The organism is Clostridium sp. AF27-5AA, from assembly GCF_003478415.1.
Lineage (GTDB): Bacteria > Bacillota > Clostridia > Lachnospirales > Lachnospiraceae > Otoolea > Otoolea fessa.
Window position 1 is genome coordinate 1 of record NZ_QUFH01000014.1, and the last position, 57,671, is coordinate 57,671.

The 57,671-nt window shown below is 50.1% G+C and carries 46 protein-coding genes and 1 tRNA gene (1 of these 47 running past the window's edge); 35 read left to right on the forward strand and 12 right to left on the reverse strand.

All coding sequences use genetic code 11. The annotated features are described in order from the left end of the window. The first annotated feature begins 168 nt into the window (after positions 1-168). Complete coding sequence (locus DWY89_RS12480; RefSeq protein ID WP_117796039.1) at positions 169-1,824, forward strand: O-antigen ligase family protein; 1,656 nt, start codon at positions 169-171, stop codon at positions 1,822-1,824. Between the two features lie 251 nt (positions 1,825-2,075). Continuing rightward, on the forward strand, positions 2,076-2,231 hold the full coding sequence (locus tag DWY89_RS14425; protein WP_181357241.1) for a hypothetical protein: 156 nt from the start codon (positions 2,076-2,078) through the stop codon (positions 2,229-2,231). A 163-nt stretch (positions 2,232-2,394) separates the two neighbouring features. Here the strand turns inward: DWY89_RS14425 and DWY89_RS12485 are convergent, their stop codons facing one another. The 5 genes from DWY89_RS12485 to DWY89_RS12510 form a co-directional block, all read right to left on the reverse strand. After that, the gene (locus DWY89_RS12485) at positions 2,395-2,925 is read right to left on the reverse strand and encodes a hypothetical protein (protein ID WP_107001448.1); all 531 of its coding nucleotides are present in this window, start codon (positions 2,923-2,925) and stop codon (positions 2,395-2,397) included. Positions 2,926-3,149: 224 nt separating this feature from the next. Beyond that, positions 3,150-4,529, reverse strand: a complete 1,380-nt coding sequence (locus DWY89_RS12495) for a cell wall-binding protein (protein ID WP_118523796.1) — start codon at positions 4,527-4,529, stop codon at positions 3,150-3,152. A gap of 171 nt (positions 4,530-4,700) precedes the next feature. After that, a complete protein-coding gene (locus DWY89_RS12500; protein ID WP_118524720.1) occupies positions 4,701-6,311 on the reverse strand; it encodes an aldolase catalytic domain-containing protein in 1,611 nt (536 codons plus the stop codon). A gap of 30 nt (positions 6,312-6,341) precedes the next feature. Beyond that, on the reverse strand, positions 6,342-7,007 hold the full coding sequence (locus DWY89_RS12505; RefSeq protein ID WP_118524721.1) for an HAD hydrolase-like protein: 666 nt from the start codon (positions 7,005-7,007) through the stop codon (positions 6,342-6,344). Then, on the reverse strand, positions 7,004-7,810 hold the full coding sequence (locus DWY89_RS12510) for a 3-deoxy-manno-octulosonate cytidylyltransferase (protein WP_118523797.1): 807 nt from the start codon (positions 7,808-7,810) through the stop codon (positions 7,004-7,006). Before DWY89_RS12510 ends, DWY89_RS12505 begins: the two co-directional genes overlap by 4 nt. Before the next feature lie 236 nt (positions 7,811-8,046). On the opposite strand from DWY89_RS12510, the gene DWY89_RS12515 reads away from it, so the two are divergent. From DWY89_RS12515 to DWY89_RS12555, 9 genes are all read left to right on the forward strand, one after another. Then, entirely contained in the window at positions 8,047-9,978 is a 1,932-nt protein-coding gene (locus DWY89_RS12515; protein ID WP_118523798.1) for a thiamine pyrophosphate-binding protein, read from the forward strand. Between the two features lie 16 nt (positions 9,979-9,994). Continuing rightward, positions 9,995-10,930 (forward strand): NAD(P)-dependent oxidoreductase, encoded by a 936-nt coding sequence (locus DWY89_RS12520; protein WP_117796036.1) that lies wholly within the window; start codon positions 9,995-9,997, stop codon positions 10,928-10,930. A 251-nt stretch (positions 10,931-11,181) separates the two neighbouring features. Continuing rightward, positions 11,182-12,156, forward strand: coding sequence for a glycosyltransferase family 2 protein (locus DWY89_RS12525; protein WP_107001455.1), 975 nt, complete (start codon positions 11,182-11,184; stop codon positions 12,154-12,156). Next, the gene (locus DWY89_RS12530) at positions 12,146-14,332 is read left to right on the forward strand and encodes a glycosyltransferase family 2 protein (RefSeq protein WP_118524722.1); all 2,187 of its coding nucleotides are present in this window, start codon (positions 12,146-12,148) and stop codon (positions 14,330-14,332) included. The genes DWY89_RS12525 and DWY89_RS12530 overlap by 11 nt, the downstream gene beginning before the upstream one ends. A gap of 6 nt (positions 14,333-14,338) precedes the next feature. After that, complete coding sequence (locus DWY89_RS12535) at positions 14,339-15,337, forward strand: glycosyltransferase family 2 protein (RefSeq protein ID WP_022359149.1); 999 nt, start codon at positions 14,339-14,341, stop codon at positions 15,335-15,337. A gap of 159 nt (positions 15,338-15,496) precedes the next feature. After that, complete coding sequence (locus tag DWY89_RS12540; RefSeq protein ID WP_118524723.1) at positions 15,497-17,362, forward strand: LCP family protein; 1,866 nt, start codon at positions 15,497-15,499, stop codon at positions 17,360-17,362. A 21-nt stretch (positions 17,363-17,383) separates the two neighbouring features. Further along, a complete protein-coding gene (locus DWY89_RS12545; RefSeq protein WP_107001458.1) occupies positions 17,384-18,805 on the forward strand; it encodes an undecaprenyl-phosphate glucose phosphotransferase in 1,422 nt (473 codons plus the stop codon). A 13-nt stretch (positions 18,806-18,818) separates the two neighbouring features. Further along, entirely contained in the window at positions 18,819-20,507 is a 1,689-nt protein-coding gene (locus DWY89_RS12550; protein WP_118524724.1) for an LCP family protein, read from the forward strand. Between the two features lie 28 nt (positions 20,508-20,535). Next, on the forward strand, positions 20,536-21,450 hold the full coding sequence (locus DWY89_RS12555) for an AEC family transporter (RefSeq protein WP_182429762.1): 915 nt from the start codon (positions 20,536-20,538) through the stop codon (positions 21,448-21,450). Positions 21,451-21,988: 538 nt separating this feature from the next. Here the strand turns inward: DWY89_RS12555 and DWY89_RS12560 are convergent. Continuing rightward, positions 21,989-23,197: a class I SAM-dependent rRNA methyltransferase gene (locus tag DWY89_RS12560; protein ID WP_118523818.1), complete on the reverse strand. Its 1,209-nt coding sequence runs from the start codon at positions 23,195-23,197 to the stop codon at positions 21,989-21,991. Between the two features lie 290 nt (positions 23,198-23,487). Here DWY89_RS12560 and DWY89_RS12565 point away from each other — a divergent pair, with 290 nt between their 5' ends. Together DWY89_RS12565 and clpX are read left to right on the forward strand one after the other, a co-directional pair. Next, a complete protein-coding gene (locus DWY89_RS12565) occupies positions 23,488-25,017 on the forward strand; it encodes a trypsin-like peptidase domain-containing protein (RefSeq protein WP_118524725.1) in 1,530 nt (509 codons plus the stop codon). A 290-nt stretch (positions 25,018-25,307) separates the two neighbouring features. Beyond that, positions 25,308-26,795: an ATP-dependent Clp protease ATP-binding subunit ClpX gene (gene clpX, locus DWY89_RS12570; protein WP_118523800.1), complete on the forward strand. Its 1,488-nt coding sequence runs from the start codon at positions 25,308-25,310 to the stop codon at positions 26,793-26,795. 110 nt (positions 26,796-26,905) lie between these two features. Here the strand turns inward: clpX and DWY89_RS12575 are convergent, their stop codons facing one another. Beyond that, the gene (locus DWY89_RS12575) at positions 26,906-28,597 is read right to left on the reverse strand and encodes a S8 family peptidase (protein ID WP_118523801.1); all 1,692 of its coding nucleotides are present in this window, start codon (positions 28,595-28,597) and stop codon (positions 26,906-26,908) included. Positions 28,598-28,734: 137 nt separating this feature from the next. Here DWY89_RS12575 and DWY89_RS12580 point away from each other — a divergent pair, with 137 nt between their 5' ends. Further along, positions 28,735-29,274 (forward strand): signal peptidase II, encoded by a 540-nt coding sequence (locus DWY89_RS12580; RefSeq protein ID WP_118523802.1) that lies wholly within the window; start codon positions 28,735-28,737, stop codon positions 29,272-29,274. Here DWY89_RS12580 and DWY89_RS12585 read toward each other — a convergent pair. Next, on the reverse strand, positions 29,204-30,046 hold the full coding sequence (locus DWY89_RS12585) for a BadF/BadG/BcrA/BcrD ATPase family protein (protein ID WP_118523803.1): 843 nt from the start codon (positions 30,044-30,046) through the stop codon (positions 29,204-29,206). The two genes, DWY89_RS12580 and DWY89_RS12585, sit on opposite strands and share 71 nt — an antisense overlap. A gap of 605 nt (positions 30,047-30,651) precedes the next feature. On the opposite strand from DWY89_RS12585, the gene DWY89_RS12595 reads away from it, so the two are divergent. Beyond that, positions 30,652-31,980 carry a hemolysin family protein gene (locus tag DWY89_RS12595; protein ID WP_107001466.1) on the forward strand — a complete coding sequence of 443 codons (1,329 nt, stop codon included), beginning with the start codon at positions 30,652-30,654 and terminating at the stop codon, positions 31,978-31,980. On the opposite strand, the gene DWY89_RS12600 is transcribed toward DWY89_RS12595, so the two are convergent. Then, positions 31,915-32,274, reverse strand: coding sequence for a TIGR04086 family membrane protein (locus DWY89_RS12600; protein WP_107001467.1), 360 nt, complete (start codon positions 32,272-32,274; stop codon positions 31,915-31,917). The genes DWY89_RS12595 and DWY89_RS12600 overlap by 66 nt on opposite strands. A gap of 336 nt (positions 32,275-32,610) precedes the next feature. Here DWY89_RS12600 and scfA point away from each other — a divergent pair, with 336 nt between their 5' ends. From scfA to DWY89_RS12650, 10 genes are all read left to right on the forward strand, one after another. Then, positions 32,611-32,757, forward strand: coding sequence for a six-cysteine ranthipeptide SCIFF (gene scfA / locus DWY89_RS12605; RefSeq protein ID WP_022359867.1), 147 nt, complete (start codon positions 32,611-32,613; stop codon positions 32,755-32,757). Between the two features lie 185 nt (positions 32,758-32,942). Further along, positions 32,943-34,346, forward strand: a complete 1,404-nt coding sequence (gene scfB / locus DWY89_RS12610; protein WP_118523804.1) for a thioether cross-link-forming SCIFF peptide maturase — start codon at positions 32,943-32,945, stop codon at positions 34,344-34,346. Positions 34,347-34,365: 19 nt separating this feature from the next. Further along, positions 34,366-36,528 (forward strand): protein translocase subunit SecD, encoded by a 2,163-nt coding sequence (secD, locus tag DWY89_RS12615; RefSeq protein WP_117796027.1) that lies wholly within the window; start codon positions 34,366-34,368, stop codon positions 36,526-36,528. A 17-nt stretch (positions 36,529-36,545) separates the two neighbouring features. Next, positions 36,546-37,682 carry a tRNA guanosine(34) transglycosylase Tgt gene (tgt, locus tag DWY89_RS12620; protein ID WP_118524726.1) on the forward strand — a complete coding sequence of 379 codons (1,137 nt, stop codon included), beginning with the start codon at positions 36,546-36,548 and terminating at the stop codon, positions 37,680-37,682. Between the two features lie 17 nt (positions 37,683-37,699). Continuing rightward, on the forward strand, positions 37,700-37,975 hold the full coding sequence (gene yajC / locus DWY89_RS12625; RefSeq protein WP_022359870.1) for a preprotein translocase subunit YajC: 276 nt from the start codon (positions 37,700-37,702) through the stop codon (positions 37,973-37,975). A 342-nt stretch (positions 37,976-38,317) separates the two neighbouring features. Beyond that, positions 38,318-39,403: a 3-isopropylmalate dehydrogenase gene (leuB, locus tag DWY89_RS12630; protein WP_117796026.1), complete on the forward strand. Its 1,086-nt coding sequence runs from the start codon at positions 38,318-38,320 to the stop codon at positions 39,401-39,403. 107 nt (positions 39,404-39,510) lie between these two features. Further along, positions 39,511-41,187 (forward strand): dihydroxy-acid dehydratase, encoded by a 1,677-nt coding sequence (gene ilvD / locus DWY89_RS12635; RefSeq protein ID WP_107001470.1) that lies wholly within the window; start codon positions 39,511-39,513, stop codon positions 41,185-41,187. A gap of 241 nt (positions 41,188-41,428) precedes the next feature. After that, positions 41,429-43,111 (forward strand): biosynthetic-type acetolactate synthase large subunit, encoded by a 1,683-nt coding sequence (gene ilvB, locus DWY89_RS12640; RefSeq protein WP_118524737.1) that lies wholly within the window; start codon positions 41,429-41,431, stop codon positions 43,109-43,111. Positions 43,112-43,165: 54 nt separating this feature from the next. Further along, positions 43,166-44,251, forward strand: coding sequence for a 3-phosphoserine/phosphohydroxythreonine transaminase (gene serC / locus DWY89_RS12645; protein WP_022359874.1), 1,086 nt, complete (start codon positions 43,166-43,168; stop codon positions 44,249-44,251). A gap of 140 nt (positions 44,252-44,391) precedes the next feature. Continuing rightward, entirely contained in the window at positions 44,392-45,555 is a 1,164-nt protein-coding gene (locus DWY89_RS12650; RefSeq protein ID WP_022359875.1) for a phosphoglycerate dehydrogenase, read from the forward strand. A 199-nt stretch (positions 45,556-45,754) separates the two neighbouring features. Here DWY89_RS12650 and DWY89_RS14685 read toward each other — a convergent pair whose 3' ends face one another. Further along, positions 45,755-47,032 (reverse strand): M23 family metallopeptidase, encoded by a 1,278-nt coding sequence (locus DWY89_RS14685; protein WP_333491453.1) that lies wholly within the window; start codon positions 47,030-47,032, stop codon positions 45,755-45,757. 331 nt (positions 47,033-47,363) lie between these two features. On the opposite strand from DWY89_RS14685, the gene DWY89_RS12665 reads away from it, so the two are divergent. Further along, the gene (locus DWY89_RS12665) at positions 47,364-47,813 is read left to right on the forward strand and encodes a PaaI family thioesterase (protein ID WP_181357243.1); all 450 of its coding nucleotides are present in this window, start codon (positions 47,364-47,366) and stop codon (positions 47,811-47,813) included. 15 nt (positions 47,814-47,828) lie between these two features. On the opposite strand, the gene DWY89_RS12670 is transcribed toward DWY89_RS12665, so the two are convergent. Further along, positions 47,829-48,641, reverse strand: coding sequence for an MBL fold metallo-hydrolase (locus DWY89_RS12670; RefSeq protein WP_118524727.1), 813 nt, complete (start codon positions 48,639-48,641; stop codon positions 47,829-47,831). A gap of 232 nt (positions 48,642-48,873) precedes the next feature. Here DWY89_RS12670 and DWY89_RS12675 point away from each other — a divergent pair, with 232 nt between their 5' ends. Both DWY89_RS12675 and DWY89_RS12680 read left to right on the forward strand, forming a co-directional pair. Then, positions 48,874-50,811, forward strand: a complete 1,938-nt coding sequence (locus tag DWY89_RS12675; protein ID WP_118472935.1) for a fructose-1,6-bisphosphatase — start codon at positions 48,874-48,876, stop codon at positions 50,809-50,811. Between the two features lie 90 nt (positions 50,812-50,901). Further along, positions 50,902-51,402: a DUF1700 domain-containing protein gene (locus tag DWY89_RS12680; protein ID WP_118524728.1), complete on the forward strand. Its 501-nt coding sequence runs from the start codon at positions 50,902-50,904 to the stop codon at positions 51,400-51,402. A 183-nt stretch (positions 51,403-51,585) separates the two neighbouring features. On the opposite strand, the gene DWY89_RS12685 is transcribed toward DWY89_RS12680, so the two are convergent. Continuing rightward, positions 51,586-51,658: transfer RNA gene (locus DWY89_RS12685), tRNA-Gln, on the reverse strand. A 283-nt stretch (positions 51,659-51,941) separates the two neighbouring features. On the opposite strand from DWY89_RS12685, the gene DWY89_RS12690 reads away from it, so the two are divergent. From DWY89_RS12690 to DWY89_RS12720, 7 genes are all read left to right on the forward strand, one after another. After that, positions 51,942-52,658 carry an acyl-ACP thioesterase domain-containing protein gene (locus DWY89_RS12690; RefSeq protein WP_118524738.1) on the forward strand — a complete coding sequence of 239 codons (717 nt, stop codon included), beginning with the start codon at positions 51,942-51,944 and terminating at the stop codon, positions 52,656-52,658. A gap of 134 nt (positions 52,659-52,792) precedes the next feature. After that, positions 52,793-53,626, forward strand: coding sequence for a S1-like domain-containing RNA-binding protein (locus DWY89_RS12695; RefSeq protein ID WP_118524739.1), 834 nt, complete (start codon positions 52,793-52,795; stop codon positions 53,624-53,626). 21 nt (positions 53,627-53,647) lie between these two features. Then, positions 53,648-54,022 carry a RidA family protein gene (locus tag DWY89_RS12700; RefSeq protein ID WP_117796020.1) on the forward strand — a complete coding sequence of 125 codons (375 nt, stop codon included), beginning with the start codon at positions 53,648-53,650 and terminating at the stop codon, positions 54,020-54,022. 293 nt (positions 54,023-54,315) lie between these two features. Next, positions 54,316-55,404, forward strand: a complete 1,089-nt coding sequence (locus DWY89_RS12705; RefSeq protein ID WP_107001479.1) for a helix-turn-helix domain-containing protein — start codon at positions 54,316-54,318, stop codon at positions 55,402-55,404. A 79-nt stretch (positions 55,405-55,483) separates the two neighbouring features. After that, positions 55,484-56,167 (forward strand): cell division ATP-binding protein FtsE, encoded by a 684-nt coding sequence (gene ftsE, locus DWY89_RS12710; RefSeq protein ID WP_118524729.1) that lies wholly within the window; start codon positions 55,484-55,486, stop codon positions 56,165-56,167. Beyond that, the gene (gene ftsX / locus DWY89_RS12715; RefSeq protein WP_118524730.1) at positions 56,157-57,065 is read left to right on the forward strand and encodes a permease-like cell division protein FtsX; all 909 of its coding nucleotides are present in this window, start codon (positions 56,157-56,159) and stop codon (positions 57,063-57,065) included. Before ftsE ends, ftsX begins: the two co-directional genes overlap by 11 nt. Before the next feature lie 67 nt (positions 57,066-57,132). Continuing rightward, positions 57,133-57,671 carry the beginning of a peptidoglycan DD-metalloendopeptidase family protein gene (locus DWY89_RS12720; RefSeq protein ID WP_333491454.1) on the forward strand. It continues 739 nt past the right edge of the window, so 539 of the gene's 1,278 nt are visible here — the first part of the coding sequence; it begins with the start codon at positions 57,133-57,135; its stop codon lies beyond the right edge, outside the window.

Here is a 57,671-nt window from a genome sequence, read left to right on the forward strand (position 1 = left end):
TTTAAATGCGAAGCCACGGCAAATTCCGTTACTGGGCACGTATGCGTGAACAGTAACGAGATAATAGGGGAAATTTAAGATTTCCTTCCTTGCTATCCACAAAACGAAATGCTATACTGATACAAGCCGTTTCTCTGGTTTTACGAATAAGAAAAGGAGAAGAATGTGATGGAACAGACAGAGATTGCAAGAGAGCAGGGAGCTCCGACTGCATCCATTTTGGCAGAGCAGGCATGGGAGGGAAAAGTCCGAAAGGTTTTTTCATGGATTGTGTCGGTGTATCTGTGTGTGGTGTTTGGGGCATTTCCGCTATATTTCCATAATTATTATTATGATATTCTGGTATCGAAATATCAGTTTTACTGGCTCAGCACGGTTGCGATGCTGGCGTCATGCCTGATCGCAGCGATAGTATTTGCGTGCATGGACTTAAAGCGGTTTGGCGGGGCGCATGTGCGGCGCTTTTTGGGCGCGTTTCGACTGACTGAATTAAAAAAGCAGCCATTTGCCTATAAGGCGCTGGCAGTTTTCTGGGCGCTGGCACTGATATCGACGGTGCTGTCGGACTATGTGTATGAGTCGTTCTGGGGAAATGAGGGACGATTCAGCGGATTATTCTTGATTACGCTGTATGTGCTGGGAACTATTGTGATCAGCAAGTATGGTCGGATGAGAAAATGGTACCTGGATGTGTTTTTGGCATCGTCCGTTCTGGTCTGTCTGTTTGGAATCACAGATTATTTCCAGATGGATTTATTGGGATGGAAAAAGGGCGTGAGCAATGAACAGGGAAACCTGTTTGTATCTACATTGGGAAATATTAACACATATACGGCGTTTGTGGCGCTTACGATGGCGGTTGCCTGCGGCTGTTTTGTAAGTGAGAGAAAAGTGGGACGCCGTATCTGGTATTATCTGGTTTCGGCGCTGGCCTTTTTTGCATTGATTACCGGACAGAGTGATAATGCATATTTATCACTTGGAATGCTGTTTGCGGTGATGCCGCTGTTTTTATTTACGACATGGCGGGGCATCGCAGATTATGGTATTCTGGCGGCTACGTTTATGACCGTGATCAAGGTAGTAGATACGGTCAATAAAGTATATGCCGATCAGGTCATCGGTCTGGGCGGTGTGTTTGGCGTGTTGGTGCGCTATCGTTATCTGGAGGGAGTCGTCGTTTTATTCTGGATTCTGGCGGGGATTCTCTGTGTTTGGAAACGGAAGATGGAACAGACGAATCCAGAGAGCAAACCGGGACGATGGATTTGGCGTGGCTGGTGTGCAGTTTTGATTCTTGGATGCCTGGCAGTGGCATTTGTCTTCTATGATGCAAATCTGGGAGGACATGCGGAACGGTACAGCGCGTTGTCCCAGTATCTTGTTTTTGATGATGATTGGGGGACGAACCGGGGATATTGCTGGAGAATTGGCTGGCAGTCCTATCGCGAGCTGCCGTTCCTGCATCAGTTGTTTGGTTTTGGACCAGACACATATGGAATTCTGACTTGGGATTTCAGGCAGGATGCGCTGGATCGGTATGGAGTTTTCTATGAGAGCGCCCACAACGAATATTTCCAGTACCTTGTTACAATGGGACCGCTTGCGCTTGCATCCTATCTTGCGTTTCTGGGCGGCGCCTGCGTGAGAATGTGCAGAAAATGGAAAGAGTGCGCCTGGATTCTGGCGCCTGTTCTGGCGGTGCTCTGCTATGGAGCACAGGCAGTTGTTAATATCAACCTCCCGATCGCGACGCCGATTATGTGGGCGATGCTGGCGATTGGGCTTACACTCACAAGAGAGAAAGCAGAACAGGCAGAATAGCTCAAATAGACGGCAAATCCGGGCAGATTCGGCGGAAAAGCCGAAATGACGAACTTTGTCGATTTAGAATTTAAAGTAATGTGTGAACAGTAACCCGTGTCGAAATTTGCGATCGATAGACTCTTTTATTTTTCTTAAAATCGGTTTATAAATAATATGAAACGAAAAAACGATAGGATCGCCTGGCAGAGCTGCGTTATGCAGTGTGGTCATCTGAATGGAAGAACAGGCAGTCAAAAGGAGGAGAGTTTATGGATGAAGCTAAAAAATTGGTCGTTTTGGAACAGGAAAATGAAGAATTAAAGCGTGAGCTTAAGGAGTTATTTAAAACTCTGGATCAGATGAATCAAAGCTTAAACCGGATGATTGACCACTACATACTCTGTAAGACGGAGAAGGCGGGATAAGCGGAGAAACTGGATAAGATGGGAGAGAAGAGGCTCATTTATACCAGATGGAGCAAGTGAACAATCAAATCAAAAATTAAATACTAAATCGAATATCAAAGCCGCATGATTCAGAAGGTATGTTATTAAACCAGAATGAATCATGCGGCATTTTTTATGTACTCTATGTAATATGCAGTTGGCGCGTCAATTTCCAGATTAAATCATGCATCCAGGAGATCGTCTGCTCCAGCTGCTCGTTTTTCTCTCTTAGCGCCAATACTTCCTGATAGAGAGTTTCCTTGTCGGAATCTTTTGAGATATCCGGATGGAGATTCGAGGAAGTGGAAGATGATTTTGTTTTACCCGGTGCTGCAGAATGATCTGTCATCAATTTGGTGTTATCAGGTGCTGCATTTTGATCCGACGATTTTGCATCATCCGGTGATTTGCTCCGACCGGATGGCTTTGTCTGCCCTGGTGCCTTAGCCTTGTTCGCCTGTTTGGCTTTAGAATCCAAAGGGCTTGCCGCATTAATCATGTGTCTGGAAATCAGGATCTGCCGTTGTGGATAGTCTAAGTCCATGAAATCCTGATACGGAATGGGAAGAGGAGTCATGGCGATTGAGCAATGCGGACACACCGCATTGGCAACGAGCTGAAAGAATCCATAATGTCCACAGTTTGGACAGCAATAAACATTTAAACCACGCATAGAGTTGCCTCCGTAGAAGTAAGAGTTGAGTCATTGGGAGAAAAATGAAAACATCCCCTTTATTATAATACGTTTTAATCGGGAACATTATAACTGGTTTTTAGAAAAAAATTTAAAAATTTCCAAAAAAATTTTTAAAACGATAAAAAAAGACATCTTTCAGAAAAAATACCGCGGTGTCACAAAAGTGTCCTGCGGTATTTGAACGGATGCAATATTATATTTTACTGGATGATTCCAGATGTGTCAACTGTCCAGGCAGTATCATTGCTGTCTTTGATATCCTTGAACCCTTTTCCGAGTTCCGGACGGGAAGCGGAAGAGGAGGAAGAGGTTGCTTTCTGGATGGTGCCGCTGGTGTTTACCAGGTAGCGTTTTTCACCGATGGAAACCGGCTCATAGCGGAGTTCCGGATCCGCCTTCTTTAAAAGACCGTTTACATAAACCTGGTTATCGCGCTCTCCATGGTAGCCCTGTCCTTTGAGGGAACCTTTGGTCTGGAAATACCAGATCTGGTTTTCTTCTAAATCATCATTGTAAATAGTCTGCTTGCCGGTACGCATCACGCCGTCGTCGCCGAAGTAGTAGGAGGCGAAGCTGCCATCCGCCTGTTTCAGGCTCTGAAGCCCGGTCTGCATTTCACCGCGCTCGTTGAAGCAGTAGCGCTCGGAATTGATGGTGAAAATAGCAAGATCCTTCTCGGCAAAGTAAGCAGTTCCGTTTTTAAAGAAGAAGGAAAATGGCTCTTCTTCTTCGCTGATGCCCGGTGCCCCTTCAATGGTGTACCAGCCGCTTGCCCGGCGTCCGCCATTTTCCGGATCGTAATAGCGGAAATCGTTTAAGCTGACAGTGTCTGTGGCAGAGTTGTCCGTTGTTGCTGCTTCGTTTGAAGGTGTGCTGGAGCTTACAAAGCCAGCTTCCGCGACATTGATCCAGCCTGTCTGCATCTGGCCGTCGATGAAAGTGTAGTAGCCATTGTCGATTTTGCGGTCCATCTGGTTTACGATCATGCGTCCTTCGGTGTCAAAATAGCACCAGATATCTTCATCGTCGGTGTCTTTCGTGATGGTTTCCAGCAGAATCCATCCGGTTTTTCTGGCGCCGTCATCCTCCTCGCCGAGGTAGTAGGTCTGTCCGTCCAGCTCCAGAAGCCCGGTCTGCATCAGTCCGTCCTCGTCGAAATAGTAGGTTTTTCCGTTGATGCTCATCCATTTGGCAGTTACAATCTTGCCGTCCTTGCCAAAATAGAGCCAGGAGCCGCCGTCCGGAGAATCCGGGCTGTCATAGCTGATCTCATTTTCAGCCGAAACCCATTGGTTCTTTGCCATGTGCCCCTCATCGTTGACGAAATAGTCATCGACTCTCTGATTGGTAGCAATCTCGCCTTCCTCATCGAGATAAAACCAGTCGCCATTCCGCTTTTTCCATGTGTTTGTCTCTTTATAGCCGTCCTCATCGTAGTAATAAAGACGACCATCTTCCTCTGTCCAGCCGCTCTGAGCCGCCAGAACTCTGTAAGTTCCCATATTTGTCATTATAGGTGCAGCAGCCGCGAACAAAGCCGCAGCGGATAAAACAGCTAAAGTTTTAGTTTGCTTACGCATGGTATAATCTCTCCTTTTTGAAAATGCGAAAATCCATCGCTGCATTACGGGGCTTATTATACGGGGATTATGCGTAAAAAGATAGTGTGCGTTGCTGGAAAGGGTGGAGAGATGTGGAAAAAGGGGTGAACCAGCTGGAACACCCCTTTTTCTATATGAAAATATAATTTTTTATTTTACGTATTTCGAATCCGTCAGGAACTCCAGCGTCAGCGTTCCTGCCAGCCTCTCCAGCGTATCTATCACATACTGGTTAATACTCTGTGATTTTTCCCGCGCGATCCGGTAGTCCATCGCGGAATTATAGTAGTTGTCTCCATCGACCGTATATCCGTCGAATCCCGCGCAGGCGGCGTGGTGGACGCTTGTTTTGGTCAGGACGTTCAGCAGCATGACAAAGGAATTATCGATGATCTCTGCATTCTGGTCGATCAGGGAATTATAGTTTAAGGTGTAATCAAAATGTGTATCTTTGACATTCGTCACGTTCGAGGTCGCGATGACGCGCACCGGGCGTCCCTGGGCGTCGGCGTGCTCGAGCAGGCGGTTGTTGAGCTGAACATATCGTCTGGAATTGCTTAAGAACGCATAATCGATTGGAATTCCCTCCGGGATAAAATTGACGGAGATTGTGATCGGATTGTGCGCCTTAATATAGGAAAGAATTGTCTCCTTTTCCAGTTCCAGATTCTTTCCCGGACCGAGCAGCAAAAGCGGGCGCTCGCTCCAGGAAGCACTCAATGCCTGAATATCGGCTTCGTCATTGCATTCTGTGCTCTGATACCTGCGGTACAGTGTTTCAATGTAATCTTTGTCGTAGAGCAGTTTTTTCTCCGGCTCAATCGCATCCAGAATCGTATTGATGGATTTAAGCGACAGAGTGTGCTTATCCATCAGGAAGCGGACGTAGTTCGGATGGCAGTTGTTGGAGGCGGAAATATAGAAGAACAGGTTATATCCCCATGGGCTCTTGCGGAAGAATGGCATGATGCTGATGTCGATCGCCTCGAGCATCTGACTGACATTGAAATTGCGTCCGAATACGGTGTTCATGTACATGGAAATGAGTTCGATCGGAAGATTTCCGGCGCTTTTTCCCATGCCGTACAGGGTGGCATCAACTAAAACGGTGCGGTCTGCCGGTTCGCGTAAGACTTCCATGCTGTTCGAGTATGCGAGCTGGAAGTTATTGTGGGAGTGGTAGCCGATCGCGATCGATGGTTTTAAGTTGTAGTTTAAGAGCTGGAAATAGTGCAGCAGGTTATCCTGATGCAGCAGACCGTAGGTGTCTACAAGGGACATCGCATACGGTTCCAGATCGTTGACAAGGTCAACCAGATCCAGAAGCTCACGGTCGGAGTAGCTGGTGATCGAAACCGCCTGTGCAAACACTTTGTAGCCCAGTTTTTTGACTTCGTGGCAGAACTGGATCGCCTCATGCATCACATGTTTTTTGAAAATGACGCGAATGCCGTCGATGTAGGACTCTGAACACGGGCTTAAATTAGAAATATCGCAGGTTCCGTAGTCGATCATGGCAACGATCATCGTATTTCCCTTGTCCAGCTTGCCGAAAATCTGATCGGCACACTGGGTTGTCGGCATGATCGTGCGGTTGCGGTCGAAAGTGCGGCGGTCATCCAGGAAACCAACTTCCAGAATGTCCACGCCCGTGCTGATCAGACGTTCAAAAATAGTAACAATATTGTCGTGACCGAACTCCCAGTCGTTGACGTAGCCGCCGTCGCGGAGAGTGCAGTCGAGTAATTTGACTTGTTTCATGATGTTTGTCCCCTTGTTATGTTTGTAATTTTAAAAATTGACTCCCAGAAACGCCCCGATATCATGCGTATCCTTTGCCGTATAAACCGGCTCATATTCCTGCCATGCCTCCGCGGTATCTGGTCCGAAGCCGTAGGTGACTGCCATAAAATCGACAGCTGCCTCTTTGGCACCCTTTCCGTCGGAAGAGGTATCACCGATAAGAACTGCCTCGGATGGAGACAACTCCAAAGCTTTTAAGCACTTGTGCAGAACGTCAGCCTTCGTCATTTTGCTGGCAAAATCGCTGCCGCAGATGGAGTCACAGAGTTCTGTGAAATGGTAATGTTCCAGCAGAGTCAGCGCATAATCTTCACGTTTCAGGGTGGCAACCCCGATCTTGCAGCCCTGTGCGCGGAGTGCGCGGATCAGGTCTTTGATACCGGCGTATGGCTCGGCTTTCAGCAGGTCGTGATCCTTGTACTGGGTGCGGAAAATCTCGGTTGCGTGGTTCGCGGCGTCCTCGTCCAGTCCATAGAGGCGGATGAGCGACAGCTTGACGGGCGGTCCGATAAAGGTGCGGAGTGTCGCCTCGTCGAGGGCAGGTTTTCCAAGTGCTTCTACCGTGTGTCGCACGCTCGCAAAGACGCCTTCGGATGTATCGAGCAGCGTGCCGTCGAGGTCGAAGATCACGCCGCGGTATGTTTTCTTATTCATAGGGTGCTAGTCCTCCTGTGTAAAATCGCCTGTACTGTTTCAAGGTCGGCGGGGGTGTCTACGGAAAGCGTATATCCGCAGATGGGAAGAAATAGGATCGTTTTCCCATATTCGAGGAAACGCAGCAAATCCACGCCCTCGATCTGTTCCAGAATGCCCGGTCTGCTCTGGCAGAAGAAATCGAGCGATTCCCGCGTATAAAGCCCGATACTCACAAATTTCCGGGAAGGTTTGTCAAGCGTCCCCTTGCGGAATGGAATTGGCGCACGGGAAATGTAAAGCCCTGTGCCGTCCGGGCGGCAGACCACTTTTATGTTGGATGGATCGGCTGTCTCGGCATCGTTCGGGATATCTGCCATGGCATTGATGAGAAATGGAAGCTGTACATTCTCTTTTGAGGTAATAACAGTAAGTGCCTGCTCCATAAAATTTTGCAGAATCTCCGGTGTCAGAAGCGGTTCATCCCCGCCGATCATCGCATAAAAATCAAATTTCCGCGAAGAAGCAGACTTGGAATCTTCCAGAATCGTCACCGCCTCCTGAATGCGGGAGGTCGGATTCTGATGGGAATGGGAGGTGAAAACCGCCTCAAATCCATATGTCTGGCAAACAGCAGCAATCTCAGGGCTGTCGGTCGCAGCGTAAACGGCATCAAATACACCGCTGTCCCGCGCCGCTGCGAGAACCCGCACAACCATTGGAATCCCATCAATCTGTTTCAATGCCTTTCCCGGAAAGCGAACCGAATTAAGCCGCGCCGGAATCAGCGCGCAGACCTTTTTTTTCTGTGCTAATCGATTCATAAGACGTTCCTCTGTATGATAAAAATGCAGTTACATAAAGTAAACTGAACCGTAACGATTCAGGCATATCGATGTGAATCGGATGCCGACCTTTATTATAGAAAAGAAATAGGAGAAATACAAGATAGCATAAGAAAAATGTAAGGAGTTGGGAAAATGCCGTGTCGGCTATGAAAAAAGAAATATGTGTGGTATAATATGACCACTTGACAAGGTATTTTCAGGAGGAAATCAAAATGAAACAGAAACTTTCTAATTATATAGCAGAAAAGCTTCTCGCATCCGGCATCACGGATGTGTTTATGATCACGGGCGGCGGCGCGATGCATCTGGATGACGCGCTGGGGCATCAGGAAGGACTTCACTGCCTCTACAATCATCATGAGCAGGCATGTGCGATGGCAGCGGAGGCGTATGCTCGCATCCACAACAAGATTGCGGCAGTGTGCGTGACGACGGGACCTGGCGGCATCAATGCGATGAACGGCGTTGCGGGCGGATTTCTGGATTCAATCCCGATGTTTGTCATTTCCGGACAGGTGCGTTATGACACGACAGCGCGCAGCACGGGACTTCACCTGCGCGCGATGGGCGATCAGGAGTATGATATCACCAAATCGGTTGCCAATATGACAAAATACTGTGAGATGGTGATCGATCCGATGCGTATCCGCTTCTGTGTGGAAAAAGCCCTGTATCTGGCTTACAACGGTCGTCCGGGTCCTACCTGGCTGGATATTCCGCTGAATGTGCAGGCGGCAATGATCGAGACAGACGATCTGATCGGCTTTGATTCGGAGGATTATGAGGCGGGCGGAACCGGCTGGGCGGCAGAGAGCGCGTCCGAGATCCCGGAGGATACCGCCGGAAAAGGTGAATTTCGTGCAAAACTTCCGGCACGTGTGACGAAGGAGACGGCGCGTGCGATCATCGAGAAAGTCCGCACCTCCAAACGTCCGGTGATCAATGCCGGAAATGGTATCCGTATCGGCGCGGCGCACGATGTTTTCATGCGCGTGGTTGAAAAGCTGGGAATCCCGGTTGTGACCGGCGCGGACAGCATCGACTGTATCTATGACGAACACCCGCTGTACATCGGAAAAGGCGGCAACGTCGGCGATCGCCCGGGCAACTTCGCGATCCAGAACAGCGATCTAGTGCTGTCGCTCGGAAGCCGTCTGAGTTTCCGCCAGGTCGGTTACCGTTTTACTACCTGGGCGCGCGAGGCGTATGTGATTGTGAATGATATCGATGCCGAAGAGCTGAAAAAGCCGACCCTGCATGTGGACATGCCGGTTCACGCGGATGTGAAGGATCTTCTGACCGTGATGGACGAGGTTCTTTCGGAGGAAGGAAAAGCGGACGGCGCGGCTTCGATGACGCAGGAGTACAAGGACGCGCAGGCAGAGTGGCTGCGTATCTGCCAGGGCTGGAAGCATGATTATCCGGTGGTTCTGCCGAAGCACATGAACGGCGGCACGGAGACAGAGGCAAACGTATATGCATTTGCGTATGAGATGAGCCGCCGTTTAAATGAGAACCAGATCGTGGTTGTGGGGAATGGATCTGCAAATGTTGTGTGTGGACACGCAAATATTGTGAAAAAGGGACAGAGATTTATCTCGAACTCCGGCATCGCTTCGATGGGCTACGGACTTCCGGCATCGATCGGCGCGTGCGTGGCAGATCACAGCCAGGATATTATCCTGATTACCGGAGACGGCAGTATTCAGATGAATTTACAGGAGCTTGAGACAGTTGTCAGCCACCGGATGCCGATCAAAATTTTCATTATCAATAACGGTGGTTACCATTCCATCCGCCAGACCCAGAAGAATTTCTTCGGCGAGCCGCTCATCGGTATCGGCGTGGACAGCGGCGATCTTGGATTCCCGAGCATGGAAAAGCTGGCGTGGGCGTATGGATTCCCATATGTAGCGATTCATGGAAACAAGGAGCTGGGTGAGAAGGTAGAAGAAACGCTGGCGATGGACGGCCCGGTGATCTGCGAGGTATTTGTAACGCTGGATCAGAACTTTGAGCCAAAGTCCGCGGCGAAGAGACTGCCGGACGGAACGCTTGTATCGCCGCCGCTGGAGGATCTGTCCCCATTCCTGCCGGACGAGGAGATGGACCGTATCATGCTGATTCCGCGTATTAAAAAATAGTAAAGGAAACGATAGAATGAAGATAGTTGTCACAGGTGCCACCAGCTTTGTAGGTCTGGGGGCGGTGCGCGAGCTGTTACATCGCGGACATCAGGTATACGCCGTACTGCGGGAACATTCGACGAAAGCGGATCTGCTGCGGGAAAATGGAAAATTTCCGCAGGGACTCACGATTTTGGAGGAGGATCTGGGGAATCTCTCGAAACTGCCGGAACGGATTCCGGGCGGATGCGATGTGTTTCTCCATATGGGCTGGCGCGGTGCAGGGAGTGATTCACGGAAAAATGAGTCAGTCCAGGAGGAGAGCGTGCAGGACGCGCTGAATGCCGTCCGCGTGGCGAAAGACCTCGGGTGCCGGCGGTTTCTCTTTACAGGTTCGCAGGCGGAGTATGGCGTCAAGAGCGAGCTGACAGACGAGGAGACGGTCTGCGAGCCGACCTCCCCGTATGGACGCGCGAAACTGGCAGTACGGCAGCAGGCGGAAGTGCTCTGCCGGGAACTGGGACTGGATTACGGGCATGCACGGATTTTCAGCACGTATGGACCGGGCGATCACCCGTGGTCGCTTCTTTCCTCCTGTGTCCGGGTCTTCCGGGCAGGGGAGAAGATGACGATGACCGCCTGCACGCAGCTCTGGAACTTCATGTATATTGACGATGCGGGGCGCGCTCTGGCGGATCTGGCAGAATATGCGGGAAATCTCACGGATCACGGATGTGTCTACAATCTGGGCGGTCCGATGGATGAGACAGGACCGCTGCGCGGGTTTGTCGAGACGGTCTATGAGCTGTGCGGCAGGCAGGGCAGCATGGAATTTGGCGTCCGCCCGCCGAATGCAGAGGGAATCGTCAATCTAATCCCGGATATCCGCAAGATGGAGCGGGTGGTTGGCTGGAAGCCACAGGTATATTTTGAAGAAGGAATGAAGAGAATTCTAGCTTTTCAGAAATGATTTTTCTGCCCTCTGTGCAGAGTGACGGGAGAGAATGGTAAATATTTGGACATATTTTATCAGTTTATGCCAAGTAAATAGCGAAGCAGCCAAAAATCGTTAAGAAAATTGTAGGTTGTCAAAAGAGAGAAAGACGTTTAAAATAAAGGCAGTATAGCCGAAGCGGCTTTCTCTTTTTTTTGTGTTCGAAATTTGGTGGAACGAAACAGAAGAGTTCAAACAAAAAGCAAATTAATAGGAATCAGAAAAGTATGAAAAAAATCAGTATATTAATTCCCTGCTACAACGAGGAAGAGAATGTAGGTCCGATCAGCGAGGCGGTTGTGGAGACGCTGGAGCGCGATCTGCCGGAATATGACTATGAGCTTGTCTTTATCGACAATGATTCGACGGACCAGACGCGCCCGATTCTTCGGAAGATCTGCAGCGAGAATCCACGGATCAAGGCAATTTTTAATGCCAAAAACTTTGGACAGTTCAATTCCCCGTATTATGGAATGTTACAGTGTACCGGCGACTGCGTGATCAGCATGGTGGCAGATTTTCAGGATCCGGTCGATATGATCCCGAAATATGTCCATGAGTGGGAAAATGGCTACAAGATTGTCATCGGCATCAAGACGGGAAGCAAGGAAAACCCGATCATGTATGCGCTGAGGAGCTGCTATTACAAGATGATAAAGAAACTCTCCGATGTCGAGCAGATTGAGCATTTTACCGGTTCGGGTCTGTATGACCGCGATTTTATTGAGATTCTGCGGGAGCTTGACGATCCGACGCCGTTTCTGCGCGGAATCGTGGCGGAGCTTGGTTATAAGCGCAAGGAGATTCCATATATCCAGCCGCAGCGCCGCGCAGGCAAGACACACAACAATTTTTACCGGCTCTACGATGCCGCGATGCTCAGTGTGACCTCCTATACGAAGGTCGGTCTGCGCCTGGCGACGATCTTTGGAAGTATCTGCGCGGCGATCAGTATGATCGTGGCGATTGTATATCTGGTGATGAAACTGCTTCACTGGTATGATTTTCCGGCTGGTATGGCGCCGGTTCTGATTGGAATGTGCTTTTTAGGGTCGGTTCAGATCTTTTTCATCGGTCTGGTGGGAGAGTATATTTTATCGATCAATTCGAGAGTCATGAAGCGTCCGCTGGTAGTGGAGGAAGAGCGGCTGAATTTTGATACACCGGTAAAAAAAGTTGGGGGCAAACAGCATGAAATGTAATGTCGATGTAGTTCGGATTCGTGAAAATTCGATTCAGCTCAATGGCTGGGCGATCGGAAAGACGCCGGAGACGGAGATCACCTATCAGGTTGAAGATGGGGCACATCAGCCGATCCGGTTTCAGTATGTGGCGACCCGCCGCGACGACGTCAGCCAGATTTATTTTGGGCGAACGGTAGAAAAAGAGCTTGGATTTGATATCCAGTTCCCGTATGAGCGCGGAAAAGATTATTATCTGATCGCAAAAGGCGAGGGACGCAAAATCCGCATTAAATATAATGAAGAACTGATCCGCAAGCGCAGCAGTGTGGCGCACAAGCGGATGCAGAAGATCCGCGATCTGATGAACATGGAGACTGTGCGGGTCTGCCTGGATTTCTGGAAGGAAAACGGTCTGAAAGCCCTGCTGGTAAAATCCAAGCACAAACTGCAGGGAATTGACAATGACTACGATTACGGCGAGTGGTATTCACTGACGAAGCCGACGGAGGAGGAGCTGGAGGAGCAGAGGAAAAAGGTGTTTGACGCGCCGGTTAAATTCTCGATTGTGATTCCGGCATTTAAGACACCGGAGCGATTCCTACGGGAAATGCTGGATTCGATCGCGGAACAGACATACGCAAACTGGGAGGTTTGCGTGGCGGACGGCAGTCCGGCAGGACAAAGCTGCGAGCGGGTGCTGGAGCAGTATGCGAAGAAGGACAGCCGCTTTAAATACGTAATTTTAGGCGAAAATAAGGGCATTTCCGGCAATACGAATGCAGCAATGGATATGGCGACCGGCGATTATATCGTGCTGGCAGACCATGACGATAAGCTGACACCGAATGCTCTCTATGAGTGTGCGAAACTGTTACAGGAACATCCGGGATGCGACTGCTTCTATTCGGATGAGGATAAGCTGGATATGGACGGCGGCGCTTTGTTTGATCCGCATTTTAAGCCGGATTTCAATATCGATCTGCTCTGCAGCGTCAACTATATCTGCCATCTGTTTCTAGTCAGCCACGATCTGGCAGCGCAGGTGGGCGGCTTCCGTCAGGAATACGACGGAGCGCAGGATTATGACTTCATTTTCCGTTGTACGGAGAAGGCGAAGGAGATCCGCCATATCCCGAAGGTGCTGTATCACTGGCGCTGCCACAAGGATTCGACAGCGAGCAACCCGGAGAGCAAGCTGTACGCATTTGATGCGGGTGCGCGCGCGATCATGGATCATTATAAACGCGTCGGTATCGAGGCGGAGCGCGTGGAAAAAGGTGTGGACTACGGCATTTATCACTCTGTATATAAAATTCAGGGAGAACCGCTGGTATCGATCATCATTCCGAATAAGGATCACCATACGGATCTGGATCTATGCCTGCGGGCGATTGAGACGCGGGCAACGTACCGCAATGTTGAGTTTATCATTGTAGAGAACAACAGCACGGAGAAGGAAACCTTTGAATACTATGAAAAGATTCAGAAGGAATTTTCCAATGTCCATGTGGTAACCTGGGAGCGCGAGTTTAACTATTCGGCGATCAACAACTTCGGCGTGACTTTCGCAAAGGGCGAATATCTGCTGTTTTTAAATAATGATACCGAGCTGATTGCGGAGAATTTCATCGAGGAGATGCTGGGACTGTGCCAGCGTGAGGACGTCGGCGCCGTTGGCGCGAGACTGCTCTATCAGGATGATACGATCCAGCATGCGGGCGTCGTGGTTGGTTTCGGCGGCATCGCAGGGCATACGTTTATCGGGCTTCATAAGGCGGAAAACAGCTATTTCCACCGTGCGATGAGTACACAGGATTACAGCGCTGTGACGGCGGCGTGCCTGATGACAAAGAAAGCGCTCTTTGATGAGGTCGGCGGCTTTACGGAGAAGCTGGCGGTCGCATTTAACGATATCGATTATTGCATGAAAGTGCGGGCATCAAATCATTTAGTGGTTTACAATCCGTACGCATTGCTGTATCATTATGAGTCGAAGTCAAGAGGACTGGAGGATACGCCGGAGAAGGTGGCGCGTTTTAACAGGGAGATCAAGATTTTCTCGGAGCGCTGGCCGGAGATCCTTAAAGATGGAGATCCTTACTACAATCCGAACCTGACGCTGCGGAAGTCCAATTTCGCCCTCAGGGATCTGAAAAAAGAGAAAATCGGAGAACCGTATCATCTGGAGGTATAACCCGGGATGGAGATTACAACGACAATTATTATTCCCAATTATAATGGGTTAAAGTTTATGGACGAATGCATCCGTTCACTGAATGCACAGACGTATCCGAATTTCCGGACGCTGGTGGTGGACAACGGTTCGACGGACGGAAGCGTGGAGTGGCTGAAGGAACATCAGATCGATACGATTTTCCTGCCGGAAAACACGGGATTTTCCGGTGCAGTCAACGTCGGAATCAAGGCGGCAGACACACCGTATGTGCTGCTTTTAAATAATGACGTCCGGGTGGACGAGTATTTCGTGGCGGAGATGGTGCGTGCGATCGGTCAGTCGGAGCGCATTTTTTCCGTCAGCAGTCGGATGATCCAGATGTACCATCCGGACAGGCTGGATGATGCAGGCGATATGTATTCCCTGCTTGGCTGGGCGTACCAGCGCGGCGTGGGACGGGATCTTACGCATTACCGCCGTTCAAGCCGGGTATTCTCGGCGTGCGCGGGCGCAGCGATCTACCGGAGAGAGGTATTTGAGGAGATAGGCTATTTCGATGAGATGCATTTTGCCTATCTGGAAGATATTGATGTGGGCTATAGAGCCCGGATTGCGGGTTATGACAATATATACTGCCCGGCGGCGCTGGTATGGCACGTCGGAAGCGGAACCAGCGGTTCCAAGTACAATTCATTCAAGGTTAAGCTGGCGGCACGCAACAATGTGTATCTGAATTATAAAAATATGCCGTGCTTACAGCTTATCATAAATGCGATTCCGATCGCAGCGGGGATTTTCGTGAAATATTCATTTTTCAGGAAACTCGGGTTTGGAAAAGATTATCTGGAAGGTCTGAAAGAAGGCATACGGACGGCAAAGAAGTGTAAAAAAGTGGCGTACCGCCCGGAACGGCTTAAAAATTATCTGGCGATAGAGCTGGAACTTTTAGCTGGGACATTTCTCTATGTCTATGAATTTGCTGTGAGACAGATCGAGAAAAAAGCAGCATCTGATAAATCGTGAGGAAAAGGTTAGAGTTGTTACTGGGCGCGTATGTGTGGACAGTAACTTAGAGTTTGCGCGATGTGTGAACGGTCATGGTTTAGCAGATGCAACACGGAGAAAGGCTGCTTATCAGACAATGTCTGAGCGGCAGCAAGCAAGTGAAAGATGAGGTAGCTTATGAATTATGAGGATGATGAGCTGGAGCGCATGAGGGCGCGCCGCGAGGGCAGAAGCAGCCGTGCCAGTCAGGCAGGGTATTCTTCGCGCGGCAGTTCTGCTTCCGGCACCAGCCGCAGAAGAGTCAGCAGTACAGTCGAAAATAGCCAGAGAAAAGGTGAGGCGGGCAGCGGTTCAGTACGTTCCGGCTACAGCGGTCCTAAGAGCGCTGGAAGTGGAAAAAAGAGTTCGGGACGCCGCGGCAGCCATTACCGTAAATCGGCACGCCACAGAAAGCATATGATCATTGCGGCGGAGATTGTCGTGATTATATTGATGATTCTGGGCGGTGCGTTCTGGTATATGTATCACAGAACCTTCGGTTCTATGCAGAAGATTGATTTTAACGAGGACCAGGTTAAGAACGTCAACCTGTCCCAGGAACAGATCGATGATATGAAGGGCTACATGACCGTGGCGTGCTTCGGTGTCGATTCGCGAAGTGAGCACGGGCAGATGAATGTCGGAAAAGGTACGAACGCGGATGTCAACATGATTGCCAATATCAATCTGGAGACGGGTGAGATCCGCCTTGTATCGGTATTCCGGGACAGTTATCTGAATATCAACGATAAAAACTCTTATAATAAGATCAACGCCGCTTACGCACAGGGCGGTCCGGAGCAGGCAGTTAAGGCGCTGAATAAGAACCTGGGTCTTAACATTACCCAGTATGCGACGTTCAACTGGAAAGCGGTTGCGGATGCCATCAACATTCTGGGCGGTGTAGATGTCGAGCTGAGTGATGCAGAGTTCTCCTGGATCAATGCCTTCATCACGGAGACCGTAAAGGAGACTGGTATCGGTTCTCATCAGCTGACCCATGCGGGCAATGTACATCTGGATGGTATCCAGGCAGTTGCATACGGACGTATCCGTTATTCAGATACGGACTATGCGCGTACCGAGCGTCAGAGAATTATTCTTCAGAAAGCCTTTGATAAGGCAAAAAATGCAGACTGGGCGACACTCAACTGTCTGATTCAGACGATCATGCCGCAGCTTGCAACCAATGTTGATATTACGGATTTGATTCCGCTGGCACGCAATATCGCGAAGTTCCATATTGGTGAGACCGCGGGATTCCCGGCAGCCAGAGGTGAGCAGGATGTTGGAAAGATCGGTGACTGCGTTATCCCGCAGACACTGGAGTACAACGTAAAAGAGCTTCATAAGTTCCTGTTTGATGAGGAAGATTATCAGGTTCCGTCTAATGTTAAGGAGTACAGCAGCCATATCGCGCAGGTAACGGGGCTTACGACGAATGCGAAGCTGATTGGTCATGTTCCGGTCGATCAGGGTGTCAGCGCCCAGACGTTTATCAAGAAACGGGCGAGCCGGATTGCCGCGCAGGCAGCGGCGAAGGATGCCGCTAAGAAGTCATCGACGAGTGCTTCGGACGAGTCGGATGACGAGAGCGGGGATGAGACCAAGAAGGGCGAGAGCGAGAGCTCGATCGGATTGGACGAGATCTTTGATCCGGATGAAGACTGGATTGACTGGGAGGAAGAAGAGTCGAAGAGCAACAGCAGTAAGGGACCAGGAACAACGACGACTCCCGGCAAGAAAAATCATACGGATAAGACAACCGAGGCGGATGATTCTTTATCCGGACCAGGCAGCACATCGGAGACGAAGTCTTCCATTGCAAAACCGGGATCTACAACCACAACGGCGGCAGAGACATCGGCATCCAGTGAAAAGACTTCTCCGGGTGCGTCGGATAATTCCGGTGTGAAAAGTCCGGTCACAGAGATTCAGGAACCGGGGGATTCCGGAAACAGCGATGCAGCAGGCCCCGGCGGTCCGGCAGGTCCGGGAGCTTAATCTGAATTCAGGTGATATACTATGATAAAAGATAACCAGAAACGGCTGAACCATTTCCACGTAGTGCTGGACGCATGTGTCATTGCATGCGCCTACGCACTTGCGTGGTTTATCGTCAATGGAACGTCGTGGTTTAATGTAACAGGGCATAATAAGAGCGCAATGGCAGTCGTCTATCTGGCGGCTGGCGTTCTTATTGTACCGTTTTATTTGATTTTATACGCATTTTTTCATCTTTACACGCCCAAACGGGTTCAGGGAAGACGGGTGGAGTTAGCCAATATTTTTAAGGCGAACATCATCGGTCTTTTGGTGATCTCACTGATGCTTTACCTGGGCGGTAAAAATGAGTATTTCCACAACTTCTCCCGTCCGATGGTATTTTTGTTTTTTGGCATCAATCTCTTTGCTGAGATTCTGATGCGGAATATCCTGCGGATAGCGCTTCGGTCGATGCGGTCGAAGGGATATAACCAGAAGCATCTGCTTCTGGTCGGTTACAGCCGGGCAGCGGAAGGATTTATTGACCGTGTGAATGTCAACCCGGAGTGGGGCTATAAAATCCGCGGTATTCTGGATGACCATGAGGAGTGGGGCAAAGAATATAAGGGAGTGCGCGTGATCGGCAAAATTGACGATCTGGATACGATTCTGGCGCTCAATACGCTGGATGAGATCGCGATCACCCTGAGCATCCAGGAGTATGGAAAACTGGAAAAAATCGTGGCAGGCTGTGAAAAATCGGGTGTGCATACGAAATTTATCCCGGATTATTATAACTTTATCCCGACCCGTCCGTTTATGGAGGATCTGCAGGGACTTCCGGTGATCCACATCCGCCATGTGCCGCTCACGAATCTGCTCAACGCAACGATGAAGCGGACGATGGATCTGGTCGGCGGCATGATGGCGCTCATCCTGTTTTCACCGGTGATGCTGGTGACGGCGATTCTTATAAAGGCGACTTCGCCGGGACCGGTCATTTTCTGTCAGGAGCGGGTGGGACTTCACAATAAGCCGTTTAAGATGTATAAGTTCCGCTCGATGGCGGTACAGTCGGCGGCAAAGGAGAAAAGCCAGTGGACGACGCCGGGAGACCCGCGTGTGACTCCGATTGGAAGATTTATCCGTAAGACGAGCATAGACGAGCTTCCGCAGCTGTTTAATGTTCTGAAGGGCGATATGAGCCTGGTTGGACCGCGCCCGGAACGCCCGTTTTTCGTTGAAAAATTCAAGGAAGAGATTCCGCGTTATATGATCAAACACCAGGTGCGTCCGGGAATGACCGGATGGGCACAGGTCAATGGTTATCGGGGCGATACCTCGATCACGAAGCGGATTGAGCATGATCTGTATTACATCGAGAACTGGACGCTGGGATTTGATTTTAAAATCATGTTTTTGACGGTTTTTAAGGGCTTTATAAATAAAAACGCGTATTGATGAGGAAAACCACATGGGATATGAAGAAGAAAGAGATAGGTCAGGACACCGCCGGAGCCGACGGGCAAAACCGTCGGAGATGGAAGACGATGGTCTGACACTGATCACGGATTCATTTACGGAACGCCGGGAGGACGGATCCCACCGGAGCGGAGATAGAAGCCGAAGTGGTCAGAAAGCGACAAAGAGGGGACAGACGCAGCCTGGCAGCAGCCGGGAGAGCCGGAATCAGGAGAAAACCCGGACCATGAACCGGTCGGATATTTACGCCGACCCGGTTAAATTGAAAGCGCGCCGGAAAAAGAAGCGGAAGATATGGTTTATTCTTCTGGAGATTGCAGTGCTGATCGGGATTCTCTGCTTTGCGGGATATTCGTATATCAGCAGCCGTCTGGATCTGATGCAGCGGCTTCCGTGGAACCCGGATGAGATCAAAAACGTCGAGATTTCGGAGGAGAAGCAGGAGCAGATGAGCGGTTACTGGACGATCGCGGTTTTCGGTGTGGATAGCCGTAACTCATCGGTCGGAAAGGGCAACAACTCGGATGTCAATATTCTCTGCAACATCGATCAGGGAACCGGTGAGATACGTCTGGTTTCGGTGTACCGGGATTCATATTTAAATATCAGCGACAAGAATACCTACAACAAAATCAACGCCGCTTATATGCAGGGCGGACCGGAGCAGGTTGTCAAGGCGCTCAATAGGAACCTGGATATCGATATTGACGATTATGCGACCTTTAACTGGAAAGCCGTTGCAGATGCGATCAACATTCTGGGCGGCATTGACGTGGAGATCACGAAATCAGAGTTTTATTATATCAATGCGTTCATTTCTGAGACGGTCAAGGCGACCGGCGTCGCTTCGACCCAGCTTAAATCAGCGGGCATGAACCATCTGGACGGTGTGCAGGCGGTTGCATATGGGCGTCTCCGTCTGATGGATACGGACTATGCCCGTACCGAACGGCAGAGAAAGGTTATTTCCCTCGCGTTTGAGAAGATGAAAAAAGCAGATTGGGCGACGATCAACAATATTGTGCAGACGGTATTTCCACAGGTGGCGACCAGCATCGAGATCAATGATCTGTTGAAGATAGGACGAAATATTACGCGTTACCATCTGACCGAGACGACCGGTTTTCCGTCGGAGCTGAGGGAAAAGAAGATGGGACGCAAGGGTGCCTGCGTCATCCCGCAGACGCTGGAGAGCAATGTCATCGAGCTGCATCATTTCCTGTTTGGCGATGAGGAATACACGCCGACTGAGACGGTCCGGACGATCAGTCAGAAAATTGTATCAGATACAGGCGTTCATGGCACGAAACAGGCAGAAACGAAGGCATTGCCGAAGACGACCGAGGCGACGACAATTTCCATTCTGGATCCGACGCAGGAGAGCGGCGCGGACGAAAGCCAGGAAGCCGGGAGCGGCAGCGACGAGTCGGAGAAAGAGACCGGTAATGCTTCGGAAACACAGGAGAATGACGCTTCTGAGCAGGAAAGCCGTACGGACGGTACGCATGCATCAAAGGAAAATGCGCGGGAGAGCGAGTCTGGCGGTTCTTCGCCGGCATTTCCGGGCGGAAATTCTGGCACCGACACGGAGAATGGCAGAGAAAAACCTTCCGGCAGCGGTTCCCCGAATGGAAGCAGTGCACCGGGAAGTAAGACGGATGCGGGAATCATCATTGAGTGATGAGAGAGTGTGAAACGGAGGAAATGCTTTGAATTTAGATGGTTTGTACCGGATGCAGGGAATGTTATTTTCCCTGATGATTCTGGGTGCATTCTTAAAGAAGAAGGGAATTATCACGGATGAGGGAAAAAGGGTCATTGCGGATCTGGTCATCTTTGTGACACTTCCCTGCAGTATCATCGAGTCATTTGAAGTAGAACTGAGCATGGATATCTTAAAGAGCAGCGCACAGGCGCTGCTCGTCTCGTGTATGGTTCAGGTGGCTTGTTATATCTTAAATATGGTACTGTACCCGGGTGTGGGAGAGGAAAAGAAGAAGGTCCTCAAATACGCGACGATGGCGTCCAATGCCGGGATTCTGGGAAATCCGGTGGCGGAGGGCATCTTCGGCTCGATGGGGCTTTTCTACGCCTCTTTTTACCTGATTCCGCAGAGAACTGCGATGTGGTCTCTGGGAATGACGTATTTTACGAAGGCGCCGGATCGGAAGACGCTGATTAAAAAGATATGCACGCATCCGTGTATTGTCTCCGTATTCATCGGCTTTGTGCTGATGCTTTTACAGATGCAGATTCCGGGATTCCTGGGAGATACGGTACATAGCTTAAACAAGGCAAACACGGCAGTCTCCATGATTTTTGTCGGAACCGTTCTGGCGGAGGCAGATATGAAGACGATGATCACGCCACTCAGCTGCTACTATGCCGCCGTGCGCCTGATCCTGATCCCGGCGCTTGTGTGGGCCGGCTGTCTGCTGTTCCATATCGACACACTGGTAATGGGGATTTCAGTGGTGCTGGCAGCGATGCCGGCAGCAAGCACGACGGCGATTCTTGCCGCGAAATATGGCGGGGATGAAGTCTTTGCGACGAAGTGCGTGGTATTTACGACGCTGCTTTCGATGGTGTCGGCACCGGTTTGGTGTATGGTGCTGCAGCGGTAATCCCTTATGAGTTCGTATTTCTATAAAGGGGGTTTCGCTTGCATTGGATGAAAAGATATGTTATATTAGGGATAGAAAAAAGGAAAAGCCAGAGGAGCGGCTTACCTGAATAAATTAAACAACTGTTTTATTAACAGCCGTCATTATTGCAGTAATGGCGGCTATTTTCGTTTTCCCTTGAAAATTGTATAACACAATCCAACAAGGGCGCAAATGAATATTCCAATCTGAATCAAATCAGAGTATGTAACATACATTGGCAATGCCCTCCTTTCTTTCGTCTGGAGGGTTAGATTTGTGCCTCGTTCCAGTCTTTGATAAACAAGCTTTGCTGAAATCTAGCAACCCTCCGATAACAGAGGGTAAGCCGCCTGGCTCTCTGGTTTTTCCCATGTACGAAGTATATCATATTTTATCAGAACAGACAATGATAAAACGAAACAAATCCCCTCAGATTGCTCTGAGAGGATTTGCAGATTCATGATTTATAATAGCAGTTCATATTGCTTGGTTATAGTCTTACAAACATTCTGTAATTTTACTTTTCATCCACAACCTGGAAAATGTAGAACTTCAGATAATAGGACGTCTCGTCCCCCGCCCACAGAATCGGATGGTCGGCTGCCTGGGTGCGGTATTCGATCTGGCGCAGGCGGCGGTGGGCGCTGCGGGCTGCCTCCTGAATCGCCTTTGTGAAGAGCTCCGGCGTCATGAAATGGGAGCAGGAGCAGGTGGCGAAGTAGCCGCCGTCCTTTACCAGACGCAGACCGCGAATATTGATCTCGCGGTAGCCCTTGATGGCATTTTTGACCGAGCTGCGGGATTTTGTGAAGGCAGGCGGGTCGAGGATCACGACGTCAAATTGCTCACCTTTTGCCTCTAATTCCGGAAGCAGGTCAAAGACATCCGCGCACTGAAAGGTGGTAGTGCCGGAAACACCGTTTAACTCAGCATTTTCACGCGCCTGTGTGACGGCAAGTTCGGACGCATCCACGCCGATGACCTCTTTGGCACCGGAGACGGCTGCATTTAAGGCAAAGGAGCCGGTGTGGGTAAAACAGTCCAGAACGCGTTTGCCCGGGCAGAGCCGCTGGATTGCCAGACGGTTGTATTTCTGGTCGAGGAAAAAGCCAGTTTTCTGCCCGTCCTTGACATCTACCAGATAGCGGACACCATTTTCAACGATCTCTACTTTTGTATCAAATGGTTCCCCGATAAAGCCCTTATAGCGCTCCATGCCCTCCTGTAAGCGGACCTTAGCGTCGCTGCGCTCGTAAATACCGCGGATATGAATGCCGTCTTCCTCAAGCACCTTGACGAGTTTTTCCAGAATCAGCGGTTTCAGACGGTCGATACCGAGCGCCAGGGATTCAACGACCAGCACATCGGAAAATTTGTCGATCACGATGCCCGGAAGGAAATCTGCTTCGCCGAAAATCAGGCGGCAGCTGCTGGTATCAACTGTCTGACGGCGGTATTCCCAGGCATTGCGGACGCGCATTTCGATAAAAGCATCGTCGATGACAGTATCCTTTTTGCGGGAAAGCATCCGCACGGTAAGCTTGGAGCGGGTGTTGATAAAACCACATCCGAGCGGATAACCGTCAAAATCTTCGACACGAAGGATATCGCCATTTTCAAATTCGCCCTCAATTCGTTCAATTTCATTATCATAGATCCACATACCGCCGGCTTTCAGGGAACGAGCCTCGCCTTTGCGGATATGGACAACTGCCTGTGTATTCATCATGGATGTAACAGTCCTTTCATATAAAATGTAAAATTCGTTTCTTTCATTAAGTATACAAGAGGAGAGAAGGACTGACAAGTGAAAACCGAGAGATGTTTTTAAGCTTCACAGATTTATGATTTTATTTTCACAATTACATCACAAATAACTGATAGACTATCTCATGTAAACAGAGAGAGGGCAGAAAGCCTGAGACAGAATATAAGAGTATGAACAATCCGCTGCGGGAAGGTTCGCAAAATGGACAGTACGCGGCTGTGATTCCTGAGAACAGGAGGTATGAATATATGTATGACGAGAATGAAAGAAATGAGAGACACGATCAGGATGTAGATTATACGGAGGGCGCTTATTCGGACAGCGCTTATGAGGAAAAGAATAACGATACTGCTAAAAAAGAAGAAACTTCCGATTATGGCGGTTATCATGATTCCCGTTACCGGGGCAGTCTCGATGGAGAACCGGAGGCAGCAGCCGGAGCAGATCCGAAAGAGAATGCAGAGAAGCAGCCGGAACGCAGCTATATTCCGGAAGAACGGAGTGGCCGGGGACATGGCTCTAAGAATACTGGTAAGAAAATTGCGGCACTTGTGATGTCGGGCATTCTGTTTGGCTGTGTGGCAGGCGGAACCATGGTTGGCGTGAATGCACTTTCAAACCGGCTTCTTCCGGGTGAGGCTACACAGGAAACGATCGGTCAGGTTTCCCAGGAGACACAGGCAGATGCGGGCACTAAAACGCAGGCCTCCATTGGCAACGATGTTTCTTCGATTGTAGAGAAAGCGATGCCGTCCGTTGTAGCGATCAACAACAAGATGATTTATACACAGGACAACTGGCTGTTTGGTCAGCAGCAGTACGAGGTGCCGAGCAGCGGTTCCGGTATCATTGCCGGACAGAATGACACGGAACTTCTGATTATTACCAATAACCATGTCGTTGAAGATTCCGAGGAACTTTCGGTTACCTTTATTGATAACCAGAGCGTTAAGGCAGCGGTCAAAGGTACTGATTCCGATTCGGATCTGGCAGTCATTGCCGTACAGCTTTCGGATATACCGGAAGAAACGAGAAAACAGATTAAGGCAGCCGATCTGGGCGATTCTGATTCCCTGAAGCTGGGACAGGGTGTTGTGGCAATCGGTAACGCACTGGGACAGGGGCAGTCGGTTACCGTCGGTTATGTCAGCGCTTTAAATAAAAAGCTAACCATCAACGACGTAGAGCGGACACTTCTGCAGGTCGATGCGGCGATCAACCCAGGCAACAGCGGCGGCGCACTTTTAAATATGAACGGTGAAGTTATCGGCATCAATGCGGCGAAGTATTCGGACACCAGTGTTGAGGGCATCGGCTATGCGATCCCGATTTCACAGGCAAAGGATATTATCAGCGACCTGATGACGAAGACGACGAAGGTAGCTGTCGATGAGAATGAGCAGGGCTATCTGGGAATCCAGCCTCAGAATATCGACAGCCAGATGGCGCAGGCGTATGGCATGCCGGAAGGTATCTATGTATACAAGATTGTTGCGGGCGGCGCGGCATCCAGGTCGGATCTGCGGGAGCGCGATATTATCACCAAGTTTGACGGTGAGAAGGTAAAGAATGGTGATGATCTCAAGAAACTGCTGACTTACTATAAGGCAGGTTCCACCGTTACCATGACGGTACAGAGTCTGGAAAATGGCAAATATGTCGAGAGAAACGTACAGATTACACTGGGCTCCAAGAGCGATATGCCGCAGAGCCAGGATAGCCAGAACGAGAGCCGGAGTGAATCACAGGCAAGTCCGCAGAGAAAACTGGGAAGATAGAAAATACCCCATCAGCGAAGTGGGCTGGAATGGATATTTGCCCGTAACGGTGAAGATACGGAACTGTTGCGAGGCGGAAATGAATAAAATCAGGAAGATATAGAAAAGAAGGCAGGTGAACCGCCGGTAGATCCTCTTGTAATCAGAGAGGGCGGTGATTCATCTGTCTTTTTGTTTCATAGGAAATTTTTTATTTTTAAAACGAAATGACGGCTGCTGTTATGATTTACGTTTTTCACAAGCTATGATAAAATGAAAAGGTGCTTTTAGATTGGAGGAAATATAAAAATATGAGTGATAACCAGAATATAGATACGACAACCAATATAAACGAAACAGATACAAATAAAACCAGTACAGATCATTCGGATGATTACGAGAAAATCTGCTACGTCTGCCGCCGCCCGGAGAGCAAGGCGGGAGAGATGATCACGATGCCGGGCGGGATGAATTTCTGCCATGAGTGTATGCAGAAAGCATTTGACTCGATTTCCAAGTCGGGCATGGACTTTTCCAAGCTTCAAAATATGCCGTTTATGAACATGAATCTCAATGATTTTGCGGGCATGCAGGTGCCAAATACAGAGATTCCAGAGAAAAATAAGATCAAGAAAAAGAGCAAGGCAAAAGACGCGGAGAAATTTCTGACGATGAAGGATGTTCCGGCACCGCACCAGATCAAGGCGCAGCTGGATGCATATGTGATCGGGCAGGAGCGGGCAAAAAGGGCAGTTTCAGTGGCAGTCTACAACCATTATAAGCGCGTGATTCTCCGGCAGCAGGACGAGCTTCGGGCAAATGAAAATACGGAAGAAAAGGCGGAAAACGCGGCGGCACAGGGAATGCAGATGCAGGGCGGCGAGCCGGAGATTGAGAAATCCAACATCCTGATGCTGGGACCGACCGGAAGCGGAAAAACGTACCTGGTCAAGACGCTGGCGAAGCTTTTGGATGTGCCGCTGGCGATCGCGGATGCGACGGCGCTCACGGAAGCTGGATATATCGGAGATGATATAGAAAGCGTAGTCTCCAAGCTTCTGGCAGCGGCTGGAAATGATGTGGAGAAAGCTGAGCAAGGCATCATTTTCATCGATGAGATCGATAAAATTGCGAAAAAGAAAAATACGATGAGCCGCGATGTCAGCGGTGAGTCGGTACAGCAGGAGCTTTTAAAACTTCTGGAAGGCAGCCAGGTAGAGGTGCCGGTCGGCTCAAACCAGAAGAATGCGCTCACGCCGATGGCGACTGTGGATACGAACAACATCCTGTTTATCTGTGGCGGCGCGTTTCCGGGATTGGATGATATCATCAAGGAGCGCCTGAAAAAGCGTTCCACGATGGGCTTCAACTCCCATTTGAAGGATGAATTTGACAATGATCCGGATATTTTGAGCCAGGTGACAACGGAAGATCTGCGGAATTTTGGCATGATTCCAGAGTTTCTCGGACGTCTGCCGGTGCTTGTGAGCCTGCAGGGGCTGACAAAGGAATTGCTGATGCGGATTCTGAAAGAACCGAAAAATGCGATCCTCAAGCAGTATGAGCGCCTGCTGGCGCTGGATGAGGTCAAACTGGTGTTTGAGGACGATGCACTGGAGTGGATCGCCGAGCGGGCGCTGGAAAAAGATACGGGTGCCCGTGCGCTGCGTGCCATTTTAGAGGATTTTATGATGGATATCATGTATGAGATCCCGAAAGATCCGAATATCGGATCCGTTGTGATCACGCGCCCGTATCTGGAGAAGAATGGCGGTCCGCGGATAGAGATGCGGGGATAATAGCTTTTCAGGAACATGATCGGTGAACGGTGTCATGGATGTGGTGAAAGTTAGCGATGTAAGGATCCGGAAAAGCAATTTGTGTGTGAAGAGAAAACAGCAGAAGTTAATTAACTTCTCATGGATAAAAAAGAGTTATATAGATTTAACGTCCCATACCCCCACTCCCGGCTGGGATATTCGATGGAATTTCGGCGGTCAGCCCCGCGGATCAGAAACGCCTTGGCAATCGAGGTGTTGATCCGCGGGGCTGATGGCGTATAGGCAGACCAGGAGAGCAGGATCGCGGCGGCTCCGGCGGTCATGGCGGCGGCAAATGAGGTTCCGGTTACCTCCTGATAATCGGGAAGCGGGAGCCGGACGCCGGGGGCGGCAAGGTCGGGCTTGATAGTTCCGGTGCGGGTAAAACCGCGGCTGGAATGCAGATAGATCCCGCCCGTCTGGTGGCTGTAGGCGGCGGTGGTGATGATGGCTGCTGTATTGCCCGGATCGGTGATGGTTGTGTCCGGATCCGGGCGCAGAAAGAAGGTTTCATCCGAGATAAAGCCGTGCACCGGCAGCCACATATGGTATTCACCCTGAATCGAGAGCGTGTGGTAGACGCGAATTTTCCAGATTCCGGCGGCGGGGGCATCAAAGCGCATCAGGATCAGTTCGCTTCCGGTCGCCAGCTCGGAGCTGGTATAGTTGAGGTGAATGGTCGTTCCTTCCAGAAGAAAGGGAATCCGGCGTTCTTCGTCGCCGGAGAGCCGGATGCGTCCCGTTTCGTCGCCCGAGGGGGATAAAAATCCGACACTGTAAAGCTCCGATTCACGCGCCCACAGTTCCAGCGTAAATCCCCGTTCGCCGGGACCGACCCGCAGTTCCACATCCTCATAGGAGGTGGAAGCAGGAAATACACTGCGAAAATGGTGCCCGCGCCCGGTTTCATTGCCTCCGGCGGCGACCAGAATCTGCCCGCTGGCGCGCGACAGGCTGTTCAGATATAGACCAAGCGGCGAAGTGCCGCTGTGGCTTCCGGTATTGGTGCCAAGACCCAGCAGGATCACAAGGGGCTTTTTCTCCTGCCTGGCAATATAAAGAAGAAACTTGATTCCGAGCATGATGTCGTCCTCCTGAAAGGCGATGGCATCCTCGCGGATCAGAAAAAAATCGCGAAGATAGGTTCTGGCTGGTTTCAAGCGGACAACGACCAGTTCCGATTCCGGCGCCGCCCCGGAGAAAAAAGCATCGGCATCTTCGGAACCGGCGGCGACCAGCGCCATCTGCGTGCCGTGGCGGAGAGGATCCGAGGTGGGGACGATGGAATGCGGATCTTCCGAGCGCAGCGCCTCGTTGATGTGGGAACGCTGGTAGACACTTCCGTAGTGCAGCGCATCGATCGGATCCGGCGTGCTAAGCCCCGCGCCCGGAACCGTCTGATCCCAGATGGCGGCGATGCGCGTGCTTCCATCCGGATCGCGTAACAAGGAATTTGTATAATCGATCCCCGTATCCACAATCCCAATCAGCGTCCCGCGCCCCTTGTTTCCCAGGAATGGCTGTTCTGCCGTCCGGGAAATTCCTGCGCTGTCCAGGCTGGATGTATCTAATATGGTATAAAGATTCGGGATCGAGTCATAGCCATACTGCTGGACTGAGAGCGGCAGCGCCTCCGCTAGAGACCGGTGCCAGATCACATACTCATGATTGACAAAATCATAGCAGCCGGAATCATTTTCCAAAATCTGGTTATAGGTAAAAGGAAAAAAACGTTCGATAAAATCGGCGGTTTGGTTGTCTGGAAGAGAAGAACAATTCATAGCGTTTTCCATAGAGATTTTTTAGAATTTAAGATAAGATATGCGGTAAAATACGAAAGCTTCCCTATACTCTGTCGGAAAAACTTGTTATAATAAATATAAGTTAGATAATGACATTTATATGAGGAGGTGCCCTTATGAAAAAATACCTGTATATGATAGCTGCCCTGTTCGGCATCGATTATTTCTGCAAGGAAAACATAGAAGCCCAGAAACCGGAAGATTTTCCGCGCGACATGGAAAAAAGCCATGGAAAGATCCGCCTGTACCGCAATCACAACGACGGTTTCTGTTTTGGAGTAAAAAAAGAAAAGAAAGAACTGGTCCGCATGGTGCCGGTTGTCTTTACCTCGGCGGCAGCGGGCATTCTGACATGGTTATTGTGCCGGGACGAAGGCAGAAAAGCCGATCGGATCGGTTTTGCCCTCATCACGGCGGGTGGTTTAAGTAACCTGTATGACCGCCTCAAACGCGGTTATGTGGTAGATTATTTCAGCATCCGGTGTAAATACCTGGAAAAGGTCGTCTTTAATCTGGGAGACTTTTTTATCTTCGCGGGAAGCGCCCTGATCGCAGCCTTCGATCTGCTGGGAGCCGTCCGTGATCTTAGTTCTCCGGCAGAGGATCACATAAAAGCGCTCCGACTGCCGTGGCGAAAGACGGATGAGGCGGAATGATATAGTCGATTCCAAAGACATCGTGCATCTGATTGAAAATGTCAAAGGTCTTTGCAGCAGGTGCAAGGCTGGCGAGAGAACCGGTCAGGACGACATTCCGGGTGGTGTCCTGGCTGAGCGCCAGGGACGCCATCACACCCACATTTTCATAAATCATATTGAAAAGAGCGGCAGCCAGGTCAGCATCCGAGGCGCCGCTTTTGATTCGCCCAAAATTGGCAGCGGTTAAGTCGGCGGCAAGTCCCGGGACATCTTCCTCCTGCACGTCGGCGATGCGGAGATCTGCCATGGCCTTATTGCCGCGCAGCGCCATCTTTGAGAGGGAAAAAATGTCGGTGACGCCGAGAAAACGCTCCGCCATGCCGACAAGTGTTCCACCGCCGACACCGCTTCCGCCCAGATGACGGAAGCCGTTTGTCTTGGAAGCGCGGATAAAGGCAGAGCCGGTTCCAAGGCTGACCACCAGCGCTTCATCAAGCCCGGACAGGTATAAGCCGCCGCGCCCGATGGCATCCAGCTCCAGAGCATGGATGGTCGGGATGCCGAAGATATTTTCATGGAAATACGTCGAACCGAGCCCGGTCAGGACGATTTTTTCAACATCGCCAAACGAAGCGCCCTGCTGATTCAGGAAACGCCCGAGAACACCGTAAGCCGAGGTGCGCGGGTCATCCGCGTGAACCTGAAGCGTACCAAGCAGAGTGCCATGCTCATCCAGCGCCGCCGCCTTGGTGCTGGAACTGCCAATGTCGATTCCGAGGGATAATTTCATTTGCTTATCTCCTTTATGATATAAAAATAGGATATGGCTGCCAGGACAGTCGTTCCGTATCTTTTATGACTGTAAGAATTGGATTGTTTTTATAAACATTATAGGGTAAAGTAAAATAAAGTGCAATGGAAGAATGTGGTCCGAATGTTCTTAAAATGATATTTCAAATGGATAACATAAAGATTTATATGTCACGCCCAAGCTTTGTTGAGATTCCGGCAGAGACTGAAATATGCTTTAATGATAAGGAAATAGTGACCGAAAATACGGGATATCAGGCATGGTGGAGCAGAGAGTATGAGGTCCATGTTTAATAAGGAGTTCTTTAAGTGTTCCCAGTTTACGCACATTAACAGATGTACTTTTTCCCTCGTTATTAATATAGCTTTTTGCAATATAAAAAGACTCCGAATTTTTTTGACACAAAAAAAAGCAGGTTCTATGCGGCCTGCAAGGTATTTTTCTATTATTCAACGGTCAAACTCCCGGAGACGGCAGAAGTATGGAAATGCAAGCCTGTCTTTATTGACAGAACCTATGAAATACGGTAGAATCAACCTTAAAAAAGAGTAATCCCCTACATGGGGAGATAGGAGTTGAGTTTTTTGAGTTCTGGTGATGGGATACAGCTATTGATTTTGATACTTCTGCTTTTGATGTCGGCTTTCTTTTCTTCTACGGAGACGGCGCTGACGACGGTCAACAAGATCCGGGTGCGGACGCTGGCGGAGAATGGCGATAAGCAGGCAGAGTATGTATTGAAGATCATAGAGGATCCGAGCAAAATGCTGAGTGCGATTCTGATCGGCAACAATGTGGTAAACCTGTATGCGTCTTCTCTTGCGACGGTTCTTGCCACCCACATCTGGGGCAACAAGATCGTAGGGATTGCGACGGGCATTCTGACGCTTTTAATCCTGATTTTCGGCGAGATCACGCCGAAGACGGTTGCGACGATACAGGCTGAGCGGATTGCATTTCGGTTCGCTAAAATCATTTATTATATCATGACGGTGCTGACACCGGTCATTTTTGTGGTCAACCAGCTATCATTTTTAGTGTTGAAGCTGCTTCGCGTGGATGTGAAGGCAAAGGGCGAGTCCATCACGGAGGATGAGCTGCGAACGATCGTGGAGGTCAGCCACGAAGAGGGCGTCATCGAGTCCGAAGAGAAGAAGATGATCAACAATGTGTTTGATTTCGGGGACGCCGTGGCGCGTGATGTCATGCTTCCGAAGGTCAACATGACGTTTGTGGACGTGGATGCGACGTATGACGAGCTGATGGAGGTATTCCGCAGTGAGAAATACACGCGTTACCCGGTCTATGAGGAGACGACGGACAATGTCATCGGTGTTCTGAACATCAAGGATATTTTCTTAAAAGGCGGGGAAGAGGGCTTTTCTGTCCGGAAATATCTGCGGAAACCTCTCTATACATATGAGTTTAAGAAGGTTGCTGAGCTGATGCGCGAGATGCGGAAAGCAGCGATCAGCATCGTGATCGTGCTCGACGAGTACGGTTCGACGGTCGGTCTTATCACGCTGGAAGATATGCTGGAGGAGATTGTCGGAGATATCCGGGACGAGTACGATGGAGACGAGGAAAAATCCATTCAGCGCATCGCCCCGCGGGAATACATGGTAGATGGTTCGGTCAAACTCGACGATCTGGATGAACGCCTGAATTTGGAGCTCCAGTCAGACGAATATGATTCCATTGGCGGACTGGTGATCGGACTTTTGAACCATCTTCCACAGGAAAAAGAAGAGGTTGTGGTGGAAAACGTCCGCCTCGTCGTTGAATGTGTGGATAAGAACCGGATCGATAAGATTCATTTGTACCTGTTAAGCCCGTCGGAGGCGGCGTTAGCTAAACATACCGCCGATGGTGCCGCTTCCGGCGCAGAGGGCGAAGGAAAGCAGCAGGGATGAGGCAGTCTCCTTGAGGGACTGTCGGATCGCAAAAGACAGGGCTAGAAAAATAAGAAAATAAAGGGCGCCGGCGCAGAATCCCCAGAGGAACCGGCGCCTTTTTGCTTTCTTTCCGGCGACGAGTCCTGCCAGAAAGCAGGCGAGAATGTAGATGCCGCGCACTCCTAGCGTGATTTCCTTTTCACCCCACTGAAAACGGTACATCCCAAACGCGAGCAGAAGCAGAAAGACAGCGGTTGCCGCGTAGGAGAAGAGGGAAGAACGGAGCAGAATCTGGATAGCTGATTTTTCCATGATAAAATACCTGTGTGCATTCTTTTTCTATTCGTATGAACAAAGAAGGACAAATATGCCTGCAGAATGAAACATTGTTACAAACAAGCGTTACTGTTCACGCATACGTGCCCAGTAACGGAATTTGCCGTGGCTTCGCATCTCAATACGGCAAATTCCTGCTGCCACCGCGTTTTCTTACGGCACTTTCGGTTCCAAAAGTGCCTACCCGTGAACAGTTCCAAAAAAGCCGGAATCTGTGAGAAACACGGTAAATTGAAATGCTTGCACAAGTGGGCAACATATGATATAATCTGTAGGACTTTATATACTAAAAAAATGAAGGAGGACATAGAGATGAAACACGTAAAGACACTGAGCGCAAGCACACTGAAGAACAGCATGAAGAAAGGCGGCTGCGGCGAGTGCCAGACATCCTGCCAGTCTGCATGTAAGACATCCTGTACTGTAGGTAACCAGAGCTGCGAGAACCAGAACCGCTAATTGGCAGTACAAAACAAATGAGGCGTTTTCTGATAAATCAGAGCTTTTCATGAGTGGGAGAGCTGGAGTCTGAGAAAACGCAGAGTTGACACAGGGAGGCAGACAAGACGGAGCGCGGTCCGAGGAGAGGACTGCATATGTTCCGGGTTGTCTGCCTGCCTATGTCTTATAGAAGGAGAAAGACAGTGATTCATCAGTATATAAATAATGGATATTATATCGTACTGGATGTCAACAGTGGCTCCGTCCATTCGGTCGATCCGCTTCTGTACGATGTGATTTCCTTTTTATCGGAGCGGATTCCGGACAGCGAGAAGCCGTTTCAGATTGCCCAGTCCCTGAAAGACGAGACGGCGGCAGCATTAAAAGAGAAATACAGCCAGGAAGAGATCAGAGAGGCGTTTGAGGACATTCAGGAGCTCATCGATCAGGAAGAACTCTTTACCGCTGACATTTACAAAAACTTCGTTATGGATTTCAAGAAGCGCCAGACGGTTGTCAAGGCACTCTGCCTGCATATCGCGCATGACTGCAACCTTGCCTGTCAGTACTGCTTTGCAGAAGAGGGAGAGTATCATGGACGCAGAGCGCTGATGACCTTTGAGGTCGGCAAGAAAGCGCTGGATTTCCTGATTGCCAATTCTGGAAACCGCCGGAACCTGGAAGTCGATTTCTTCGGCGGCGAGCCGCTGATGAACTGGCAGGTGGTTAAACAGTTAGTCGAGTACGGACGTTCCCAGGAAGAGGCGCACAACAAGAAATTCCGTTTCACACTGACCACCAACGGTGTTCTGTTAAACGATGAAATTATGGAATTCTGCAACCGCGAGATGGCAAACGTCGTGCTCAGTCTGGATGGACGAAAAGAGGTCAACGACAAGATGCGCCCATTCCGCAACGGAACCGGAAGCTACGACCTGATCGTGCCGAAGTTCCAGAAATTTGCAGAAAAGCGCGGAGACCGCGATTATTTCGTGCGTGGTACCTTCACACACAACAACCTGGATTTTGGCAAAGATGTTCTGCATTTTGCCGATCTTGGATTCAAGAAAATGTCGGTTGAGCCGGTCGTAGCACCGGATGAAGAGCCCTACGCGATCAAAGAGGCGGATCTTCCGCAGATTCTCGAGGAATATGACCGTCTGGCAGCAGAGTATGTCAAGAGACACAAAGAGGGACGCGGCTTCACGTTCTTCCACTTTATGCTCGATCTGACACAGGGACCGTGCGTGGCAAAACGTCTGTCCGGATGCGGTTCAGGAACTGAGTATCTGGCAGTTACCCCGTGGGGTGACCTCTATCCGTGCCATCAGTTTGTAGGAAACGAAGATTTCCTGCTCGGCAACGTGGATACGGGCGTGACCAACACGGCAGTCCGCGACGAGTTCAAGCTTTGCAATGTCTATGCGAAAGATAAATGTCGGGATTGCTTTGCCAGATTTTACTGCAGCGGCGGCTGTGCGGCCAATTCCTACAACTTCCACGGTTCCATCACGGATGCGTATGATATCGGGTGTGAGATGCAGAAAAAACGTATCGAATGCGCGATCATGATAAAAGCTGCTCTTGCAGACGGCTCTGACGAGTAGAGAACAAGGAGAGAGAGGAATGAAGAACAAAAAAGGAAAAAGCTTCCTGGGGATGCTGCTCCTTCTGATTGCCATCGGCGTATTCGGCTATTTCGGCTATTCGACGATGAATCAGATCAAGCTGGGTCTTGACCTGGCTGGCGGTGTCAGCATTACCTATCAGGCGAAAGAAGAAAATCCGTCTTCCGAGGATATGGCGGATACGATCTACAAGCTCCAGCAGCGTGTACAGAATTACAGTACCGAGGCGGAGGTTTATCAGGAGGGTAATAACCGTATCAACGTAGATATTCCGGGTGTATCGGATGCCAACGCGATTCTGGAAGAGTTAGGAAAACCGGGTTCCCTGATTTTCGTGGACTCTGAAGGAAATCAGATCCTTGATGGTAAACAGGTTGCCAGCGCGAAAGCCGGCATGACCGAGGATAAGGCGACCGGTTCCAAGGCGTATGTCGTTTCTCTGACCTTTACCGAGGAAGGTAAACAGGCATTTGCTGAGGCGACCACGAATGGCGTCGGAAAACCAATTTATATCATTTATGATAACCAGATTATTTCTGCTCCGACCGTCCGTGAGGCGATCACAGGCGGACAGTGCCAGATCGACGGCATGGCGGATTATGAAGAGGCAAATAATCTTGCGTCCACGATCCGTATCGGTTCCCTGTCCCTGGAGCTGGAAGAGCTGCGTTCCAACGTAGTTGGCGCGAAGCTGGGCCAGGAGGCGATCTCCACCAGCTTAAAGGCAGGTCTGATCGGATTTGCCATTGTCATTGTATTTATGATTGCCGTATATCTTCTTCCGGGTCTGGCTGCATCTCTGGCTCTGTGCCTGTATGTCGGTCTGATCCTGATCCTGTTAGTTGCATTTGAGGTGACCCTGACGCTTCCGGGCGTGGCTGGTATCATCCTGTCGATTGGTATGGCGGTGGATGCGAACGTTATCATTTTCACCCGTATCAAAGAGGAGATCGGTCTGGGAACATCCGTCAAGAATGCGATCAAGGCAGGTTTCGCCAAGGCACTTTCCGCGATCATCGACGGAAACGTGACCACCCTGATTGCGGCAGCGGTTCTGTTCTGGAGAGGTTCCGGTACCGTCAAGGGCTTTGCGGCGACGCTGGCAATCGGTATCGTGCTTTCTATGTTCACGGCGCTGTTTGTAACCAAATTTGCCCTGAACTGCTTCTATGAGATGGGCTTTGAGGATGCGAAATTCTACGGATGCCGCAAGGATATGAAGACGCGTCCGTTCCTGAAATTCCGCAAGCTTTACTTTGCTCTGTCGCTCGTGATCATTCTGGCAGGCGTCGGCAGCATGGTTCACAATCAGTCTTCGATGGGTGTGCCGCTCAACTACAGCATGGAGTTCAGAGGCGGTACTTCTACAAACGTTACCTTTAACGAGGATATGTCTCTGGAAGATATTTCCTCCCAGGTGGTTCCGGTGGTAGAAAAGATTACCGGCGAAGCTGGCACACAGACCCAGAAGGTAGCCGGAAGCAACGAGGTTATCATCAAGACACGTACCCTGAACATGGACGAGCGCGAAGAGTTAAACCAGGCGCTGGCGGATCAGTTTGGTGTGGATAAAGAGAAGATCACAGCCGATAGTATCTCCGGTGCAGTCAGCCAGGAGATGAAGCGCGATGCGATTGTGGCGGTTACGATTGCGACGATCTGCATGTTGATCTACATCTGGTTCCGTTTCAGCAATATCACGTTCGCGGCAGGCGCGGTTCTTGCCCTGATGCACGATGTGCTGGTTGTCCTGACCTGCTATGCGATGCTGCGCTGGTCGGTTGGTTCGACGTTCATCGCCTGCATGCTGACGATTGTCGGTTACTCAATCAACGCGACGATCGTTATCTTCGACCGTATCCGTGAGAATATGAAGCTTCTGGGCAATAAAGAGTCCGCTGAGACGATCGTCAACACCAGTATCAGCCAGACCCTGACGCGAAGCATCAACACGACGCTGACGACCTTCGTCATGGTCCTGATTCTTTACATTCTGGGTGTATCTTCCATCCGTGAGTTTGCTCTTCCGCTGATGGTAGGTCTGATCTGCGGTACGTATTCGTCCGTATGCCTGTCCGGCTCTGTCTGGTATGTGCTGAATAAAAAGCGCATGGAGAAGAATGCCAAACCGGCTGGCAAGAAGGCAAAGGCAGAGAAGTAAAAAGTATAGGAAAAAAGATGGAATACAAGATTTTATACAAAGATGGCCGCGCAAAACGCGCGGAAATGAAAACGGTCCACGGAACCATCCAGACGCCTGTTTTCATGAATGTCGGCACGGTGGCGGCGATCAAGGGCGCGGTTTCGACCGATGATCTCCGCACGATCGGCACGCAGGTGGAACTTTCCAACACCTACCACCTCCATGTCCGTACCGGCGACAAGCTGATCCGACAGTTTGGCGGTCTGCACAAATTTATGAACTGGGATCGCCCGATCCTCACGGATTCCGGCGGATTTCAGGTGTTTTCCCTGGCGGGACTGCGGAAGATTAAAGAAGAGGGTGTTTATTTTAATTCCCACATCGATGGTCACAAGATTTTCATGGGACCGGAGGAAAGTATGCAGATTCAGTCCAACTTAGGTTCGACGATCGCGATGGCATTTGATGAGTGCCCGCCGAGTCTTGCCGATCGGGACTATGTACAGAAATCAGTGGAGCGCACGACGCGCTGGCTGGCGCGCTGCAAGGATGAGATGGCACGCCTCAATGCACTGCCGGATACGGTCAACCGGGAACAGCTCCTGTTTGGTATCAATCAGGGCGCGGTTTATGAGGATATCCGTATCGAACACGCGAAGGAAATCAGCAAAATGAACCTCGACGGCTATGCGGTCGGCGGTCTGGCAGTTGGCGAGAGCCATGAGGAAATGTACCGGATTCTGGATGCAGTCGTTCCGCACTTGCCGGAGGACAAGCCAACTTATCTTATGGGCGTCGGCACACCGGCAAACATCCTGGAAGCGGTAGACCGGGGCGTTGATTTCTTTGACTGTGTGTACCCGTCCCGGAATGGACGCCACAGCCATGTATACACGAACCATGGCAAATTAAATCTCCTGAACAGCAAATATGAGCTGGATCCGCGCCCAATCGAGGAAGGCTGCGGCTGCCCGGCATGCCGTTCTTACTCCCGCGCATATATCCGCCACCTGTTTAAGGCGAAGGAAATGCTGGGGATGAGATTATGCGTCTTGCATAATTTGTATTTTTATAATAAAATGATGGAAGAGATTCGCGACGCGATCGAACATCACTGTTATGCTGAGTATAAAGCAAAGAAACTTGCAGGCATGATGGGTGAATCGAACTAAAGGAGGAAATATACCACATGAGCAGCACAAGCGGAATGATCGTTTACCTTGTATTTATTATTGCCATCTTCTATTTTATGGCAATCCGTCCACAGTCCAAGGAAAAGAAAAAACAGGCAGAACTGATGGCAACCGTAGCAGTAGGCGACAGCGTTCTGACATCCAGCGGCTTCTACGGCGTGATTATCGATATGACCGATGATACTGTAATCGTAGAGTTTGGAAGCAACAAGAACTGCCGCATCCCGATGCGTAAGGATGCAATCGTTCAGGTTGAGAAACCGGAAGTCTAAGAAGAACGGTAAGAAAGTGAGAGGATCGCAGCTCCCGATGGGGGCGGCGGTCCTTTTTTTGTGTAACAGGAAATTCCTTGGAATTCCCTATGACACAAAAAGGCACTAACGTGCCAATGATGCGCACTCGCGCGAAGCAGAAACATGTCGCAAGCGACCGCGCTCGGCGCGAGAATGTGCCAAGGCACATTCTTTTTTATTTTACAGATAACCCCAGGTTATAGAATAAATTCCAAATTACTATATGGGGAATACCCGTTTTCCTTTGTCAGAAGATTGCAAAATAGGACGGAATCCGATATGATAAAAAGTAACCGTTTGAAACAAGGGAGGTATTTTATTATGAATTGCAATATTACTGTGATTCCGGGTGACGGAATCGGACCGGAGATTGTGAGAGAGGCATGCGGCGTGCTGGACAAGGTAGGCGCTGTCTACGGTCATACATTTAATTATACAAAAATCCTGATGGGCGGCTGTTCCATCGACGAGTACGGCGTACCGCTGACCGATGAGGCACTGGAGACCGCGAAAAAGAGTGATTCCGTCCTGCTCGGTGCAGTCGGCGGCAACGTGGGAAATTCCCGCTGGTACGATGTGGCTCCGAACCTGCGTCCGGAGGCCGGTCTTCTTGCCATCCGTAAAGGTCTGGGACTGTTCGCGAATATCCGCCCGGCATACCTCTACAAAGAGCTGGCAGATGCCTGCCCGCTAAAGAAAGAGATCATCGGCGACGGCTTCGATATGGTTATCATGCGTGAGCTGACCGGCGGTCTGTACTTCGGCGACCGTTACACGAAGGAGATTGATGGCGTGACGACCGCGGTAGATACCCTGACCTACAATGAAAATGAGATCCGCCGGATCGCAATCAAGGCATTCGATATCGCGATGAAGCGCCGCAAGAGCGTTATTAGCGTCGATAAGGCAAACGTACTGGATTCCTCCCGCCTGTGGAGAAAGGTAGTCGAGGAAGTTGCTAAAGATTATCCGGAAGTTACCCTGACCCATATGCTGGTTGATAACTGCGCGATGCAGCTTGTCATGAATCCGGGACAGTTCGACGTGATCCTGACTGAGAACATGTTTGGCGATATCCTTTCTGACGAGGCAAGCATGATTACCGGCTCCATCGGTATGCTGTCTTCGGCCAGCTTAAACGAGGGCAAATTTGGTCTCTACGAGCCGAGCCACGGTTCCGCACCGGACATCGCGGGCAAGGACATCGCAAACCCGATCGCAACTATTCTTTCCGCAGCGATGATGCTCCGCTATTCCTTCGATCTGGATAAGGAAGCAAAAGCCATCGAGGATGCCGTACAGCAGGTACTGACCGAGGGCTACCGTACCGTGGATATCATGGCGGATGGCTGCAAGCAGGTTGGAACCGTTGAGATGGGCAGGCTGATCTGTGAGAGAATTAAATAGAAAGATTGCAAAAATTTCATAAATGCGATAAAATTAAAGATAAACGTAAAAACCGCCCCTGTCACCAGGGGCGGAGGTCGTCGAAAGAGATAGAAGGAGACGAAAAGATGAAAAGTGATGCAGTAAGAAAAGGGATGCAGCAGGCACCTCACCGTTCTTTGTTTAATGCACTCGGTATGACGGAAGAGGAGATGAACAAACCTCTCGTCGGTATCGTAAGTTCTTATAATGAGATTGTTCCGGGACACATGAACCTGGATAAGATTGTAAATGCCGTGAAGCTGGGTGTAGCCATGGCTGGCGGCACACCGGTTGTATTTCCGGCGATCGCAGTCTGTGATGGTATCGCTATGGGACATGTCGGCATGAAATATTCTCTGGTTACCCGTGATCTGATCGCAGATTCCACCGAATGTATGGCGCTGGCACATCAGTTCGATGCGCTGGTTATGGTTCCAAACTGTGATAAAAACGTACCGGGACTTCTGATGGCAGCAGCCCGCGTCAATGTACCGACTGTATTTGTCAGCGGCGGTCCGATGTTAGCCGGTCATGTAAAGGGACAGAAGAGAAGTCTTTCCAGCATGTTCGAGGCAGTTGGTTCCTACGCAGCAGGCACCATGACGGAAGAAGATGTGAAAGAATTCGAATGTAAGGTCTGCCCGACCTGCGGTTCCTGTTCCGGTATGTACACCGCCAACAGCATGAACTGCTTAACAGAGGTACTCGGCATGGGCCTTCAGGGCAACGGTACGATCCCGGCAGTTTACTCCGAGCGAATCAAACTGGCAAAACACGCTGGTATGAAGGTTATGGAGATGTATGAGAAAAACATCCGTCCGAGAGATATTATGACAGAAAAGGCATTTTTAAATGCACTGACCGTGGATATGGCACTCGGATGTTCTACCAACAGTATGCTGCATCTTCCGGCGATTGCACATGAGGCAGGCGTAGACCTGAACATGGAGCTGGTCAATGAGATGAGCAAGCGCACCCCGAACCTGTGCCATCTGGCACCGGCAGGTCCGACCTATATGGAGGATCTGAACGAGGCAGGCGGCGTGTATGCGGTTATGAATGAGCTGTCCAAGAAGAACCTTCTGAATCTGGACTGCATGACCGTAACCGGCAAGACCGTTGGCGAGAATATCAAGGGCTGTGTCAACAAGAATCCGGAGGTTATCCGACCGATCGACAATCCGTACAGCCAGACTGGCGGTATTGCGATCCTGAAAGGAAACCTGGCACCGGATACAGGCGTTGTAAAACGTTCTGCCGTTGCACCGGAGATGCTGGTACATCAGGGACCAGCGCGTGTATTTGACTGTGAGGAAGACGCGATTGCAGCGATCAAGGGCGGCAAGATCGTGGCTGGCGATGTTGTTGTCATCCGTTACGAGGGACCGAAGGGCGGTCCGGGCATGCGTGAGATGCTGAACCCGACTTCTGCCATCGCAGGTATGGGACTTGGTTCCAGCGTAGCTTTGATCACAGACGGACGTTTCTCCGGCGCATCCAGAGGTGCATCCATCGGACACGTTTCTCCGGAGGCGGCAGTCGGCGGACCGATCGCGCTGGTTGAGGAAGGCGATATTATTTCCATCGATATCAACAATAACTCCCTGAACGTACTCGTATCCGACGAGGAGCTGGCAGAGAGAAGAAAGAAATGGCAGCCGAGAGAACCGAAGGTTACGACCGGATACCTGGCACGTTACGCAGCGCTTGTAACAAGCGGAAACCGGGGCGCAATCCTGGAGGTTCCGAAGACACAGAAGTAATCATTGCGGGCTTCAGACAGGTGCTTTTGAGACGGAAAGTACTGCTTGATGCAAAAAGGCAGTGGATGGGACGATTTATCAGGCTGCCCCTACAGAGAGCTTGACAGCGCGACAGACGCTTTCGGAAGCTTTGCGGGGATATGTACTCTCGGAGTTTTTCAGTCCCGCTTTTGCGGTTGATGAAAGCCCGGGAGTATATGCATTTAAAATGGTTTTTAAGGAAGGAAAGCAGGTTAGACAGATGAAGACATTGACAGGAGCAGAGATTGTCATTGAATGCTTGAAAGAGCAGGGGGTAGACACGGTGTTCGGTTATCCGGGTGGCGCGATCCTCAACATTTATGATGCACTTTATAAACACAAGGATGAAATCACCCATATTTTGACCTCTCATGAACAGGGAGCGTCCCACGCGGCAGACGGCTACGCGAGAGCAACCGGCAAGGTCGGTGTGTGTATGGCGACATCTGGTCCGGGAGCTACAAACCTGGTTACGGGTATTGCAACGGCTAACCTGGATTCCATTCCGATGGTAGCTATCACCTGTAATGTAACGACAGGGCTTCTTGGAAAAGACAGCTTCCAGGAGATCGACATTCTGGGTGTTACCATGCCGATCACGAAATATAATTTTATCGTAAAGGATGTCACGAAGCTGGCAGATGTGATCCGTCGTGCGTTCGTGATTGCTAAAAGTGGCCGTCCGGGTCCGGTTCTGGTGGATATCACCAAGGATGTGACGGCAGCGGCCTGCGAGTACGAGCCGAAGGAACCGCAGCCGATCGAGCGCGAGACAGAGCTGATCCGTGAGGAAGACATGGAAAAGGCGATCGAGATGATCAAGGCGGCGAGAAAACCGTTTATTTTCGTCGGCGGCGGTGCAGTGGCGTCAGATGCTGCCAATGAATTAAGCGCATTTGCACATAAAATTCAGGCGCCGGTGGGGGACAGCCTGATGGGTAAAGGTGCATTTGACGGAACCGATGTCCTTTATACCGGTATGATCGGTATGCACGGAACCAAGACATCCAACCTCGGTGTGGCAGAGTGCGATCTGCTGATCGTTGTAGGCGCGCGTTTCAGTGACCGTGTTGTGGGCGATCCGAACCATTTTGCAACCAATGCAAAGATTTTACACATAGATATCGATCCGGCGGAGATCAACAAAAATATCCAGACCGATGCGAGCATTATTGGTGATGTCAAGATTATTCTGCGTAAGTTAAACGCACGTCTGGATCCGATGAACCATGACGAGTGGCTGAGCCACATTGAGCGCCTGAAAGATATGTACCCGCTCCGCTACAACAAGGAAGTTCTGACCGGTCCGTATATCATGGAAGAGATCTACAAGGTAACCGGCGGCGATGCGCTCATCTGTACCGATGTCGGACAGCATCAGATGTGGGCGGCACAGTATTATAAATACAAACGTCCGAGACAGCTTCTGACCTCCGGCGGTCTGGGCACGATGGGTTACGGTCTGGGTGCAGCGATTGGTGCGAAGATGGGCTGCAAGGATAAGACGGTTATCAATATTGCCGGAGACGGCTGTTTCCGTATGAACATGAACGAGATTGCGACGGCAACCCGCTACAACATTCCGGTTATCGAGGTTGTATTTAACAACCATGTTCTGGGTATGGTGCGCCAGTGGCAGACCCTGTTCTATGGAAAACGCTATTCCCAGACGGAGCTTTACGATCAGATGGATTTCGTCAAGGTGGCAGAGGGCATGGGCGCGAAGGCATACCGTATCACGAAGAAAGAGGATGTGGAGCCGGTGCTGCGCGAGGCGATCAGCTTAAATATCCCGGTTATGATCGAGTGCCAGATTGGCAGCGATGACAAGGTATTCCCGATGGTTCCGGCTGGAAAACCGATCGAGGAAGCGTTTGATGAGATTGACTTACGCATCGAATAGTTGTAAAATGGGGGCTATTATCACATTTTTGTGTAAGACAGGAGGAGATTTATTATGAGCAGAGTCTATAACTTTTCGGCAGGTCCGGCAGTGCTTCCGGAGGAGGTACTGAGAGAGGCAGCGGCAGAGATGCTGGATTACCAGGGCAGCGGTATGTCCGTCATGGAGATGAGCCACCGCTCCAAGGATTTCCAGGCCATCATTGATGATGCAGAGAAGGATCTGCGCGAACTGATGCAGATTCCGGACAATTACAAAGTATTATTCGTACAGGGCGGCGGCAATATGCAGTTCGCCATGGTTCCGATGAACCTGTTCAAAAATAAGGTGGGGGATTACATCATCACCGGACAGTGGGCAAAGAAAGCATATCAGGAGGCAAAGATGTTTGGTACTGCCAATGCGATTGCATCCAGCGCTGACAAGACCTTTTCCTACATCCCGGATTGTTCGGACCTTCCGGTGGATGAGAACGCAGATTACGTGTATATCTGCTTAAATAACACTATTTACGGAACCGTATACCACGAGCTTCCGAACACCAAGGGCAAGACACTGGTAGCAGACATCTCCTCCTGTTTCCTGTCAGAGCCGATCGATGTGAGTAAGTTTGGTATTCTCTGGGGTGGTGTCCAGAAGAACGTAGGTCCGGCTGGTATGGCGATCGTCATCATCCGCGAAGATCTGATCACCGAGGATGTTCTTCCGGGAACACCAACCATGCTGCGCTACAAAACATACGCAGACAATGACTCTCTGTACAACACACCACCTACATACACCATCTATATGTGCGGCAAGGTATTTAAATGGCTCAAGAAAATGGGCGGTTTAAGTGCCATGAAGGAGCGCAACGAGAAGAAGGCGAAGATCCTTTACGATTTCCTCGATGAGAGCAAGCTCTTCAAGGGTACCGTTGAGAAAAAAGACCGTTCCCTGATGAACGTACCGTTCGTCACCGGCGATGCAGATCTGGATGCCCTGTTTGTCAAGGAAGCCAAAGAGGCAGGTTTTGTGAACTTAAAAGGTCACCGTACCGTCGGCGGTATGCGTGCCAGCATCTACAATGCAATGCCGATCGAGGGCGTTGAGAAATTAGTTGCTTTCATGCGCGAATTTGAGAAAAAACATACAAATTAATCAATTTTAAAATTTATGCCATTGCTGCGGCGAAAGGGAGGGGGAATCCGTTCCTTTCTGCTGCAGCAGTGGACTTTTTAAAACAAAAACAGCCCGCGTATGGGAAGATTTGAAATTTTGAAAGAAAAGAGAGTTAAAAAATGAGAAAAATCCATTGCCTGAACCCGATTTCCAAGCTGGGAACCGGTTTACTGACCGAAAATTATGAGATGACTGACAATCTGGCGGAGGCAGAGGGCATTCTGGTCCGCAGTGCTGCCATGCATGATCTGGAACTTCCGAAGGGACTGCGTGCTGTTGCACGTGCCGGAGCGGGCGTCAACAACATTCCGCTTGACAAGTGTGCGGAGGCTGGTGTTGTCGTATTCAATACACCGGGCGCCAATGCAAACGGTGTCAAAGAGCTGGTGCTGGCTGGCATGCTGCTGGGAGCCAGAGACGTAGTCGGCGGCATCGACTGGTGCAAGGAGCAGAAGGACAATGAAAATATCTCCAAAGATATGGAGAAGGCGAAAAAGAAATTTGCCGGTCATGAGATCCGCGGCAAAAAGCTTGGTGTTATCGGACTGGGCGCCATCGGCGCAGAGGTTGCAAACGCAGCTGCAGCGCTTGGCATGGAAGTATACGGCTATGACCCGTTTATTTCTGTCAAGGCAGCGTGGATGCTTTCCAGAGACGTAAAGCACATCACATCTGTTGATACGATCTATCAGGAATGCGATTACATCACCGTTCATGTACCGCTGCTTGACAGCACCCGCCAGATGATCAACAAAGACAGCCTGGGACAGATGAAGGACGGCGTGGTTATCTTAAACTTTGCGCGTGACCTTCTGGTAAATGACGACGATATGGCAGAGGCGCTGGCTTCCGGTCGTGTAAAACGCTATATCACCGATTTCCCGAATGCAAAAGTAATGCAGATGCCGAACGTCATTGCAACCCCACATCTGGGCGCATCCACAGAAGAATCCGAGGATAATTGTGCCGTGATGGCAGTCAAAGAGCTGATGGATTACCTGGACAATGGTAATATCAAGAATTCCGTCAACTTCCCGAATTGCGATATGGGCGTGTGCACAACCGTAGGTCGTCTTGCACTTCTTCATAAGAACGTGCCGAACATGATCGGACAGATTTCCTCGATCCTGGCATCGACTGACATGAACATCGCAAACATGACGAACAAGAGCCGTGATAAATACGCTTATACGCTGGTTGATCTGGAGACCAAGGCAGACGCGGCGACGATTGAGAAGCTGAAAGCTATTCAGGGTATGATGCGCGTGCGCGTGATCAAATAATAAGTTTTATTGAAAACAGCCGGAGAAAGTGCGGTTTTGGGTGCACCTTTTCCGGCTGTATTTTTATGGATTGCAGAATGTTTTTATTGAAGAATCTCTGCATGGCTTTTTAACGTGATAATTATATGTATATATTGGTGAGAAACTGTCAGTGGCGGGTTATATTAAGCGACAGGATTGACTTGGTAAGAAAACTTTGTCATGGGGTGGAAAATTGATCGATACTAGGATCTTTCATTTCATAAACACGCGTCCATTCTTTGGTGCCTTCTTTCTTGACGGTCTCGGAGCGGTTTATCGCCAGAAAACGGATCAGTTCATAGCAGTCAATCCAGATTTCGTTGTTTCCTTCTTTCTGGGATTCGTCAAAAATGAGCTGCAATCCGAAATGCAGGTGCGGTTCAGCGATGTTGTTGGTGTTTTCAGTGCTGCTGTAGCCGGTGTGCCCGAGATAACCGATCACGTCCCCGGCGGTGACAAGGCTGCCCTCTTTTAGGTTTGACTGGTAGGGGTAGTCTTTGCGTAAATGTGCATAATAGTAGTATCGTTTCCCGTCAAAGCTGCGGATGCCGATGCGCCAGCCGCCGTACTGGTTCCAGCCGAGCGCCTCGACGCGCCCGGATTCCACAGCAATCACAGGCGTTCCCGTCTGCCCCATCATATCATGCCCGAGATGCCGTCTCCGGTAACCGTAGCTGCGGGAGACACCGAAATCGTCATAGTGGCTGTAGGGAAAGTTTTTCGCTAGTGGGAGAAACGCTTTCAGACCATATTTGGTAACCCAGACTTTTTCCTCACCGGAGGGAGTCAGGGGGACAGCGTCGGGATCGGAGAGAGTGGGGGCTGGGGTTTCGAGAGAAGTTTGTGTGTTGGATGAGGCTGAAGTTTCTGGTGAAGCTTGACTGGCTGAGTCGATTGTGTCTGTACCAGTTGTGGTTGCTGTTGTGGTTGCTGTTGTTGTTGGTGGTGTCGTTGCGTAGGAAGTATTGGCAGCCGGATCCCCTTCCTGTATCTGCGCGTCCGCCAGTGCAAAAGCCGGTGCTTCCGATTTCGGAATCTCAATTTCATACAGTCCGACCATTCCATCCAGAACCGCGCCGTAAGCCTCACGATAATAGGCAAAAGAGGTCATATTTTTCGTCAATTCTTCCACTGTAACGCCATTTTGGAGCTGTTCGGCAGCTTCCGTCATATCGGACGCCTGATAATGCGAAAAATCGCCCCCGTAGCGCGCCCCCAGGTAGGCGAGCAGATCGACCCAGTTCAGGTGGAGATCCTGCTGGCAGGTATCAACATCATAGCGGAACGCCTGTGTCATGGCGTCGGCGGTCACATCGAAATCCACCCAGCGGATAAAATGTTCCGACGCATTCCCGACCGTGACCTGACGGCTGTTCGGACGCTGGAAGGACCAGCTGACAAAGAGCGCCGCAATGGCGCAGATTTCCAGTGCAATGATAACAGAACTTCGTTTCAAGACAGATCCCTCCTGTGCGATAGTATTTAAATGCGAAGCCACGGCAAATTCCGTTAGTGGGCACGTATGCGTGAACAATAACATTTTTGCAATCTGATAAGATTGTATGAGAGGATGGGAGGAAGTATGAGTCATCTTTGGAAAAATATGAGAAAAAGCGTTTGAGACGAGGAAAAAGGATGGGCTGATTCAGGCAAACAGATTATACAAACAGATTATATCAGAGAGAAAAGTGATAGAAAAAATAGAAGAAAATAATAGAAGAAAATAATAGATGACCTGCAGAGAAATAAAAAAGAGAGTAAATCATATATACAAGGAGGTACATGAAATGGAAAAGAAGGAAGAAAAGAAAAAGCCGTCCGGCTCATTCTCAGAAGTCTGGGAGAAGCGCGGACAGGAGACGGATGCAGCCAATGATTTCCGGAAGAAAATCGAGATGGAGATTACCGAGGCACGCCCGGGCTATGCAGTTGGAGAGATTGTATTGAAACCGTGGCATATGAATATCTTAGGTATCGTGCACGGCGGCGTCCTGTATTCATTGGCGGATACCGTGGGCGGCACCGCAGCGATGACTGGGCGCGACTACGCAGTCCCGACCGTGGATGGCACGATCCATTATCTGAAAGCTGGAAAAAACACATCCAAAATCATCGCCCGGGCGCAGGAAATACAGAATGGTTATGCATTTTCGGTGTGCGAATGCAAGATTTATGATGATAAGGAGACGCTGCTGGCGTCGGCGACGATGACGTATTATCATTTGAGGAAGAGGTAGAGCTGCAAGATACAATCACAGCTCTATCACACTCCCATCCTCCGGTACCAGCAAATCCCCATGATAATAGGCTTCCCCTTCAGCGCGGTACAAAGCAGCGCGTTCCGGATAAGTCTTATCTTCAGTGTGCCACAGAATCAAATGCCGCGCACCGAGGCGTTCGGCGAGTTCGCAGGCATCTTTGACGGTGCTGTGGTGTTTTTCATAAGGGGAGAAGATTTCCCGGTCGCGGTAGAGGCAGAAGGCTTCGTGGAAAAGCCAGTCGGCGCCTTTGGCAAATTCTTCGCAGAGCGGGTTCAGCGGTTCGTCGCCCGGGCAGCAGACGATCTTGCCGTCCGGCAGCACAGCGCGGAAGCCGAACTGGCGCGCCTTGGTCGAATGAATGTCAAAGAAGGTGATCTCCATATCGAGAATCTGCCGGGTTTCTCGGTCAGAAATCGGGATGAGCTGGATCGGATCGCCGATCAGGTCGCAGAATTTCTTCTGGAGTGTCAGGCGGCAGAAGGTCTGAATCGTGTCGATCAGGCCGTCGTGGCAGTAAATATGAAAAATTCCCTCATAATTTCCCTTTTTGATGGCAGTGCCAATCATCCGGATCATCCAGATCACGCCGAGAATGTGGTCGGTGTGTTCGTGTGTCACGAAGAGATGATGGATGCGGTTTAATGGAACCTGCATTTCTTCCAGAATCCGCAGGATGCCATTGCCGCCGCCGGCGTCTGTCATGAAATATTCCTCGCCGGAGCGGATGGCGAAGCAGGTATTATAATAACGTGTCATCGTGGCGTTGCCGGTGCCAAACACGTAGAGAGTGTGTGTTTGCGTCATGAATGTTCCTCCTGTATTTATGTATGGAAAAAAATGTTTCTGTTCACGGGTAGGCACTTTAGGAACTGAAAGTGCCGAAAATATATTTTGACCCTGATCTGAATCTATGCTACTATAAATCTATCAAAAAGGCAAATGCAATGTAGATAATGTGCTGTTTACCCAAAGCGAGCGCGACGATAACGAGTCACGACAATATCCGGGCAGACAGCGCAGTTTGGGAGCTGATAACATGAGGGATTTAGCATATTTGAAGCTGCTTTCGCGGGAGTATCCGAATATCCGGGCGGCGGCGAGTGATATTATTAATTTACAGGCAATCTGTGGACTTCCGAAGGGCACGGAATATTTTTTCAGTGACCTGCACGGTGAGCATGAGGCGTTTATTTATCTGCTCCGCAGTTCGTCGGGTATTATCCGGGAGAAGATCCGCGAGACATTTGGACATATTATTTCGGAGGAGGACGAGGTACGGCTGGCGAACCTTATCTATTATCCGGAAAAAATGATCAATCAGATCAAACAGGCGAACGAATACACGGAGGACTGGCAGAAGACGGCGGTCTACCGTCTGGTGCAGATCTGCCGGGAGGTTTCGTCGAAATACACCCGTTCCAAGGTAAGAAAAAAGATGCCGAGGGAATTTTCGGGTGTGATCGATGAGCTTTTATATGTCGATAATACCGATGACAATAAGACGGAGTATTACAGCGAACTTATCAATACCCTGATTGACGTCCGGGTGGCGGACAGCTTTATTGTCGTGATCTGCAGCCTGATCCGGAGTCTGACGATCGATAATCTTCATATCCTGGGCGATATATTTGACCGTGGTCCGAGACCGGATATCATTCTGGAGGAACTGATGCATTTCCATGATGTGGATATCCAGTGGGGCAATCATGATATTTCGTGGATGGGCGCGGCGACGGGCAACCGGGCGTGTATCTGCAATGTTTTGCGTATGGCGCTCGGTTACAATGGATTTGATGTATTGGAGGACGGCTACGGAATTAACCTGCGCCCGCTGTCGATGTTTGCGGAGCGCGTGTACCGGGACGATCCGTGTACCTGTTTTCTGCCGCAGATTCTTGACAAAAATATTTACGACGCAGTGGATCCGAAGCTGGCGGCGAAGATGCACAAGGCGATCGCGGTGTTACAATATAAGGAAGAGGGGCAGATCATCAAGCGCCATCCGGAGTACGGGATGGAAGAGCGGATACTTCTGTCAGCGATTCGTTATGACCGCGGCACGGTCACGATCGATGGAAAAGAGTATCCGATGCGCGACATGAATTTCCCGACGGTGGATCCGGCGGATCCGCTGCGGCTGACGGACGAAGAGGAAGAGCTGCTTCACACGCTGGAGCTGTCGTTCCGCCACAATGCGCGGCTGCATGAGCATGTCCGTTTCCTATATTCCAACGGAAGCATGTATAAATGCTGCAATTCCAACCTGCTCTATCACGGCTGTATCCCGATGACGGAGAATCGGGAATTTGACGGTCTGATGGTGGGCGGCAAGATGTACCGCGGCAAGGAATTGATGGATTTTATTGACACACAGGTTAAAAATGCCTATTTTCTTCCAGAGGACGCGCCGGAGAAGGAGGCGTGCCGCGATTTTATGTGGTATCTGTGGAATGGTGCGAAATCACCGGTATTTGGAAAGGACAAAAACCGCAGCTTTGAGCATTATTTCATCGAGGATCCGGAAGTGATGAGAGAGACGATGAACCCGTATTACCAGCTCAGTGAGGAAGAAGAGACCTGCGATATGATTTTGAAGGAATTTGGACTTCCGACGAAGGGCTCGCATATCATCAACGGGCATATGCCGGTGAAGATTAAGAGTGGAGAGACACCGATCCGGGCTGGCGGCAAGCTCTTCATCATTGACGGCGGGCTGTCGAAAGCCTACCAGGAGCGGACGGGAATCGCCGGATATACGTTGATTTTCAATTCGCACCATCTCGCGCTTGCGGAACACAAGCCATTTGACCCGGAGCGCGAGCGGACGCCGAAGGTATATATTGTGGAGAAAATGCAGAAGCGCATCACAGTGGCGGATACCGATGAGGGCAAGGAGCTGGCGGGCCGCATCGAGGATCTGAAAGAGCTCTTGAAAGCGTACCGGAGCGGACTTTTGAAAGAGCGCATACGCTGAGGCAGTTGAAAGGGACGGGAACTGGAAGCTTGTTTCTTTCGGCTGGGTGAAACGGGAGAAACGGGACGGTTTGAGGAATAAGGAGACAAGATGAGAAAGACAGAGTTTTTACAGGAGCTTCGGGAGGCGCTGGACGGCGAGGTTTCGGTTTCAGTCATTCAGAGCAACATAAGCTATTACGATCAGTATATCAGCCAGGAGGCGGCGAAAGGGCGCAGGGAGGAAGAAGTGATCGAGGAGATCGGCAGCCCACGCCTGATTGCGAAAACCATTATCGACAGCAGCGAGGGCGCCGGGGAGACCGGCCAGGGCGGTTCGTACACTTCGGGAGACGCTGCCGGGAGCGGGCGCACAGCGTCCTCCTACAACGGCGGTTTTTCGGAGCGGGACGACAGCGGTCTGCCGCCGAACTTCCATTACATCGATTTGAACAAATGGTACTGGAAGGTGATTCTCAGCGTGGTGGTTATCGCGATCCTATTTGTGCTGTTTGCACTGGTCGGAGGTATTTTCACCATCCTGATTCATCTGGCGGGGCCGATTCTTCTGATTTGGCTGATCTATACAGTTATTAAGAGTATTTGGAAATAGAAAAGAACCCCTGCCGCCGGCTGTGAGGGATGACCGGAGCGGGGGTTCTTTTCTTTTTTTTTCGCAAACATATGGAGGTTTATTGAGTTGAAAAATGTTGTATTATGGAACATTTCAGAGGGAGTTTCCATAATACAAAAAAAGCACTTGTCATGCCGTCTTTGGCAAACAAATGCTTTTTAGCTGGGCTACAAGGATTCGAACCTTGAAAATGACGGAGTCAGAGTCCGTTGCCTTACCATTTGGCGATAGCCCAATGAATTGAACGATTTGTATTATACTGTAAGGAAACAGATTCGTCAACTACTTTTTTCGCTTTTTTGATAATTTTTTTTGTTTGGGCGGCTGCTGTGGCAGAAACCGCGCCATGCGTCCGGCAAATTCTGCAATATTCTGGGTCTGTAAGTAGACAACGTGGTTCGAATCGGATATAATGAGTTTCATGACAGAATGTTAAGGCAGTATAGGACGAAACGGCAGATGGCGGATGTGCGGAGATGGTGCGGAGAGCCGGAAGCCGGAAAGGAAAAGAGAGCGATATGTATACATTTGACAGCCGGGTCCGGTACAGTGAGACGGATGAAGAGGGAAATCTTTCTGTGGTGGGAATCATGAATTATCTTCAGGATTGTTCGACGTTCCAGTCGGAGGATCTGAAACTCGGGATTTCCTATCTGAATGAGGAAAAACGGGCGTGGTGGCTGAGCGGATGGCAGATAGAGATTCTCAGACAGCCGCATTTTGGCGAGCGGATCCGTATTTCGACCTGGCCGTATGGGTTTAAGGGAATCTATGGCTACCGGAATTTCACGATCGAGGATGAGATGGGAAACCCGCTGGTGCGGGCAGATTCGACCTGGTTTTACTACGATCTGGAAAAAGGATGCCCGGTGCGGGTGCCGGAAAGCCAGTTGGAGGGCTACCAGATTGAAGATAAACCGCTTGCAATGCCGCCAGCGCCGAAGAAAATCCGCCTGCCTGAGACGTATGAGACGGAGGCGCCGGTCACGGTGGAACGCCATCATCTCGATACGAACCGGCACGTGAACAATGCACAGTATGTGGCGATTGCGCGTGAATTGCTGCCTGTGGACTTTGCACTCGGAGAACTGCGGGTGGAGTACCGGAAGGCGGCAGTGCTTGGGGATGTGATGTACCCGAAGCTGGCGCAGGTGCCGGAAGGATACGTGGTATCGCTGCAGGATGCGGAAGGTCAGGTGTATGCGAATTTGTGGCTGGCAAGGACTGGTTTGTAAAGAGTTTGTATGTAGCAGTGAAGAAACTGAATCATTGTAGCCGAAGAAAGATTCGGCGTGGATTGTCTGCCAGTGAATGAAAAATGCAACCGTTAAATAAAAAAGAGATCGGCAGAAAAGAGAGGACGAATGACATGATTGAACTGGGAAGAGTACAGGAACTGATGGTAGTGCGGGAGAAAAACTTCGGCGTGTATCTGGGACAGAAGAAAGATGACGCGGCGGCGGTCCTGCTTCCGAAGAAACAGGTGCCGGAGGGCACAAAAGTGGGCGATAAGCTCAAGGTATTTATTTATAAAGATTCCGAGGATCGCCTGATTGCGACGACCTCGATGCCGAAGCTGGAACTGGGCGGGACGGCGGTTTTGAAGGTCAAGGATGTATCGAAGATCGGCGCCTTTCTCGATATGGGGCTGGAAAAAGATCTGCTGCTCCCGTTTAAAGAGCAGGTATATCCGGTTCGCGCCGGGGAAGAGTGCCTGGTAGCGCTGTATATCGATAAGAGTGGTCGTCTGGCGGCGACGATGAAGGTATATTCGTATCTTTGCAGCGATGCACCGTACAGGAAGGACGAGTGGACCGAGGGGCGAGTCTATGAGATCAATGAAAATCTGGGCGTGTTCGTGGCAGTGGCAGACCACTATTTCGGTCTGATTCCGAACCGTGAGCTGTATGGAAAATGCCGCCTGGGCGAGGTTTTAAAGGTACGTGTGACGAAGGTGCGCGAGGATGGAAAACTGGATTTGAGCCTGCGCGAGGTGGCGTACCGTCAGATGAATGCGGATGCTGAGGCGGTGCTGGCACGTCTGAAAGAAAAAAACGGCGTTCTTCCGTTCAATGACCGCGTGGAGCCGGAGATTATCCGCCGCGAATTTAATTTAAGCAAAAACGCGTTCAAGCGTGCGGTTGGACACCTTTTAAAAGAAGGAAGAGTAGAAGTAAACGAAGATTCTATCCGTTTAAAATAAAAGACAAAGGAGAGATTTGACATGAAGAAAGTGATCAGCACAACCAATGCACCGGCAGCGATCGGTCCGTATTCCCAGGCAATCGAGGTAAATGGAATGGTATTTGCATCCGGTCAGATTCCGGTCAATCCGGCAAACGGCGAGATCCCGGAGGGAATCGAGGCTCAGGCAGAGCAGGTTTTAACCAATGTAAAGAATCTTCTGGCAGCAGCAGGCGCTTCCATGGAGCAGGTTGTAAAGACCACCGTATTTATCCAGAACATGGATGATTTCGGAAAGGTAAATGAAATCTATGCGAAATATTTCGAGGGCGCATGCCCGGCACGTTCCTGCGTCGAGGTATCTAAGCTTCCGAAGGGTGTACTGATGGAGATGGAAGCGATCGCAGCAAAATAAGAATGAATCGCATATTTGGAAAATTTCGCCGGAAAAACAAGCTCCAGTTTGTGAAAATCCCGGCGTGTGAGGGCAAAATGACGAAAAAATTCACTTTTTTTCGTCCGCCCTCTTTTTTTTTTCGTCACTTTGCTTTAAAATAGAGAGAAAGATCCGTCCAAGATTCAGAGAGAAAACGGTTATGGTCCACAGGCACAGATTGCCGGAGGGGTAACAAACGGGTTTGGGGGATGACAGGTTGGAAGACCCGGAAACACAGCTGGACGGAGGATAAAAGAAAAGGAGAGAGGAATATGATTTCGAACCAGATACTCCAGACAAACATCGAGGGGTTAAAGGGAATTACGCGTGTCGATCTCTGTATCTGTGATACGGAAGGCAAGGTGCTGGCATCCACATTTACTGGCGCTGAAGAATATGAGAGTGCAATTCTGGCTTTCGTAGACTCTCCGGCGGACAGTCAGGTGATACAGGGATATCAGTTTTTCAAGGTGTTTGACGATCACCAGTTAGAATATATACTTCTTGCCAAGGGCGGAAGCGACGACGTATACATGGTCGGCAAGATGGCGGCATTTCAGGTTCAGAACCTCCTGGTAGCTTACAAGGAGCGCTTTGACAAGGACAATTTTATCAAGAACCTGCTGCTTGACAACCTGCTTCTGGTTGACATTTATAACCGTGCGAAGAAGCTGCACATCGAGACGAACGTCAAGCGGATCGTATTTATCATCGAGACGCAGCATGAGAAGGATGTGAATGCGCTTGAGACCGTCCGCAGCCTGTTCTCGACCAAGACGAAGGATTTCATCACAGCAGTGGATGAGAAGAACATTATTCTGGTCAAGGAAGTGAAGCCGGGCGAGACTTACGACGATCTGGAAAAGACAGCCACATCGATCGTAGATATGCTCAATACCGAGTCCCTGACGCGTGTCAGCGTGGCATTCGGTACGATTGTCAACGAGATCAAGGACGTATCGCGTTCTTATAAAGAGGCGAAGATGGCGCTGGATGTAGGAAAGATTTTCTACAGCAGCAAAAATGTGGTCGCATACAGCAAGCTGGGAATCGGACGTCTGATCTATCAGCTGCCGCTGCCGTTGTGCCGGATGTTTATCAAGGAAATTTTTGATGGCAAATCGCCGGATGAGTTTGATGAGGAGACTCTTACGACAATCAACAAGTTCTTCGAGAACAGCCTGAACGTATCAGAGACTTCCCGACAGCTTTACATCCACCGCAACACACTGGTATACCGTCTGGATAAGCTCCAGAAGAGCACGGGATTGGATCTGCGGGTATTTGAGGATGCGATCACATTTAAGATTGCCCTGATGGTTGTAAAATATATGAAATACATGGAAAACCTGGATTATTAAGCCAAATTGCTGTGGCGGGGAGGAAGATTGCCTTTGCCGCAGCAATTTCATTTGGAGAATTGAAAAAGAGGATTTACGCATGATAGAGGTTAAAAATCTCACCAAGACGTACAAGACGGGGAATAAAGCCTTAAAGGGAATCAATATTCAGATTCAGGACGGCGAGTTTGTTTTCATCATGGGACGAAGCGGTTCCGGCAAATCGACGCTTTTAAAGCTTCTTTTGAAGGAGCTGGAGCCGACTTCCGGCCAGATTATCGTCAACGATATGGATCTGGAAAAGATGCCGAGACGCTACATTCCGAAGTACCGCAGACGGCTGGGAATGGTGTTTCAGGATTTCCGTCTGATGAAGGATAAAACAGTATATGAAAATGTCGCGTTTGCACAGCGGGTCATCGGCGTGTCGTCCCGTGAGATCAAGAAAAATGTGCCGGAAATGCTCCGGCTGGTAGGGCTTTCTTCAAAATATAAAGCATACCCGAACCAGCTCTCGGGCGGTGAGCAGCAGCGTGTTGCGATTGCCCGTGCGCTGATCAACTCGCCGGAGATACTTCTGGCGGACGAGCCGACGGGAAACCTGGATGTACATAATTCCATGGAGATCATGGAGCTTCTGGAGGAGATAAACCGGCGCGGGACGACGGTGCTTGTGGTAACACACAGCCGGGAGATCGTAGCAGAGATGGGAAAACGTGTGATCACGCTGACGCGCGGCGTGCTGACGGGAGATCAAAAAGGCGGTATCTGGCATGAAAATTAGTACATTGATTTACTGCACCAAGGAGGGCATGCGTAATATCATCCGGAATATCTGGTTTTCACTGGCGTCGGTGGCGATTATTTCGGCATGTATTTTCCTGTTCTGTATGTTTTTTGGCTTGATTGCCAATGTACAGTATATGGTGCGGAATGCAGAATCTACAGTAGGAATCACGATTTTCTTCAATGAAGATATAAGTGAGGATGATATACAGAAAATCGGGGATGAGATACGCGCCCGCGATGAGGTCAAGGAAGCAAAGTATGTTTCTGCCGAGGAGGCATGGGAGAGCTTTAAGAAAGAATATTTTAAGGGAGTCGAGGATCTGGCAGAGGGATTTGCGGATGACAACCCGTTAGCCGGTTCGGCGTCCTATGAGATCTATTTGAAAGACATTGACATGCAGGATGACATGGTTGCATGGCTTGGCACGGTGCAGGGGATCCGGAAGATCAATTATTCGAGCGATACGGCGTCCGGGCTTTCGAGCTTCAACAAGATGCTGGGACTTTTGTCGGCGGTGATCATCGCTATTCTGCTGGCAGTTGCTATCTTCCTTATCAGCAATACGATCACGACGGCAGCTGCATTTAGACGGGAGGAAAACCGGATCATGCGCCTGATCGGTGCGACGAATTTCATGATCCGTGCGCCGTTCGTTGTACAGGGTGTGATGATCGGTCTGGTTGGCGCGCTGATTCCGCTGGCGATCACGTATTTTCTGTACCGCCAGGCGGTTGTATATATGATGGAACGGTTTGATATCTTGTCGAACCTGATTGAATTTATCCCGATTCAGACCATTTTCCCGAGCATGGTAGCCGTGGCGATGGCGCTGGGCGTGGGAATCGGTTTTGTCGGAAGTTTCTTTACGATCCGCAGACATTTAAAGGTGTAAGAAACATTGGCGGCTGCTGTGGGAGAATGCGGCGGCAGCGGGAATTTGCGGTAAAAAGGATGAGAACATGAAAAAACAGGGATTGAAAATGCGTGCGGCTCTGTTTCTTGTGACGGCGGCGCTGGCGTCTTCTACCGTGCTGACTCCGGTGGCGGCAGCGACGAAAAAGGATGTAAGCAGTGCCAAGGATAAGAAAAGCACCCTGGAACAGGAGAAAAAGAAAACCGAGGAGGCGATCAAAAGCCTTCAGGGGCTGAAAAGTAACACCGAGAGCTATGTCAAGGAGCTGGACACAAAGATGAATGATCTGCAGTCGCAGGTCACGAAGCTGGAAAATAATATTTCCAGCAAGCAGAAAAGCATCGATGAGACGGCGGTAAAGCTGGAGGAAGCGCAGAAAACCGAAGAAAAGCAGTATGCTTCGATGAAAATGCGTATCAAATATATGTATGAGAAGGGCGACAGCAGCTACTTAAATCTGCTTCTGGAAGCCCGTTCGCTCTCGGAGCTTTTAAACCGGGCAGAGTATGTTTCAAAGATTTCGGAATATGACCGGAAGATGCTCGACCAGTATGTGGCAACGAAGGAGTCCATCGCGGACAGCAA

Excerpts from the sequence above, each read along its gene's own strand:
- yajC (WP_022359870.1), top strand. The coding sequence starts at position 37,700 with ATGAGCAGCACAAGCGGAATGATCGTTTACCTTGTATTTATTATTGCC.
- secD (WP_117796027.1), top strand. The coding sequence starts at position 34,366 with ATGAAGAACAAAAAAGGAAAAAGCTTCCTGGGGATGCTGCTCCTTCTG.
- DWY89_RS12550 (WP_118524724.1), top strand. The coding sequence starts at position 18,819 with ATGGGATATGAAGAAGAAAGAGATAGGTCAGGACACCGCCGGAGCCGA.
- DWY89_RS12565 (WP_118524725.1), top strand. The coding sequence starts at position 23,488 with ATGTATGACGAGAATGAAAGAAATGAGAGACACGATCAGGATGTAGAT.
- DWY89_RS12480 (WP_117796039.1), top strand. The coding sequence starts at position 169 with ATGGAACAGACAGAGATTGCAAGAGAGCAGGGAGCTCCGACTGCATCC.
- DWY89_RS12540 (WP_118524723.1), top strand. The coding sequence starts at position 15,497 with ATGAATTATGAGGATGATGAGCTGGAGCGCATGAGGGCGCGCCGCGAG.
- DWY89_RS12530 (WP_118524722.1), top strand. The coding sequence starts at position 12,146 with ATGAAATGTAATGTCGATGTAGTTCGGATTCGTGAAAATTCGATTCAG.
- DWY89_RS12675 (WP_118472935.1), top strand. The coding sequence starts at position 48,874 with ATGAGGGATTTAGCATATTTGAAGCTGCTTTCGCGGGAGTATCCGAAT.
- DWY89_RS12705 (WP_107001479.1), top strand. The coding sequence starts at position 54,316 with ATGATTTCGAACCAGATACTCCAGACAAACATCGAGGGGTTAAAGGGA.
- DWY89_RS12585 (WP_118523803.1), bottom strand. The coding sequence starts at position 30,046 with ATGAAATTATCCCTCGGAATCGACATTGGCAGTTCCAGCACCAAGGCG.
- DWY89_RS12560 (WP_118523818.1), bottom strand. The coding sequence starts at position 23,197 with ATGAATACACAGGCAGTTGTCCATATCCGCAAAGGCGAGGCTCGTTCC.
- DWY89_RS12525 (WP_107001455.1), top strand. The coding sequence starts at position 11,182 with ATGAAAAAAATCAGTATATTAATTCCCTGCTACAACGAGGAAGAGAAT.
- DWY89_RS12535 (WP_022359149.1), top strand. The coding sequence starts at position 14,339 with ATGGAGATTACAACGACAATTATTATTCCCAATTATAATGGGTTAAAG.
- DWY89_RS12700 (WP_117796020.1), top strand. The coding sequence starts at position 53,648 with ATGAAGAAAGTGATCAGCACAACCAATGCACCGGCAGCGATCGGTCCG.
- scfA (WP_022359867.1), top strand. The coding sequence starts at position 32,611 with ATGAAACACGTAAAGACACTGAGCGCAAGCACACTGAAGAACAGCATG.
- DWY89_RS12600 (WP_107001467.1), bottom strand. The coding sequence starts at position 32,274 with ATGGAAAAATCAGCTATCCAGATTCTGCTCCGTTCTTCCCTCTTCTCC.
- tgt (WP_118524726.1), top strand. The coding sequence starts at position 36,546 with ATGGAATACAAGATTTTATACAAAGATGGCCGCGCAAAACGCGCGGAA.
- ilvD (WP_107001470.1), top strand. The coding sequence starts at position 39,511 with ATGAAAAGTGATGCAGTAAGAAAAGGGATGCAGCAGGCACCTCACCGT.
- DWY89_RS12545 (WP_107001458.1), top strand. The coding sequence starts at position 17,384 with ATGATAAAAGATAACCAGAAACGGCTGAACCATTTCCACGTAGTGCTG.
- DWY89_RS12580 (WP_118523802.1), top strand. The coding sequence starts at position 28,735 with ATGAAAAAATACCTGTATATGATAGCTGCCCTGTTCGGCATCGATTAT.
- DWY89_RS12650 (WP_022359875.1), top strand. The coding sequence starts at position 44,392 with ATGAGAAAAATCCATTGCCTGAACCCGATTTCCAAGCTGGGAACCGGT.
- DWY89_RS12505 (WP_118524721.1), bottom strand. The coding sequence starts at position 7,007 with ATGAATAAGAAAACATACCGCGGCGTGATCTTCGACCTCGACGGCACG.
- DWY89_RS12575 (WP_118523801.1), bottom strand. The coding sequence starts at position 28,597 with ATGAATTGTTCTTCTCTTCCAGACAACCAAACCGCCGATTTTATCGAA.
- DWY89_RS12485 (WP_107001448.1), bottom strand. The coding sequence starts at position 2,925 with ATGCGTGGTTTAAATGTTTATTGCTGTCCAAACTGTGGACATTATGGA.
- DWY89_RS12695 (WP_118524739.1), top strand. The coding sequence starts at position 52,793 with ATGATTGAACTGGGAAGAGTACAGGAACTGATGGTAGTGCGGGAGAAA.
- ftsE (WP_118524729.1), top strand. The coding sequence starts at position 55,484 with ATGATAGAGGTTAAAAATCTCACCAAGACGTACAAGACGGGGAATAAA.
- DWY89_RS12510 (WP_118523797.1), bottom strand. The coding sequence starts at position 7,810 with ATGAATCGATTAGCACAGAAAAAAAAGGTCTGCGCGCTGATTCCGGCG.
- DWY89_RS12670 (WP_118524727.1), bottom strand. The coding sequence starts at position 48,641 with ATGACGCAAACACACACTCTCTACGTGTTTGGCACCGGCAACGCCACG.
- DWY89_RS12665 (WP_181357243.1), top strand. The coding sequence starts at position 47,364 with ATGGAAAAGAAGGAAGAAAAGAAAAAGCCGTCCGGCTCATTCTCAGAA.
- DWY89_RS12495 (WP_118523796.1), bottom strand. The coding sequence starts at position 4,529 with ATGCGTAAGCAAACTAAAACTTTAGCTGTTTTATCCGCTGCGGCTTTG.
- DWY89_RS14425 (WP_181357241.1), top strand. The coding sequence starts at position 2,076 with ATGGATGAAGCTAAAAAATTGGTCGTTTTGGAACAGGAAAATGAAGAA.
- ftsX (WP_118524730.1), top strand. The coding sequence starts at position 56,157 with ATGAAAATTAGTACATTGATTTACTGCACCAAGGAGGGCATGCGTAAT.
- serC (WP_022359874.1), top strand. The coding sequence starts at position 43,166 with ATGAGCAGAGTCTATAACTTTTCGGCAGGTCCGGCAGTGCTTCCGGAG.
- clpX (WP_118523800.1), top strand. The coding sequence starts at position 25,308 with ATGAGTGATAACCAGAATATAGATACGACAACCAATATAAACGAAACA.
- DWY89_RS12690 (WP_118524738.1), top strand. The coding sequence starts at position 51,942 with ATGTATACATTTGACAGCCGGGTCCGGTACAGTGAGACGGATGAAGAG.
- DWY89_RS12515 (WP_118523798.1), top strand. The coding sequence starts at position 8,047 with ATGAAACAGAAACTTTCTAATTATATAGCAGAAAAGCTTCTCGCATCC.
- DWY89_RS12500 (WP_118524720.1), bottom strand. The coding sequence starts at position 6,311 with ATGAAACAAGTCAAATTACTCGACTGCACTCTCCGCGACGGCGGCTAC.
- leuB (WP_117796026.1), top strand. The coding sequence starts at position 38,318 with ATGAATTGCAATATTACTGTGATTCCGGGTGACGGAATCGGACCGGAG.
- DWY89_RS12520 (WP_117796036.1), top strand. The coding sequence starts at position 9,995 with ATGAAGATAGTTGTCACAGGTGCCACCAGCTTTGTAGGTCTGGGGGCG.
- ilvB (WP_118524737.1), top strand. The coding sequence starts at position 41,429 with ATGAAGACATTGACAGGAGCAGAGATTGTCATTGAATGCTTGAAAGAG.
- DWY89_RS12680 (WP_118524728.1), top strand. The coding sequence starts at position 50,902 with ATGAGAAAGACAGAGTTTTTACAGGAGCTTCGGGAGGCGCTGGACGGC.